Annotated in this window: 52 protein-coding genes and 1 tRNA gene (1 of these 53 cut by a window edge); 28 read left to right on the plus strand and 25 right to left on the minus strand. The window is 65.3% G+C overall.

Annotated elements, in window-relative coordinates; genetic code table 11:
* Positions 1-144: 144 nt before the first annotated feature.
* Positions 145-3,120 carry an excinuclease ABC subunit UvrA gene (uvrA, locus tag T31B1_RS12760; protein ID WP_353249892.1) on the minus strand — a complete coding sequence of 992 codons (2,976 nt, stop codon included), beginning with the start codon at positions 3,118-3,120 and terminating at the stop codon, positions 145-147.
* Between the two features lie 195 nt (positions 3,121-3,315).
* On the opposite strand from uvrA, the gene T31B1_RS12765 reads away from it, so the two are divergent.
* From T31B1_RS12765 to T31B1_RS12775, 3 genes are all read left to right on the plus strand, one after another.
* The gene (locus T31B1_RS12765) at positions 3,316-4,680 is read left to right on the plus strand and encodes an MFS transporter (protein ID WP_353249893.1); all 1,365 of its coding nucleotides are present in this window, start codon (positions 3,316-3,318) and stop codon (positions 4,678-4,680) included.
* A gap of 39 nt (positions 4,681-4,719) precedes the next feature.
* Positions 4,720-5,253 carry a single-stranded DNA-binding protein gene (ssb, locus tag T31B1_RS12770; protein WP_353249894.1) on the plus strand — a complete coding sequence of 178 codons (534 nt, stop codon included), beginning with the start codon at positions 4,720-4,722 and terminating at the stop codon, positions 5,251-5,253.
* 90 nt (positions 5,254-5,343) lie between these two features.
* Entirely contained in the window at positions 5,344-5,646 is a 303-nt protein-coding gene (locus T31B1_RS12775; protein ID WP_353249895.1) for a metal-sensing transcriptional repressor, read from the plus strand.
* A 302-nt stretch (positions 5,647-5,948) separates the two neighbouring features.
* Here the strand turns inward: T31B1_RS12775 and T31B1_RS12780 are convergent, their stop codons facing one another.
* From T31B1_RS12780 to T31B1_RS12790, 3 genes are read right to left on the minus strand one after another with little or no spacing between them, the layout of a single operon-like run.
* Positions 5,949-6,356, minus strand: a complete 408-nt coding sequence (locus T31B1_RS12780; protein ID WP_353249896.1) for a DUF6691 family protein — start codon at positions 6,354-6,356, stop codon at positions 5,949-5,951.
* A complete protein-coding gene (locus T31B1_RS12785) occupies positions 6,353-6,802 on the minus strand; it encodes a YeeE/YedE family protein (RefSeq protein ID WP_353249897.1) in 450 nt (149 codons plus the stop codon). The genes T31B1_RS12780 and T31B1_RS12785 overlap by 4 nt, the downstream gene beginning before the upstream one ends.
* A 27-nt stretch (positions 6,803-6,829) precedes the next feature.
* Positions 6,830-8,068 (minus strand): NAD(P)/FAD-dependent oxidoreductase, encoded by a 1,239-nt coding sequence (locus T31B1_RS12790; RefSeq protein ID WP_353249898.1) that lies wholly within the window; start codon positions 8,066-8,068, stop codon positions 6,830-6,832.
* 126 nt (positions 8,069-8,194) lie between these two features.
* On the opposite strand from T31B1_RS12790, the gene T31B1_RS12795 reads away from it, so the two are divergent.
* On the plus strand, positions 8,195-9,055 hold the full coding sequence (locus T31B1_RS12795) for an MBL fold metallo-hydrolase (protein ID WP_353249899.1): 861 nt from the start codon (positions 8,195-8,197) through the stop codon (positions 9,053-9,055).
* 27 nt (positions 9,056-9,082) lie between these two features.
* Here the strand turns inward: T31B1_RS12795 and T31B1_RS12800 are convergent, their stop codons facing one another.
* The 5 genes from T31B1_RS12800 to dsbD form a co-directional block, all read right to left on the minus strand.
* A complete protein-coding gene (locus T31B1_RS12800; RefSeq protein ID WP_353249900.1) occupies positions 9,083-9,637 on the minus strand; it encodes a DsrE family protein in 555 nt (184 codons plus the stop codon).
* A gap of 99 nt (positions 9,638-9,736) precedes the next feature.
* Positions 9,737-10,012, minus strand: coding sequence for a hypothetical protein (locus T31B1_RS12805; protein WP_353249901.1), 276 nt, complete (start codon positions 10,010-10,012; stop codon positions 9,737-9,739).
* Positions 10,013-10,116: 104 nt separating this feature from the next.
* Positions 10,117-10,911, minus strand: a complete 795-nt coding sequence (gene dsbG / locus T31B1_RS12810; protein WP_353249902.1) for a thiol:disulfide interchange protein DsbG — start codon at positions 10,909-10,911, stop codon at positions 10,117-10,119.
* A complete protein-coding gene (locus tag T31B1_RS12815) occupies positions 10,908-11,759 on the minus strand; it encodes a prolipoprotein diacylglyceryl transferase family protein (RefSeq protein WP_353249903.1) in 852 nt (283 codons plus the stop codon). The genes dsbG and T31B1_RS12815 overlap by 4 nt, the downstream gene beginning before the upstream one ends.
* Positions 11,759-13,573: a protein-disulfide reductase DsbD gene (dsbD, locus tag T31B1_RS12820; RefSeq protein ID WP_502950991.1), complete on the minus strand. Its 1,815-nt coding sequence runs from the start codon at positions 13,571-13,573 to the stop codon at positions 11,759-11,761. The genes T31B1_RS12815 and dsbD overlap by 1 nt, the downstream gene beginning before the upstream one ends.
* Before the next feature lie 136 nt (positions 13,574-13,709).
* Between dsbD and T31B1_RS12825 the strand changes: the two genes are divergently transcribed.
* Together T31B1_RS12825 and T31B1_RS12830 are read left to right on the plus strand one after the other, a co-directional pair.
* Positions 13,710-14,396: a response regulator gene (locus T31B1_RS12825; RefSeq protein ID WP_353249905.1), complete on the plus strand. Its 687-nt coding sequence runs from the start codon at positions 13,710-13,712 to the stop codon at positions 14,394-14,396.
* Positions 14,393-15,727: an ATP-binding protein gene (locus tag T31B1_RS12830; protein ID WP_353249906.1), complete on the plus strand. Its 1,335-nt coding sequence runs from the start codon at positions 14,393-14,395 to the stop codon at positions 15,725-15,727. Before T31B1_RS12825 ends, T31B1_RS12830 begins: the two co-directional genes overlap by 4 nt.
* A gap of 267 nt (positions 15,728-15,994) precedes the next feature.
* Here the strand turns inward: T31B1_RS12830 and T31B1_RS12835 are convergent, their stop codons facing one another.
* The 4 genes from T31B1_RS12835 to T31B1_RS12850 are packed head-to-tail and all read right to left on the minus strand — an operon-like array spanning position 15,995 to position 18,861.
* Positions 15,995-16,615 carry a class I SAM-dependent methyltransferase gene (locus tag T31B1_RS12835; RefSeq protein ID WP_353249907.1) on the minus strand — a complete coding sequence of 207 codons (621 nt, stop codon included), beginning with the start codon at positions 16,613-16,615 and terminating at the stop codon, positions 15,995-15,997.
* Positions 16,616-16,630: 15 nt separating this feature from the next.
* Positions 16,631-17,077: a protein tyrosine phosphatase family protein gene (locus T31B1_RS12840; protein WP_353249908.1), complete on the minus strand. Its 447-nt coding sequence runs from the start codon at positions 17,075-17,077 to the stop codon at positions 16,631-16,633.
* Positions 17,078-17,102: 25 nt separating this feature from the next.
* The gene (locus T31B1_RS12845; protein WP_353249909.1) at positions 17,103-18,197 is read right to left on the minus strand and encodes a c-type cytochrome; all 1,095 of its coding nucleotides are present in this window, start codon (positions 18,195-18,197) and stop codon (positions 17,103-17,105) included.
* Positions 18,190-18,861 carry a c-type cytochrome gene (locus tag T31B1_RS12850; RefSeq protein WP_353249910.1) on the minus strand — a complete coding sequence of 224 codons (672 nt, stop codon included), beginning with the start codon at positions 18,859-18,861 and terminating at the stop codon, positions 18,190-18,192. The genes T31B1_RS12845 and T31B1_RS12850 overlap by 8 nt, the downstream gene beginning before the upstream one ends.
* A 143-nt stretch (positions 18,862-19,004) precedes the next feature.
* Between T31B1_RS12850 and T31B1_RS12855 the strand changes: the two genes are divergently transcribed.
* Positions 19,005-19,835 (plus strand): sulfite exporter TauE/SafE family protein, encoded by an 831-nt coding sequence (locus tag T31B1_RS12855; RefSeq protein ID WP_353249911.1) that lies wholly within the window; start codon positions 19,005-19,007, stop codon positions 19,833-19,835.
* Positions 19,836-19,991: 156 nt separating this feature from the next.
* Positions 19,992-20,537: a pyridoxine/pyridoxamine 5'-phosphate oxidase gene (locus tag T31B1_RS12860; RefSeq protein WP_353249912.1), complete on the plus strand. Its 546-nt coding sequence runs from the start codon at positions 19,992-19,994 to the stop codon at positions 20,535-20,537.
* A 417-nt stretch (positions 20,538-20,954) separates the two neighbouring features.
* Here T31B1_RS12860 and T31B1_RS12865 read toward each other — a convergent pair whose 3' ends face one another.
* The 8 genes from T31B1_RS12865 to T31B1_RS12900 all read right to left on the minus strand — a co-directional run bounded on the left by T31B1_RS12865 (position 20,955) and on the right by T31B1_RS12900 (position 29,421).
* Positions 20,955-21,401: a universal stress protein gene (locus tag T31B1_RS12865; protein WP_353249913.1), complete on the minus strand. Its 447-nt coding sequence runs from the start codon at positions 21,399-21,401 to the stop codon at positions 20,955-20,957.
* A gap of 35 nt (positions 21,402-21,436) precedes the next feature.
* Entirely contained in the window at positions 21,437-21,919 is a 483-nt protein-coding gene (locus T31B1_RS12870) for a universal stress protein (protein WP_353249914.1), read from the minus strand.
* A 98-nt stretch (positions 21,920-22,017) separates the two neighbouring features.
* Entirely contained in the window at positions 22,018-22,203 is a 186-nt protein-coding gene (locus T31B1_RS12875) for a hypothetical protein (RefSeq protein WP_353249915.1), read from the minus strand.
* Positions 22,204-22,222: 19 nt separating this feature from the next.
* Positions 22,223-23,356, minus strand: coding sequence for a cytochrome d ubiquinol oxidase subunit II (cydB, locus tag T31B1_RS12880; RefSeq protein ID WP_353249916.1), 1,134 nt, complete (start codon positions 23,354-23,356; stop codon positions 22,223-22,225).
* Positions 23,357-23,359: 3 nt separating this feature from the next.
* Positions 23,360-24,940 (minus strand): cytochrome ubiquinol oxidase subunit I, encoded by a 1,581-nt coding sequence (locus T31B1_RS12885; RefSeq protein ID WP_353249917.1) that lies wholly within the window; start codon positions 24,938-24,940, stop codon positions 23,360-23,362.
* A gap of 123 nt (positions 24,941-25,063) precedes the next feature.
* Positions 25,064-26,875, minus strand: a complete 1,812-nt coding sequence (gene cydC, locus T31B1_RS12890) for a thiol reductant ABC exporter subunit CydC (protein ID WP_353249918.1) — start codon at positions 26,873-26,875, stop codon at positions 25,064-25,066.
* Positions 26,872-28,617: a thiol reductant ABC exporter subunit CydD gene (cydD, locus tag T31B1_RS12895; protein WP_353249919.1), complete on the minus strand. Its 1,746-nt coding sequence runs from the start codon at positions 28,615-28,617 to the stop codon at positions 26,872-26,874. Before cydD ends, cydC begins: the two co-directional genes overlap by 4 nt.
* Before the next feature lie 120 nt (positions 28,618-28,737).
* The gene (locus T31B1_RS12900; RefSeq protein WP_353249920.1) at positions 28,738-29,421 is read right to left on the minus strand and encodes an OmpW/AlkL family protein; all 684 of its coding nucleotides are present in this window, start codon (positions 29,419-29,421) and stop codon (positions 28,738-28,740) included.
* Between the two features lie 206 nt (positions 29,422-29,627).
* Between T31B1_RS12900 and T31B1_RS12905 the strand changes: the two genes are divergently transcribed.
* Complete coding sequence (locus T31B1_RS12905) at positions 29,628-30,374, plus strand: cyclic nucleotide-binding domain-containing protein (RefSeq protein ID WP_353249921.1); 747 nt, start codon at positions 29,628-29,630, stop codon at positions 30,372-30,374.
* A gap of 72 nt (positions 30,375-30,446) precedes the next feature.
* On the opposite strand, the gene catC is transcribed toward T31B1_RS12905, so the two are convergent.
* The 3 genes from catC to T31B1_RS12920 form a co-directional block, all read right to left on the minus strand.
* Entirely contained in the window at positions 30,447-30,737 is a 291-nt protein-coding gene (gene catC, locus T31B1_RS12910) for a muconolactone Delta-isomerase (RefSeq protein WP_353249922.1), read from the minus strand.
* Positions 30,738-30,863: 126 nt separating this feature from the next.
* Positions 30,864-31,160, minus strand: coding sequence for a YciI family protein (locus T31B1_RS12915; RefSeq protein ID WP_353249923.1), 297 nt, complete (start codon positions 31,158-31,160; stop codon positions 30,864-30,866).
* A 22-nt stretch (positions 31,161-31,182) separates the two neighbouring features.
* Positions 31,183-32,514 carry a short-chain fatty acid transporter gene (locus T31B1_RS12920; protein ID WP_353249924.1) on the minus strand — a complete coding sequence of 444 codons (1,332 nt, stop codon included), beginning with the start codon at positions 32,512-32,514 and terminating at the stop codon, positions 31,183-31,185.
* Positions 32,515-32,745: 231 nt separating this feature from the next.
* Here T31B1_RS12920 and miaB point away from each other — a divergent pair, with 231 nt between their 5' ends.
* The 19 genes from miaB (at position 32,746) to T31B1_RS13015 (ending at position 55,651) form a co-directional block, all read left to right on the plus strand.
* The gene (gene miaB, locus T31B1_RS12925) at positions 32,746-34,125 is read left to right on the plus strand and encodes a tRNA (N6-isopentenyl adenosine(37)-C2)-methylthiotransferase MiaB (RefSeq protein ID WP_353249925.1); all 1,380 of its coding nucleotides are present in this window, start codon (positions 32,746-32,748) and stop codon (positions 34,123-34,125) included.
* A gap of 71 nt (positions 34,126-34,196) precedes the next feature.
* Complete coding sequence (locus T31B1_RS12930) at positions 34,197-35,135, plus strand: PhoH family protein (RefSeq protein ID WP_353250279.1); 939 nt, start codon at positions 34,197-34,199, stop codon at positions 35,133-35,135.
* A 31-nt stretch (positions 35,136-35,166) separates the two neighbouring features.
* Positions 35,167-35,643 carry an rRNA maturation RNase YbeY gene (gene ybeY, locus T31B1_RS12935; RefSeq protein ID WP_502950974.1) on the plus strand — a complete coding sequence of 159 codons (477 nt, stop codon included), beginning with the start codon at positions 35,167-35,169 and terminating at the stop codon, positions 35,641-35,643.
* A 73-nt stretch (positions 35,644-35,716) separates the two neighbouring features.
* Positions 35,717-36,577, plus strand: coding sequence for a CorC family transporter (locus T31B1_RS12940; RefSeq protein WP_353249926.1), 861 nt, complete (start codon positions 35,717-35,719; stop codon positions 36,575-36,577).
* A gap of 142 nt (positions 36,578-36,719) precedes the next feature.
* Entirely contained in the window at positions 36,720-38,228 is a 1,509-nt protein-coding gene (gene lnt, locus T31B1_RS12945) for an apolipoprotein N-acyltransferase (protein ID WP_353249927.1), read from the plus strand.
* A 92-nt stretch (positions 38,229-38,320) separates the two neighbouring features.
* Positions 38,321-40,759: a leucine--tRNA ligase gene (gene leuS, locus T31B1_RS12950; RefSeq protein WP_353249928.1), complete on the plus strand. Its 2,439-nt coding sequence runs from the start codon at positions 38,321-38,323 to the stop codon at positions 40,757-40,759.
* A gap of 7 nt (positions 40,760-40,766) precedes the next feature.
* Complete coding sequence (locus tag T31B1_RS12955) at positions 40,767-41,336, plus strand: LPS-assembly lipoprotein LptE (protein WP_353249929.1); 570 nt, start codon at positions 40,767-40,769, stop codon at positions 41,334-41,336.
* Between the two features lie 11 nt (positions 41,337-41,347).
* Complete coding sequence (locus tag T31B1_RS12960) at positions 41,348-41,935, plus strand: nitroreductase family protein (RefSeq protein WP_353249930.1); 588 nt, start codon at positions 41,348-41,350, stop codon at positions 41,933-41,935.
* A 110-nt stretch (positions 41,936-42,045) separates the two neighbouring features.
* A complete protein-coding gene (rplM, locus tag T31B1_RS12965) occupies positions 42,046-42,474 on the plus strand; it encodes a 50S ribosomal protein L13 (RefSeq protein WP_353249931.1) in 429 nt (142 codons plus the stop codon).
* 3 nt (positions 42,475-42,477) lie between these two features.
* Positions 42,478-42,870 carry a 30S ribosomal protein S9 gene (gene rpsI, locus T31B1_RS12970; RefSeq protein WP_353249932.1) on the plus strand — a complete coding sequence of 131 codons (393 nt, stop codon included), beginning with the start codon at positions 42,478-42,480 and terminating at the stop codon, positions 42,868-42,870.
* Between the two features lie 56 nt (positions 42,871-42,926).
* Positions 42,927-43,000 (plus strand) — tRNA-Gln (locus T31B1_RS12975).
* A gap of 421 nt (positions 43,001-43,421) precedes the next feature.
* Positions 43,422-44,207: an alpha/beta fold hydrolase gene (locus T31B1_RS12980; protein WP_353249933.1), complete on the plus strand. Its 786-nt coding sequence runs from the start codon at positions 43,422-43,424 to the stop codon at positions 44,205-44,207.
* A gap of 226 nt (positions 44,208-44,433) precedes the next feature.
* Entirely contained in the window at positions 44,434-45,000 is a 567-nt protein-coding gene (locus tag T31B1_RS12985) for an ANTAR domain-containing response regulator (protein ID WP_353249934.1), read from the plus strand.
* Between the two features lie 346 nt (positions 45,001-45,346).
* A complete protein-coding gene (locus tag T31B1_RS12990) occupies positions 45,347-46,720 on the plus strand; it encodes a CmpA/NrtA family ABC transporter substrate-binding protein (protein WP_353249935.1) in 1,374 nt (457 codons plus the stop codon).
* A 5-nt stretch (positions 46,721-46,725) separates the two neighbouring features.
* Positions 46,726-48,093 carry an MFS transporter gene (locus tag T31B1_RS12995; RefSeq protein ID WP_353249936.1) on the plus strand — a complete coding sequence of 456 codons (1,368 nt, stop codon included), beginning with the start codon at positions 46,726-46,728 and terminating at the stop codon, positions 48,091-48,093.
* A 12-nt stretch (positions 48,094-48,105) separates the two neighbouring features.
* Positions 48,106-49,371 carry an NAD(P)/FAD-dependent oxidoreductase gene (locus T31B1_RS13000; RefSeq protein ID WP_353249937.1) on the plus strand — a complete coding sequence of 422 codons (1,266 nt, stop codon included), beginning with the start codon at positions 48,106-48,108 and terminating at the stop codon, positions 49,369-49,371.
* Positions 49,371-52,043 carry a molybdopterin-dependent oxidoreductase gene (locus tag T31B1_RS13005; protein ID WP_353249938.1) on the plus strand — a complete coding sequence of 891 codons (2,673 nt, stop codon included), beginning with the start codon at positions 49,371-49,373 and terminating at the stop codon, positions 52,041-52,043. The genes T31B1_RS13000 and T31B1_RS13005 overlap by 1 nt, the downstream gene beginning before the upstream one ends.
* A gap of 49 nt (positions 52,044-52,092) precedes the next feature.
* Positions 52,093-54,024, plus strand: a complete 1,932-nt coding sequence (locus T31B1_RS13010) for a NirA family protein (RefSeq protein WP_353249939.1) — start codon at positions 52,093-52,095, stop codon at positions 54,022-54,024.
* Positions 54,025-54,085: 61 nt separating this feature from the next.
* Positions 54,086-55,651 carry a sulfite reductase subunit alpha gene (locus T31B1_RS13015; RefSeq protein WP_353249940.1) on the plus strand — a complete coding sequence of 522 codons (1,566 nt, stop codon included), beginning with the start codon at positions 54,086-54,088 and terminating at the stop codon, positions 55,649-55,651.
* A gap of 124 nt (positions 55,652-55,775) precedes the next feature.
* On the opposite strand, the gene T31B1_RS13020 is transcribed toward T31B1_RS13015, so the two are convergent.
* Positions 55,776-56,456: the 3' portion of a hypothetical protein gene (locus T31B1_RS13020; RefSeq protein ID WP_353249941.1), read on the minus strand. 96 nt of this gene lie beyond the right edge of the window; only the last 681 of its 777 coding nucleotides appear in the window; the start codon falls outside the window, past its right edge; the stop codon is at positions 55,776-55,778.

Below are 56,456 nucleotides of genomic sequence, written 5' to 3' on the forward strand. Positions count from 1 at the left end.
CGGCCGATCCACGGCTCTCAGCGCCGTTCGGGCTGCGTGGCCCGGCGCGTCATCGGGCCGATGAACGCCGCGCTCGTCTCATCCATGCCCGATCGAAAGCCCCGCCGCGTGCGGTGATCGCACCGGACGCGGCAGTCCGCACGGTCAGCTGGACGTCTGTCGGCGTGGACGCTGTCTGTTGCCCGTCGCGTCGCGATCGGGCGTCTTGGCGGCTTTCTTCTTGGCGGATTTGTCTTTTTTCGGCGGCAGGCCGGTCGGCTTGTCGTCGCCGCTGGTGTTGTGGCCGGTACCCGGTCGATTGGCGCCCAGCATCGGCTTGAGGAACCGTCCGGTGTGAGAGGCGTCGACGTCGGCGATGTCCTCGGGTGTGCCGGTCGCGATGATCTCGCCGCCGCCGTCGCCGCCTTCCGGGCCGAGATCGATCAGCCAGTCCGCGGTCTTGATGACGTCAAGGTTGTGTTCGATCACGACCACGGCGTTGCCGGCGTCGCGCAGACGCAGGAGCACGGTCAGCAGCTGCTTGATATCGTGGAAATGCAGCCCGGTAGTCGGCTCGTCCAGCAGGTAGAGTGTACGCCCCGTATCCCGCTTGGATAGCTCACGGGCGAGTTTGATTCGCTGCGCCTCGCCGCCAGAGAGCGTGGTCGCGTTCTGTCCGAGCTTGACGTACGACAGGCCGACATCCATCAGCGTCTCGAGCTTGCGCTTGAGGCTGGGTACCGGCGCGAAGAACTCCATTGCCGCTTCCACGCGCATGTCGAGCACGTCGGCAATTGTCTTGCCCTTGTAATGGACCTGAAGCGTCTCGCGGTTGTAGCGCGCTCCCTTGCAGGTATCGCAGGTGACATAGATATCCGGCAGGAAATGCATCTCCACCTTGATCACGCCATCGCCCTGGCAGGCCTCGCAGCGGCCGCCCTTGACGTTGAACGAAAAACGCCCCGGCTGATAGCCGCGCGCGCGCGCTTCGGGCGTGTTGGCGAACAGTTCCCGGATCGTGCCGAACAGGCCGGTATAGGTGGCCGGGTTGGATCGCGGCGTCCGCCCGATCGGCGCCTGGTTGATATCGATGACCTTGTCCAGATGTTCCAGGCCCTCGATCGCGGTGACAGGCGCGGCCCGCGCGACGGCGCGGTTGACCTGGCGTGCGGCCGCGGGGAACAGCGTTTCGTTAATGAGCGTGGACTTGCCCGAGCCCGATACGCCGGTGATACACGTCAACTGCCCCATGGAGATCGACGCGCTGGCGTTCTTGAGGTTGTTGCCGCGCGCACCCTTGATGCTGATCTGGCGTTTGGCGTCGAACGCGACGCGTTTGTCTGGGATGGCGATCGAGCGTCGGCCGGACAGATACTGCCCGGTCAGCGATTCTTCGCTGGCTTCGATCTGCTTGGCGCTGCCCTGAGCGATGATATGGCCGCCGTGGTCGCCGGCGCCAACACCCATGTCCACCACGTATTCCGCCTCTCGGATGGCGTCCTCGTCGTGTTCGACCACGATCACCGTATTGCCCAGGTCGCGTAGCCGCTCGAGGGTGTTGAGAAGCCGTCGGTTGTCGCGCTGGTGCAGGCCGATCGACGGTTCGTCGAGCACGTACATCACGCCAACGAGACCGGCGCCGATCTGGCTGGCCAGGCGGATGCGCTGGGCTTCACCGCCGGACAGGGTTTCGGCACTGCGCGACAGGGTCAGATAATCCAGGCCCACGTCGAGCAGAAAACTCAGGCGCTGACGGATCTCCTTGAGAATAGGGGCGGCGATCTCGCCTCGGTGGCCGGGGATATCCAGCGCATCGATGATTTCATGCGCACCGGCAATGCTGGCCGCATTGATCGTCGGCAGGGTGGTCTCGGCGACCTGCACATGGCGGGCGGCGGTGTTCAGCCGTGCGCCGCCGCACGTCGGGCACGGCTTGTTGGATAGATACTTGGCCAGTTCCTCACGGACCGCCAGCGAATCGGTTTCGGCATAGCGGCGCTGCATGTTGTTGAGCACGCCTTCGAAGGCATGCTTGCGTACCCGCGTTCGGCCCCGGGCGTTGACGTAGCGGAACTCGACCCGATCGCCGCCCGAGCCGTCGAGGATGACCTTCTTCGCCTGGTCGGGCAATTTGGCCCAGGGCGTGTCGACATCGAAGCCGTACTTGTCCGCCAGCGACTGGATCAGGCCGAAGAAATAGGGGTTGCGCCGGTCCCAGCCGCGCACTGCGCCGCCGGCCAGGCTCAGACTGTCGTCGGTGATCACACGGTCGACGTCGAACACACTCTGCGACCCGAGGCCGTCGCAGCCCGGGCAGGCACCGTGCGGCGAATTGAACGAGAACAGCCGCGGTTCCATATCGTTGATCGAATAGCCGCAGACCGGGCAGGCGAACTGGGCCGAGAAGACCTCCGGCTCACCTTCGCCGCGCCACGGCATGATCCAGGCAATGCCTTCGGACAGCCGCAGCGCGGTTTCGAAGGATTCCGCCAGCCGCTGGCCGATGTCGTCACGGATCTTGAAGCGATCCACCACGACTTCGATATCGTGCTTCTTCTTCGGATCGAGCGTGGGTACGTCGTCGATCTCGACGATCTCGCCGTCGACACGCATGCGTACGAAGCCCTGGCCGCGCATCTGCTCGAAGATGTCGCGGTGTTCGCCCTTACGCGATCGGATGACCGGCGCGAGCAGCATCCATGCCGACTCGGCTTGTTTTTCCAGTGTCTGATCGACCATCTGCGACACGCTCTGTGCGGTCAGCGGTTCGCCATGATCGGGGCAATAGGGCGTACCGGCGCGGGCATAGAGCAGGCGCAGGTAGTCGTGGATCTCGGTGACCGTACCCACGGTCGAACGCGGGTTATGCGAGGTCGATTTCTGTTCGATGGAGATCGCCGGCGACAGGCCTTCGATAGAATCGAGATCCGGTTTTTCCATCATCGACAGGAACTGCCGCGCATAGGCCGACAGCGATTCGACATAGCGCCGTTGGCCCTCAGCATAGATCGTGTCGAACGCCAGGCTCGATTTGCCGGAGCCGGACAGGCCGGTGATCACGATCAGCTGATTGCGAGGCAGGTCGAGGTCGACGTTCTTGAGATTGTGCGTGCGCGCACCGCGAATGCGGATACTGTCCATGCGAGTGTGGCAATGGCAGGGGGATAACCCGCGAGTATACGTGGGCCGGCAAGCGCGTCACAAAGCGATGGCTCAGAGTGCCTGTGCTAGACTGCGCGCCCTGTCGATGACGCCGATTCACGGCGTGACCGCGGCCCGGACGCAGCGTATGCGGCCGAGCCGCCAGCGGCCTATTGCACACTCAGCGGGCGGCCTATGACCAAGTTCGAGACGCGGGCGGCATTCTCTCTCGCAGGCATCTTTTCCCTGCGGATGCTCGGCCTGTTCATGATCTATCCGGTATTTACCTTCTATGCGAACACGCTGGAGGGTTCGACACCGGTGACGGTCGGATTGGCCCTTGGGGCGTATGGGCTGACCCAGGCATTACTGCAGATTCCCTTCGGCATGCTCTCGGACCGGTTCGGCCGTAAACCCATGATTACCGTCGGGCTGATCATATTCGCCCTGGGCAGTGTGGTGGCGGCGCTGTCGGGTTCGATCACGGGGGTGATCATCGGTCGCGTGCTGCAAGGCGCCGGCGCCGTCGGCTCGGTCATCCTCGCGCTGGGGGCCGACCTGACTCGTGAAGAAGCGCGCACCAAGACCATGGCCGTGATCGGTATGACCATCGGCCTGTCGTTCGCGGTGGCACTGGTGGTTGGGCCGTTGCTGAATGCGGTGGTGGGTGTCGCCGGCATCTTCTGGCTGACCGCCGTACTGGCGCTGCTGGGCATCGGTGTGCTCTATGCCGTCACGCCACAGCCGATCGCCCTGCGAAGCCACCGCGATACCGGTGCCGTACCGGCCCTGTTCGCCCGTGTGCTCGGCGATGCTCAGCTGTTGCGGCTGGATTTCGGCATCTTCGCGCTGCATGCGATTCTCACGGCCAGCTTCATCGCGTTGCCCAACGTGCTGCACGACGTCATCGGTATCGACCAGGCGCATCAGTGGATGGTCTATCTGCCGGTACTCATCGCCTCGGTCGTGCTGATGGTCCCGATGATCATCATCGCCGAAGCCAAGCGACAGATGAAGCCGGTGTTCATCGGTGCGATCGCCACCCTCGGCCTGACCCAGATCGCGCTGCTGGTCTGGCATGCCAGCCTGGTCGAACTGGTAATCGTGCTGACGCTGTTCTTCGCCGCCTTCAACCTCATGGAGGCCAGCCTGCCGTCGCTGATTTCCAAGGTGGCCCCCGCTGATGCCAAGGGGACTGCCATGGGCGTGTATTCGTCGTCGCAGTTTTTCGGCATATTCATCGGCGGGACCGTGGGCGGCTGGGCCTATGGCCTGGACGGGCCGTCCGGCGTGTTTATTTTCTCGGCGATCGCCGCGCTGCTATGGTTTGGCGTGGCGGTCACGATGAAGGCGCCGCGCTTCACCCAGAGCCGCATGTTGCGGGTCGAGGTGGCCGACCGCGCCGACGCGCGACGGCTGACCGAACAGCTACTCGCGCAAAACGGCGTGGTGGAGGCCGTTGTGGTACCGGAGGACGGCGTGGCCTATCTGAAGATCGACAGTGCGCAGGCCGATGAGGTCGATCTGGACAAGTTTTCCGAACGTCCGGCCGAAGCGTAGCGCGGCCGCGGACGTTTCAACCCGTTATGGAGTGTGGCAATGGCAAGTAGGGGCGTGAACAAGGCGATCCTGATCGGCAACCTCGGCGCCGATCCGGAAACCCGCTATACCGCGGGCGGAACCGCCGTGACGAATATCAATGTCGCCACGTCGGATACCTGGCGCGACAAGAGCTCCGGCGAAATGCAGGAGCGCACCGAATGGCATCGTGTGGTGTTTTTCGCACGCCTGGCTGAGGTGGCTGGCGAATATCTACGCAAGGGTTCCAAGGTCTATGTCGAGGGCCGTATTCAGACCCGCAAGTGGCAGAACAAGGACGGCGTCGATCAGTACACCACCGAGATCGTCGCCAACGAGATGCAGATGCTCGATTCGAAAGGCGGCGGTGGCGGCAGCGCGCCGTTCGGTGGCGGCGGTGGCCAGCAGCAGCGCCCGCAATCCTCGGGCGGTGGCTATGGCGGGGCCCAGCGTGGCGGCGGACAGTCTGGCCCGGGTAATCAGCCGCAGCCGCAGCGTCAGCCGGCCGGTGATCCGGGCTTCGACGACGATCTGGACGACGATATTCCGTTCTGAGCCGGCCGGGCCGCGAGCGATTGCGGCCGATTCGTTGTACGCTATCGATCTGGGCTAACAGCGCGCGATATTGCAGGCTTGGAGTAGATAATGGCCGATCCGGTGGAACTGCCACAGTCTGATCATGACTGGGAAACCAGCAAGAATTCGCTGATCCGGCGTCTCAAGCGCGTCGAGGGCCAGGTGCGTGGTCTGCAGGCCATGCTCGAACGCGATGCCGAATGCGAGGATATCGCGGTGCAGATGTCGGCCGCGCGCAAGGCGCTGGATCGGACGTTCTACAACATGCTGTCGTGCGTGATCGAGCGCGAACTGTCCTGCTCGCATCTCGATTCCGCCGATGCCCGGGAACGGCTCAAGTACGCCACGGAGCTGCTCGCTCGCTATGGTTAGCGGTCCGGTTCTTCGGAACGGGACGCCAACGCCTGAACCCGCCAGTGGGGCCGACCCGTCCGGCTGGGTTTGTCGATATGAACGATCGTACAGGCTGACCGGCGACGGTCACGATTAGCTGACAAACGCGCCATCCCCGGTTGCCGCAAGCGTGCCGGACACGAGTTCATCACGCGTGCGCGCGGTATCGATCAAGCCGACTGGCAAAACCGGGTGGATGGCTATGCCTGTCGGTAATAGGCGTAGCAGCCGGATGTCGCGAGTCCAGCGGTCGGTCGACGGCTCCCGTCGCGCTATTCTGTTTACCGGAGCCGACGCATGAGGGCGCTACCGGCGATAAACGCCAAACCGAACCAGGCCGCCTCGCGCGGATTGAGTGCGAGAGCCGCCAGGGCCGGGCCCGGGCAATAGCCGGCCAGGCCCCAGCCGATGCCGAACAGTACGGCCCCGCCCAGCAGCGGCCGATCCACGCCTTGTCGAGACGGCGATTGAAACGTTGCCGCCAGCCACGGGTGTTTCAGGCGCCTGGATACGGCATAGGTCAGCCCGAACGCGGTCAGCGCGCCACCCATGACCAGGGCAAGACTCGGATCCCACGGGCCGACAATATCCAGAAACGCCAGAACCTTGGTCGGATCGGCCATCTGCGACAGCCACAGGCCGGTACCGAACAGCCCGCCGGCTGCCATGGCCAGCAGATTCGTCTTCATGAGCCGATGCCCAGGACGTGGCGTGTCAGCACCGCTGTCAGAATCCCGGCCAGCATGAACACCGCGGTGGCGGTCAGCGAGCGCCGCGAGCCCCGGCCGATACCGCAGACGCCGTGGCCGCTGGTGCAGCCATTACCCATGCGTGTACCGATGCCTACGAGTACGCCGGCGATCACCAGCCACACGGCGGGAAAACCCGCGCGTACAGACACGTGTTCGGGCCAGATCAGGCTGAAAACGGCCGCGCTAACGATCAATCCGGCCAGGAACCAGCCGCGCCAGGCGCTACCTGTCTCGCGTCCGACCAACGCATGCACCATCCCCGATATACCCGCGATTCGGCCAAGGCCCAGCCACAGCAGGGCTGCAGCCGCGCCGATCAGCACACCCCCGGCGAGGGCGCTTATGGGGGTGAAGTCGACGACGCCGGTGAACAGGCCGATCATGGTTGGTTCCTATGGAAAACGGCCCGATCATGCACTCAGATCCGGACGCGGTTTCGGCCGGGGCCAGTGCCAGTCGCGTCCCTTGAGCATGACGTGCCAGTACAGCCAGGGGAAAAACTGTGCCTTGAGCGGCCAGTGGATACGGCGCACCTTGCGCGGGTCGAGCGGAAAGCTGGAGACGACCTCACCGCCATAGCGGAATTCGGCGAGCAGTACCTTGCCATGGGCGACCGTCAACGGGCACGCGCCGTAGCCGTCGTAATCGTCGGCTGGCGACACGTTCTCGCCAAGTGCGCGGCGCAGCCCGGCGACCACCACGGGGAACTGGCGACGGATCGCAGCCATGGTCTTGGCGTTCGGCGTGTCGGTACAGTCGCCCAACGCGAACACGTTGTCGTAACGGCTATGGGTGAGCCGATTCTTATCGACGCTGACCCAGCCCGCGTCCCCTGCCAGCGAGCTGTGCTTGATCACGTCCGGTGCCGATTGCGGGGGCACGACATGCAGCATCTCGAAGCCGCGTGTGACGTGCCCGTCGTCGGTATCGAACGTGGCTTCACGGCGGTCGCCGTCGACGGCGATCAGCGAATGCTTGAAATACGGTGTCGCCCCGTAGCCGGCGATCACCTTGTCGAGCTCGCGTGCATAGGCCGGTACGCCGAACATCGCGCCGCCCTGATTGTAGAACGCGACTTCGGCTTTCACGTCGCGCTTTCTCAGGGTGGCCGCGGTCAAATACAATGCTTTCTGAGGTGCGCCCGCACACTTGATCGGCATCGCGGGTTGGGTAAACAGTGCCCGGTCGCCGTCTTTGAGCGATTGGGCCAGCTCGTGGGTATAGGGTGCGAGATCGAATCGGTAATTCGAGGTAACGCCGTTACGGCCCAGCGTCTGTTTCAGGCCGTCGATTGCGCCCCAATCCAGCTGCAGGCCGAGGGCGACGACCAGGAAGTCGTAGGTCACGGCCGCGCCAGAGGCCAGATCGACCCGATTCGCGTCGGGATCGAAGCCGGCCACCGTATCGCGAATCCAGTGAGCCTTGGCAGGCATCACATCGGCCTCGGCGCATCGGGTGGCCTCTGCGCGCATATCGCCGCCGCCGACGAGCGTCCAGCCTGGCTGGTAATAGTGATCGCGACTCGGTTCGATGACGGCGACGTCGAGCGACGGATCGGCCTTGAGCAGGGCCGCCGCCACCGGAATACCGGCCGTACCACCGCCGGCGATCACGACGCGATGATGTAGGGAGGTCGCTGAATCGGTCATGGCTTGCTCGATCTTGCTGTGAATACCCTATAGGGTATAATCCATATCCACCGCTATTTGCAAATGACTCGCCGGCAGGCGCCGATCGGCGTCTGCCAGCGAACACCGACATCGGGACACAAGACCATGACACGACCGGAAGTCGTCGGATTCTTCGATCGGAAGACCTTCAGCGTTCAATATATCTGTATCGATATCGAGTCAGGACGCTGTGCCATCATCGATCCGGTGCTCAACTACGACGAGGCGTCAGCCACCACGAGCACCGAGTCGGCGGACGAGATCGCTACGTTTGTCAAAAAGCGCGGGCTGACCGTCGACTGGATCCTGGATACCCACCCGCACGCCGACCATCTGTCGGCCGCTTTCTATCTGCAGGGTATATTCGATGCCCCCCGCGGTATCGGCGAGCATGTGATCGACGTTCAGAAGCTCTGGAAGAATATCTACAACTTCGGAGACGACTTCAAAACCGACGGCCGGCAGTGGGATCGGCTGTTCGCCGACGGCGACACGTTCACCGTCGGCAACCTCGATGCACGAGTGATGCACTCGCCGGGCCATACCCTGGCCTCGATCACCTACGTGATCGGCGACGCCGCGTTCGTGCACGACACGCTGTTCCAGCCTGATTTCGGCACCGCGCGCGCCGATTTCCCCGGCGGCGATGCGGCCACGCTGTATCGCTCGATCCAGGCGATTCTCGAACTGCCCGACGACACGCGGCTGTTCACCGGTCACGACTACATGCCGGACGGCCGCGAGCCGCGCTGGGAATCCACGGTCGCCGAGCAGCGTGCAAACAACCCGCACCTGCAGGACATCGACGAAGCGGCATACGTTGCGCTGCGTAATAAACGCGATGCCGAGCTGCCGTTGCCCGCACTCATGCTGGCCGCGCTGCAGATCAACACCCGCGGCGGACGCCTGCCGGAGCCTGAAGACAACGGCACTGCCTATCTCAAGATACCGCTCGACCGGTTCTAGTCACGGTCGTTGTACCGGTACGACGCCCTATTGAGGGACCAGCGCGTAACCCCGTTCGCCGTAGATGACCAGATCGCTGAGTGCAGACAGCGCGACGTCCACGTCGTCGTCCACCCACGACTGATCGAACGCGTGTTCGGCGAGTGCCTGGCCACAGACATGTACGGTGACGCCTGCCTTGCGTAGGGCGGCGATCAGCGCGGTATTGGGGTTGGCCTGTCCGAACTGCTCCTGGTATTGCGCGTCATTGAGGATACTGGGTGTCGCCGGCCCGTGGACCACGGCCACGAAGTCGAGTTTGTCGACGGGCACGCCGGCCGAGGCGAATACGTTGACCGCCCGCGCGACGTGTTCCAGACCCGGATTCGGCTGATCGGGGCTTTTCGCTGCCTTGGTCACATCGAACACGGCCTTGTGCCGGGCATCCGTCGAGGGCTGGTTGACGGCATCCGGCAGCGGCTTGATCCCGCCATAATCCTTGATCGCCGGATATTGCCAGCCGCCCCCCGCGGCCCACGCGGGCACAGACCCGGCCAGCAACAAACTGAAGATAATCAGGGCCACACGAAATATCCTCTTCACGGCGAACTCCTTGTTGCCTAACAAACTGATTGATTAGCGGGTTGAAAGGCTGCATGCAATCGTCGAACGCGGGCAGGCGGCCAGGCCCGCGGGTCGATGTCAGCAGGGTCGGTGTCCGATAGCGTTCGACACGGCCGAACCCCGCGCGGCGCTGGCCGGTTCATGGGCGGCCTGTTGGCGTTCGAGCGCATTCACACGGCGCTCGAGATCCTGAATGGCGGCGCGCTCATCCGACACGGTCGTCTCGTCCGTCACATGCGTGCCGGACGCCGCGTGATGATTCACCGGCCCGTCCAATGCTTGAATGGCTTTCTGTTGCGCCACGGCCGCCGTGGGCAGGCATAACGTTGCGGCACACACCGTAAACAGGAGCATTCTGTATCGGTGAGATCGGGTCATGGCAAATCCTTGAGTGCAGAATGGATGCGGCTGTCGTAGTGAGTGGCCATAAATGGGCTATAAATGCGCGAGCGTTGCATTCAGGGTTTAGGCCCCAGAATTTTCTCTACGTCGTCGCCGCGCGGCATGCCCTGTTTGAGGCCGATATCGCCATTGGCCTTGCGATAGAGAATGGTCGGCGTGGCGAAATAACCCAGCGCCTCCATGAGGCTGTTGTTGTCCAGGATCTTGTCGCGGGCGGCGTCGGGGATATCCTCGGCGATATCGATACCGCCGCTGGCATAGTTGCGTTCCTGGCGTTCGAGCGCGGCTTCCGGATCGTCTGCGCCCACGATCGTCGCTGCCTTGGGCACACTGTCGGCCTTGAGAATGCCGACCATCACGTGACGGATCTGAACCTCGCCGGCTTCGACCCAGGGCCGCGCCGTTTGCCAGAACTGGTTGCAGTAAGGGCAGTTCGGATCGGTGATCTCGTAGACGATACGCGGCGCGTCTGCCTTGCCATCGCGAATCCATGTGGCTTTGCCGAGCTGTTCCCAGGCTTTCTCGTTCTGCGGGCCGGACGCGATTCGCTCCAGGGGTTCGGCGGTGAGATTGTTGCCGTTTTCGTCCACCAACGTGCCCAGTACCGCGTGTTGGCCGTCTTCGGTGACATAGATCGCCATCGGACGGCCCTGGAATGTTGCGGCATAGCCCCGCAGGCCGCCGGGGGCATCGAACGGCCCGAGAATCTCCAGGCCGCGATCGGCCATGGCTACCACGGGCGCGGGCGGGTCGGTCTTGTCCTCCGGGGCGGACCAGGCCACCAGGGCGTAGGCGCCGATCGCCACCGCGGCGATCATGCCGATGATCGGCAGTCGTAGATTTCGGGTCATGGTTGCTCCGAGTCGTCGTTGGAAGAAGCGGCGGTGGCGAAGCGTTCGAGCGCCGCTGTGAGGGTCGCGCGCGACAGCTGGCCGAGATGGCTGTCGACCAGCCGACCGTCGCCGTCGTAGAACAGGGTCGTGGGCAGCGCGACCGAGCCGGCCTGCTGGGCGAGGCGCCCGCCGGGGTCGCGGACGACGTGATCGAGCGCCAGCCCCTGGCCGTCGAGGAATCGCTGGATGGTCGGCGCGGCTTCGGCCTGGTTCGCGAACACGAACAGCACGTCATCGCGTGCCGCCTGGGCGGCCTCGAGTACCGGCATCTCGGCCCGGCAGGGCGGGCACCAGGTCGCCCATAGATTGACGACCACGGGACGGCCGTCGGCTTGTGCCTGCAGGGCGGCCAGATCGGTCTGCTGGCCATCGAGGGTGGTCAGCGCGGCATCCGGCAGCCGGCTGGCCTCGTGCTCGATCAATGACAGCGCCCCGCCGGTCAGCCCCCAGGTCAATGCACCGGCCACCAGCGCCGCGCCCAGCGGCCGACGCAATACAGGCCGGCGCCGCATGACCAGCGCGGCATAGAACGCCATGCCGATCAGCCCGCCGACCGCGTCGAAGCCGCCGTCGCGAATATCGATCACGCCGATCGGCTGATCGCGATATTCGCCCAGATAACGCAGCACGAAGATCACGCGTGCGGCGACTACGCCCACCAGCGCGAGGTTGAACAACGTGTCGCTGATCGGCACATCGCGCCGCCGGGCGGCGAGCTTGCCCGCGATCAGGGCCGCGACGAGCGCGACGATCATCAAGGCGTGGGCCACCGACAGCGCGAACGGCCCGACGGAAAACGACAGCATCAGGATTCACCACCGGATTGATGGGCGCGGGCCCAATGATCGAGAAACGCCTCGGCGTCCAGTTCACCGACGATACGTGCGGCGCGGCGTTCCCGGCCATCCGGGCCGATCAACAGGATCGTCGGCGGGCCGACCACCCCGAAACGGCGCATCAGTTCGCGATCGGCCGTATCGTTGTCGGTGACATCCGGGCGCAATAGCTCGACATCGGCCAGCGCGCGCTGGACATCGGCATCGCCGAAGACTTCTTTTTCGATCACCTTGCACGAGACACACCAGTCGGCATAGAAATCGACCAGGGTCCAGCGGCCGTCCTGGGCGGCGCTGGCTACCTTGTCGTCCAGATCATCGAGATCGGCCACGTTGTCGAAGCGGGCCATGAATCCCTGTGCCTCGCCCGGCCCGGCATCGGAGGTGACAGCGGACAGGCCCGCGAACGCCAGCGGCTGGCTCAGGCTGTCGTTACCGGCCGCGCCGCCGATGATGAGCAGCCCGCCCCACAGCCCGACGATCGATCCGGCCACGCATGCGGTCATCGCCGCTGGTCGCGGCGTCGACGACGCGGACACGCCCAGTTGGTACAACGTCATGCCGGCGGCCATGGTCAGCACACCGGCGCCGACCATGGTCCAGTGATCGGGAATCACCCGCGCGATGAACCACAGCGCCATACCCAGCAGTACGAAGCCGAACACCACCTTGACGCCGGTCATCCACGGCCCGGGTCGCGGCAACAGATGTGCGCCGAGGCTGCCGACCGCGACCAGCGGCGCGCCCATGCCCAGGCCTAGAGAGAACAAGGCCGCGCCGCCGAGCCACACGTTGCCGGAATCGGCGATATACAGCAGGGCGCCGGCCAGCGGCGCAGTCATGCAAGGGCCGACGACGAGCGCGGACAGCCCGCCCATGAGTGCTGCGCCGCCCAGGCTGCCGCCGCGCTGATCGGCGCTGGCACTCTGGAGTCGATCGCGCAACGGCGCGGGCAGCTGCAGTTCGTAGAAACCGAACATCGCCAAGGCCAGCGCGATGAAGATCGCCGCGAATACCCCGAGCACCGTCGGCGTCTGCAGCCAGGCCTGGAGATTCGCCCCCGCCAGGGCAGCGGCGACGCCGAGTAGCGCATAGACCACGGCCATGGGCAGCACATAAGCCAGCGACAGCGCGAACCCCCGGCCGCTGCGCGCGTCACTGCCCACGATCAGGCTGGTCAGGATCGGCAGCATGGGCAGTACGCAGGGGGTGAACACCAGCAGCACGCCGAGGCCGAAGAACACGGCCAGCACCCAGCCGGTATCGGCGTCGGCCAGACGTGCGGACAGCTGCTGGTCTTCAGCCAGCGATGTCGCGCCGGCGGCGATCGACTGGTCAGCGCCGTGCCCGGCCGTTGCCGCCACGCCGTCAAGTTCGATGCTTGCATGCTGCGGCGGATAGCAAAGCCCGGCTTCGGCGCAACCTTGCCAACCCAGGTCGATCGTGCGGGCCGTGCCGGGGTCGATGGTCGCGGCCACCTGATCGTGGTAGACCTCCGAGTCGCCGAAGAACTCGTCGGATATCGGCTTGCCGTGCGGCAGCGTGACGCCGGCGATCGGCGTGGGTTTGCCGTCGAATGCGAACTGATGCCGATACAGATAGTAGCCGGGGGCGATGTCCCATGTGACGGTGAGGGTGCCGTCGTCGTGGCGCGTCACGTCGTGAGTGAATGCCTGGGCGGCGCTCAGGAAATCGTCTCCGGCGGCCGAGCCCTGGGCGAAGCCCACACCTGATGTCATCACGCCGGCGAGCAGCGTGGCGAACAGCGTCGCGAAGATGAACATGCGTCTCATGCCGTCATGGTTCCGGCCCGAAGTGGCCGAGCGATGCTCGAACGCCGGTATTAAGTCAGAATTAACGACGGGCAGGGTGCGACGCTTCATACCCGCTTAATCCGGCCCGTGATAATCGAGCCCAGCCATGCATGTACTGTTGATCGAAGATGACACGCTCGTGGGCGGCGGCATCCGCACCGGGCTGGAAGTCGCCGGCTTCACGGTCGACTGGGTGACGTGCGCGGCCGACGCGCGCCTGGCCGTGACGGCCGTGGCCAGCGATATCGTGGTGCTGGATCTCGGCCTGCCGGACACCGACGGGCTGAGCCTGTTGCGCGAATGGCGCTCGGCCGGTCTGGCCGTGCCGGTACTCGTGCTCACGGCCCGCGATGCGGTGGCCGATCGGGTGACGGGTCTGCAGGCGGGTGCCGACGACTACCTGCTCAAGCCGTTCGATCTAGACGAGCTCAGCGCGCGATTGCAGGCGCTGCTTCGACGCGCGGCCGGACACAGCGGGCCAATGATCGTGCACGGGCCGATCGCGCTCGATCCCGCCACGCACGCGGTACGGCGCGACGGCCAAGTGGTCGATCTGACCCGTCGCGAATACACGCTGTTACGCAAGCTGCTGTTCGCCCGCCGCGCGATCCTGTCGGCCGAGCAGCTCAAGGACAGCCTGTACGGGCTGGATACGGAAGTCGATAGCAATGCCGTCAACGTGCATATCTATCATCTGCGACGAAAGCTGGGCGCCCACGTGATCCGGACCGTGCGCGGCCTGGGCTACCAGTTGGGTGCCGCGGCGGACATCGAACGGACCCCGCCGGCATGAGTCTGCGACGGCAACTGTTGCTCTGGCTCGGGCTGTCGTTCTGTCTGCTCTGGACGATCGCCGCGGCCTGGCTCTACAGCGATCTGCGTCAACAGATGCGCACCACCCTCGATCAACGGCTGGCGGCCTCGGCGCGCATGGTTGCCGGGCTGGTCGCGCAGCTGCCGGCCGATGCCTGGCGCCAGGCCGGCGAGCCGATACTCTCGATTCCCCAGAGCGCCGGCGTGGCCTGTCAGATCAATTCACCGACCGGCCAGGTACTCATGCGTACGCACGGCGAGTTCGACGGTCAGCTCGATATGCCGGCCCCTGGCTTCAGCGACCGTCTTATCGACGGCCAGCCCTGGCGCCTGTTCACCTATGTACAGAACGGGCTGCATATCACCACCGCCGATCGCCTGGCCGAGCGTGTCACGCTCCAGCGCAACGTCATCGTCGTAGCGGTCGTGCCGTTCGTGGTCGCGCTGCTGGGCAGCCTGCTGGTGCTCTGGCTGGGGCTGCGGCGCGGCTTGCGGCCGCTGGAACGCCTGCGCCGAGAGCTGTCCCGACGGGCACCGGACACCCTGACGCCGATCGAGGTCGAGCACGCGCCGAGCGAACTGCGCCCGGCCATCGATACGCTCAACCGGCTGCTGGTCCGGACCGGTGAAGCACTAACACGCGAACAGCGGTTTACCAGTGATGCCGCCCACGAGCTGCGGACACCGCTGACCGCCATCAAGACCCATGTACAGCTTGCCTCGCGGCTGGAGCCTGCCCGCGCCGGCCAGGCGCTGGCCGATGCACAAGCCGGAATCGCGCGCCTGCAGCGCACCCTGGAGCAACTGCTACTTCTGGCACGAGTGGAAGCCGACGAAACGGCGTTCGATCGGGTGCCGGTAGCCTGTTCGATCGTGGTGGATGCGGCCCTCGCTGACCTGCCCGATGCAGCACGTATCTGCACCGACGATGGATCCGCCGGGTCGTTGACGATCGCAGCGCCACAGGGGCTTGCGACCGCGGCGTTGCGCAATCTGCTCGAAAACGCGTTGCGTCATTCGCCAGCCACGGATTCGATCGAACTGGCCATCGACGCCACGCCCGAACAGGTGGTGTTCTCGGTACGCGACCGCGGCGACTGGCCGGCCGAACGCGACACCGCCGACCTGACACGTCGTTTCTGGCGTGGTGCTTGCGGCCGCGGGCCGGACAGCGGGAGTGGTCTGGGACTGACCATCGTGGCCGCGATCGCAACGCGGATGGGCGGCGAGCTCGTCTTTGAGCCGCGTGCCAACGGTGGCCTGGTGGCCCTGCTGTCGCTGCCGCGGGTTTCCGACCGACCGTATTCTTAAGTCGAAGGTCGGAATTCATATCGAACTGCAGCGATCGGCCGCTCGGGCACGATCGACCAATGCCCGGGCCATGCTCGGGTACGCAGCGTGGACTACGGCTTGCGACGGGCGGGTGCTGGCCGCGGGATGATCGATGCGGATCAGGCGCGGTGTCCGGGCCGTCCAGAGCGTCGCCAGCGCGGGCTGTGAGTCATTGGAGCCGATTGCTACAAGCAGCCGCCGCGCCGGCCCGACCGCTTTGACAGGATAAGGCCTGCGTGCAGGCTCTCAGCCGTGGCCATGAGCCTGGCCGCGATAGTGATGGGTGAGCGGTTTCGGGCCGGCAATATAGCCCGCGTCCAGCCAGTCGAGCGAGAAACCGGCGCCGGCCAGCAGATGCGGTACGTCTCGATCCAGATGACAGCCGCCGGCCAACCGGCGCCAGGTCGGGGTTAGCCGTGCCTGCCACCGGGCAATGTGGGGCTCTCGAGCGAGGCCGTGTTCGCAGAACAGCAGAGTGCCGTCGGGTTTGAGCACGCGGCGCATCTCGGCCAGTGCGACAAGCGGTTCGGCGATGGAGCACAGGCTATAGGTGACCACGACCGTATCGAAGCTGTTCGCCGCCGCCGGAATTCGTTCGGCGGCGACGGGGAGCAGGGACACATCGAGACCGAGTCCGGCAAGCCGGGACTTGGCACGCGGCTGCATTGCCGTCGCCGGGTCCAGGCCGACGATTTCGTTGACCCTACGGGCGTCGTAGTGACGAAGATTGCGCCCGGTCCCGATACCGACTTCCAGTACGCGTCCGTGGGCGAGCGGTACGAGCCGGGCGCGCTCGGCCTCGACCTGGGCCAGGCCGCACGCACAGTCGAGCATATGCGGCAGGACATATCGGGCGTAGACGCCCATGGCCCCGGTACGTGCTCAGCCGAGCTTGGCGCGTGTGGCATCGAACAGCGGCGACTGCTTGTTCAGCCCGGACGCCTGGCCGATCTCCATGGCCTGATCGGCGCTCTTGTCTTGAATATGGCGGGCGCGATACGCCATCAACGCGCCGACCCGGTTGCTGCTCGCACAGTGAACCATCGCCGGTACGCCGTCGGCGCCGAGTGCTTCGTCGAGGGTGCGGGCATTGGCATCGTTGATATCGTCCGGGCCGGCGACCGGGATATGCACATAGCGCATGCCCAGATCGCGCACATGGGCGGCTTCGTCGAACTCGTCGAATTCGCCGACGGGCCGCAGATTGACCACGGTCTTGACGCCCTGGTCAGCAGCAGCGGCCAATTGGTCGGCGCTCGGCTGACCGGCGGTGACGATATCGTTGTCGGGGCGGCGCGCGTTGGCCAGATCCTGGGTGTAGTCCGTCATCATCGTCTCCTGGTGTTCATGAGTGTCAGGGTTTGCCTGTCCTGGGTACGGTGCCCGCCGGCGGCGCGTTTTCGCCGAGCACGCGGCCGTTGACGGTCTTGCCGTACATCGACTGCTTGCCGTGATATTTCTCGGCGGTTTCGGCGACCGAGCCGTTGAAGCGCGGATCCTGGGGGCGCGGCTGGCTGTCGATGTACTGGGCCACGTCCCAGGCCTGCTGGTCGCTCAGGGTGGCAGCACCTAGCGGCATATTGGCCTTGATGAACCCGGCGGCGGTATTTACTCGGTGCATGCCCGCGCCCCAGTTGAACGAGCGCGCCCCCCACAGCGGCGGGAAGGCGATGCTGCCGTCGGCCGCACGCTGACCCTGGCCGTCACTGCCGTGACAGAGCGCGCAATGGGTTTCGAAGACCTTCTCTCCACGCGCATAGCTCGGCGGCTGCTCGGGTTCGTCGAGTTTCGGGTAGCCGGCGCCCGGCATCTTCTTGCCCACCGGCGCGCCGCTGGCCAACCAGTAGGCATAGGTCTGCAGTGCAGTGAGCACGTCGTCGCCGCGCGGCGGGGCGGTGCCGTTCATGCTGTAGCGGAAACAGCCCTGGATCCGCTCGGCGAAGTCGTTGACGTGCTTGTTCTTGCCGCGATACGCCGGATACATGCCCCATGCAGCCCATAGCGGCGCCGAGTCGGCCAGCCGCCCGGCATCCAGATGACAGTTGGCACACTGCAGATCGTTGCCGACGAACGGGCCCGCATGCTGCTGGGTGTTCGTGAAGATCTGTTCGCCCTTGCGCACCATCGCGCCGAACTCGTTGTCGGGTATCGCATCGCGGGCGGGGGGCGAGAACACGGCGGTGTCGTCCTCGTTCGGGTCACTCGTGGCGGGCTGAGCGGTGGCCGGTGCGTCGGCCTTGTCCGCAGGCGCTTCGTCGGCCGTGGCCGGCGGATGGTCCTTGGTCTTGTTGATTGTCTGGGCGCCAGCATTGGCCTTGGCCGGGCTCGTGACCGGGCCGGTCTGACTCGCGGCCGTGCGATCGTCGGCATGGCTTGCCACCCACACGATCACCGCCGCTAGCAGGAAAAAGGACACGGCCACGGTCAGCAGCGGGATACGGCTACTCATGTTCGTCTCCTTCGGTCTTGTGGGTAGCGGGTGTCTGTGCGGCGAAATACGCGGCGACCGGCGCCAGGTCGTCGTCGTGCAGCTGGCTGGCGATGGATGCCATCAATCCCATGGGCCCGCCGGGGCGCTTGCCGGTGCGCCAGGCGCGCAACTGAGCTTCGATATAGCCGGCGGGCTGGCCGGCCAGAGGCGGGAAGTACTCACCGACCCCGACGCCGGCCGGTCCGTGGCACTGTACGCACGCCGGTATCCCGTCGGCCCAGCGGCCGTGTTCGGCCAGCGCGGTGCCCGCCGCCGGAATATCGCCGGTATCGGTGCCTGTGCTTCGGGCGGTCGGAACCGGCAGCCGGCTGTAGTAAACAGCCATCGCCTGCCGCTGCTCGTCGGACATCGCGCCTGCGATCGGCATCATCACCGCGTTGGCGCGCTGACCCGAGGCAAACGCATCCAGTTGTTCGGCGAGATATGTTTTACCCAGACCGGCCAGGCGGGGAAATCCCGCGGCCGAATTGCCGCCGCCGTCGGCGCCATGGCAACTGCTGCACGGGGCAATCTTGTCGCCGAGGCCCTGCTTGGCGATCGACGCGGCGTCGGGCGAGGCTGCGTGGGTGGCGACAGGTAACAGAAAAAGGGTCGTTATGACCGCTTGTAGAATCCGTCTCATGCCGATTGCTCCTCTGCCGTCAACTGCCGATCATCGTATGATCAGATACCCCGGCAGGTAATGGTACAATAATTACTGTTATAACCATATATCTCATAATTCTATACTTCGAGCGCCAACGAGCGGCATTGCGGGAATAGGTCATGGCCATACTGTTCGGCATCATCGTGGGACTCGCGCTGGGGTTGACCGGTGGCGGCGGATCGATATTCGCGGTGCCGCTGTTGATTTACGGCCTCGGCGTGGCGCCGGCCAGTGCGGTGGCGATCTCGCTGGGCGCCGTCGCGATCACCGCGGCGTTCGGGGCCGCCGAGGGCCTGTATCGCGGTGTCGTCGAGCTGCGGGCCGCGCTGATCTTCGCCGTGGCCGGCATGGTGGCCGCGCCGCTGGGCGTATATATCGGCGGCCGGGTGAGCGATACGGTGGTGGTGCTGTTGTTCGCCGGGCTGATGATCGTCGTGGCTGTCCGCATGGGCTTGAAGGCGCGGCGTACGCCGGATGAATCCGCGGTCGTACGGGCTCGTTTTGCCGAACAGGCGACGGCCGATCCCGGAACGGTGTGTCGCTACAGCGGCGACGGCCGGCTTCGTCTGAATGCGCCCTGTAGCGCGGCCCTGGCCGCAGTCGGGCTGGTCGTGGGCGTGTTGTCGGGCTTTTTCGGGGTCGGCGGCGGTTTCCTGATCGTGCCGGCGCTGATCCTGATCACCGAAATGGGTATCCACCGAGCGGTGGCGACATCGTTGCTCGTGATTACCTTGATCGGGCTGTCGGGAGTGGCCTCGGCGATGTTTTCCGGCCGCGAGATCGACTGGGCGCTGACCGCGCTGTTCGTTGTGGGCGGCGTGCTGGGCATGGCCGGCGGTCGCCGGTTGGCCCGTCACCTGGCCGGGCCGCGGTTGCAGTGGCTGTTTGCGGCTGCAATGCTCGCGACCGCCGGTTTCATTATCGTCGAACGCCTGTTGTTCGGCGGTTGATCCGGTACCCACCGCGTATCTGGCGCAAGCGTTTGATCCAGATCAATCCCGGGCCGGAGTGCCGTGATTATCGTGACGCTTGCATCGATACACGAGTGACATCCGATGGCTAAGCCGTGTTCTTACAACGACCCCATAACCTACCTCGGCCAACTCATGGACGAAGCCGTTAGGCGTGGCGTGCCCGATTACCAGGCGGCGGCGTTGGCGACCGTGGAGCCCACCACCGGGCGACCATCGGTACGGACTGTGTACGTACATCGATTGGGCGACACACTCGGTTTGTTCGTCAACAGCCGGACCGGCAAGGGCCGGCAGCTGGAGTGGAACCCTCACGCTGGGCTGTGTTTCTTCTGGCGTAGTCTGCAGACACAGGTAGTGATCGACGGTACCGTGGAGTTGTTGGATGAGGCCAGCGCCGATCATCTATGGTCGCGGCGATCGCGTGAGTGTTCGTTGGTTGCCAGCGCGTCGCATCCGGAACGCGTCACTGCTGGTTCCGTAACCTTGCCCGAGCGCATCAGCCAGCGGCGCCACCGATACGACTTCCAACCGGTACCCAGACCACTCTACTGGGTTGCCTACCGGCTGATTCCCATCCGAATGGAGTTCTGGGCCACGGGCTGGCAACGGGCGCGGCTGCGACGTCTGTTCGAACGTGCGCCCGACGGCGGTTGGCAGCATGTTCTACGTGAACCGTGATCGACGGTCTGCTAACCCGTTGGTGTCCGCCGTAGTTGATCCTGCCGGCTTGGCCGCGGCGTGAATAGGTGGTTTCGCGCGAGAGGCTGTTTTATCCATCGCTGCAGGGGGTCTGTGCCATGGATGACGTACGCGCGGATCGGTGTCTGGCCAGGCGATCCGACCGGATCAGCTATCCGGACGGGGAGGTATCGCCGGTCGGCCGGCGGCACCTGCTCGCGCCCGGCGATCGATACCCAAGCATGGCCTGTTGTGATCTCCTCGGGCCGCCATGCGCGATACGCCTGCTCCTGCCGTTCGGCCGATGGACGTACCGGCAAGTCGCGACGGTAGATTGATTGGTCAGGCGGGGCCGGCTTTTGCAGGGGGCAAACGACAGGTCGCCCGGATGGCCGCGCTCGTCGCTGGGCCGGATGCTCAGCCGCTCCACCGCCATCCGCCGGCGGCACGCAGTACCACGACCGAGCAGGGCGCTCGGCGCAGCACGCGATCGGCGGTGCCGCCCAGCAGGATGTCGCGGCTGCGGGGGTTGTGAGAAGCCATGACGATCAGCCCGGCGCCGATGTCCACCGCCCGGCCGACAACGGTCGGTGCGACCGGGCCCGCCAGGGCGGTACTTTGCCAGTGGGTGCCGTCGCGAAATTCCAGCTGCGCGATTTCACGCAGTTCGGTGCCGGCTTCCTCGATCGCCTCGTCGACGCTGTTGCGTGGCACATAGGGCCAGATCGCCACGTCGTCGGGCACGACGGTGATCAGATGAATTTCAGCGTCGTATTGAACGGCCATTGCGGCCACGGCAGAGAAAACCAGATCGAAGACGGCTTCATGCCCTAGATCGATCGGTACCAGCATGCGGTTGTTCATGATCAGATCTCCCGTTGAGCATCATGCGCCGGGTATCAGTCAAGCGCGTTGCGGCTTTGATCAGCCCGGGCCGGATCGTCGTCGGCAATCGCTTTCTGGCGCACGACGAGTACCGAATGCCGGGCATGCTTGACGACTTGGCTTGCCGTGCTGCCCAGCAGCACATCCCAGAACGCGGGGTTGTGCGAGGCCATGACGATCAGATCAGCATCGAAATAATCCGCACGGCGCACGATCGTGCGTGCCACCGGACCGACCCGCACATCGGCTTCCCACGCCACCCCGGGCGCCAGGTGCCGTACGGCGATGTCTGCCAGCGCCTGTTTGGCATGCTCGCCGAGCGCTCGTACCTGATCGGTGGCGACATAAGGGAAGTCGCCCACATCGATCTGGGGGATGACGTTGAGGAGCACGATACGATCCCGGTCGTCCAGCCGCGCGCGCTCGACCGCGCCGAAGACGCTGTCGAGCACGAGTTCGTGGTTAAGATCCAGGGGAACGACGATGGTCTGTGACATGGCGAGTTCTCCAGTGGGGCGGGTTCGGTGTCCAGTGTGCGGTCGTGGCCGGCCCAGCGTGTTGATCTGGATCAAGCGCTCGCGGCGGCGACCGCCGCTCAATCGCGCTCGGCGGGCTCGTCGACTTCGAGGATGACGGTGCCGGTGGCCGCGATGAGCATCATCATCACGGTGCCCAGCACCCAGGCCAGGTACCAGGCGCCGGCCTCGCCGAGGACGATGGCCAGGAACAGGGCGATCAGTCCGACGAGAAACCAGAACGCGAACAGCAGAATGTTTTTCATGGGTAGCTCCTGAAAGACGCTAGTAGGCGTGTTCGTCGTGTTCGATGGTTTCCGGGGTGACCTTGCCGCGCATGACCCAGAACGCCCAGCTGGTATAGATCGCAACGATCGGGATGAAGATGGCGGTGAACACCAGCATCCAGCCCAGCGTGGTCGCGCTCGACGAGGCGTCCCATACGGTCAGGCTGTGTCCGGGGTTCGTCGACGACGGCATGAGGAACGGGAACATCGCCGTGCCCACGGTGCCGATCGTGCCGGCCCAGGCCAGCGCGCCCAGCCACCAGCTGGCATGCGACCAGCCGCGGCGAGCACAGGCGATGCCGGCCAGCACGGCGGCATACACCAGCCCCGGTACCAGCCACAGCAGCGGGTAGGCAGCAAAATTATTCAGCCAAGCGCCGGAAACCATGTCGACGGTCTTGCGCAGCGGCATCGCCGGGCCGGCCGGGTCGGCTCCGCCGGCGATCACATAACCGGGCATGAACCATACCCACAGCCCGCAGACCGTGAACAGCACGACGGCGGCAAGCCCGGCCATCGTGAGCAGTTTAGCCGCGCGCTCGCGGATCACGCCCGTGCCGCGGTTCATCACCATGGCACTGCCCTGATAGAGCGCGAGCGCGATCGACATCAGCCCGCAGAGCACCGCGAACGGGTTGAACAGCGCGATGAAGCTGCCGGTGTAGTAGGACACCATGTTCCACTCGAAGTGAAAGGGCACCCCGCGCAGCATGTTGCCCATGGCCGCGCCGAACACGATCATCGGCACCGCGCCGGAAACGAACAGCGCGGTATCCCACACGCCGCGCCAGCGCAGCGAGGGCAGCTTGCTGCGGTACTCGAAGCCCAGCGGACGCACGATCATGCTCCACAGCAGCACGAGCATGACGACATACAGCCCGGAAAAGGCGGTGGCATAGATCGTCGGCCAGGCCGCGAACACCGCACCGCCGCCGAGAATGAACCACACCTGATTGCCGTCCCAGTGCGGGGCGATCATGTTGATCACCGCGCGGCGCTCGCCGTCGGTACGCCCCAGGTAGCGCAGGCCTGCGCCGACGCCCATGTCCATGCCGACCATCACGGCCAGGCCGATCAGCAGCACGCCGAGCAGTGCCCACCAGACGAGCTTGAGAACGATATAGATTTCCATGGCTTAAGCCTCGCTCCACTGCGACGTGTGGCCGGGGCCGACAACGGTGGCCGCGGCGGGCGGGCCGTCGTCCGGCCCTTTCTTGATGAATTTCACCATCAGGAACATCTCGACGATGATGAACAGGGTGTAGATCGCCACGAATCCCGACAGCGAGAAGATCATGTAGCCCACGCTGTGCGTCGATGCCGAGATCCAGGTCGGCAGCTGGCCGTAGACCGTCCACGGCTGGCGGCCGAGCTCGGCGACCACCCAGCCGGCCTCGTTGGCGATGAAGGGCACGGGGATCATCCACGGCGCGATCTTGAGGAACATGCGCTTGTCGGTGATCTGTCCGCGCAGCGAATAGATCGTGGCCAGGATCAGGAAACCGAGCATCAGGAATGCCGCAGCGACCATGATCCGGAACGACCAGAACACCGGCCCCACGGGCGGAATGGTGTCGCGTGCCGCCTGGGTGATCTGTTCCGGCGTCGCCTGGGTGACATCGGGGGCATAGCGCTTGACCAGCAACGCATAGCCGAGGTTGTCGCCGTGGCTGCGGAACGTACGCAGGGCGTCGCGATCGTTCGGGTTGTGGCTGAGCGTTTCCAGGGCCGCGAGTGCTGGAATACCGTCGCGGATCCGGGTCTCGGCGCGGTGGACCAGATCGTGCGCGCCGGGAATCGTGCCGTCGAAACTATGGGTGACCAGCGGCGTGAGCACGTAGGGAATCTGCAGCTCGAAGCGATTCTCCATCGCCTGCTGATCCGGCCAGGCGACCACGTTGAAGCCGGCCGGCGCCTCGGCGGTTTCCCACAGGCCTTCCATGGCAACCAGCTTGTTGGGCTGGCCTTCGCCGCTGATGAAGCCGAGCGCGTCGCCCAGACAGATCACGCCGATACTGGCGAATACGCCGAACAGCGCCGCGACCCGGAACGAGCGCACGGCGATCGCCATGTGGCGCTTGCGCAACATATAGAACGCGCTGATGCCGATCACGAAGATGGCCGCGGTCAGAAAACCCGCCACGCTGGTATGCACGAACTTGGCCTGGGCATCGTGGCTGAAGAACAGCGCGGTGAAGCTGTCCAGCTCCATGCGCATGGTGGCCGGATTGAAGGTCGAGCCGACCGGATGCTGCATGTAGGCGTTGGCCACCAGAATCCACAGCGCCGAGAGATTCGAGCCGAGCGCGACCATATAGGTCACCAGCAGATGCTTGCCGCGGGAGAGCTTGTCCCAGCCGAACAGCATCAGGCCGACGAAGGTCGATTCCAGGAAAAAGGCCATCAGGCCTTCGATCGCCAGCGGCGCGCCGAAGATGTCGCCGACGAAATGCGAGTAGGTCGACCAGTTGGTGCCGAACTCGAACTCCATGGTCAGCCCGGTGGCCACGCCGAGCGCGAAGTTGATCGCGAACAGCTTCGACCAGAACTGGGTCATCTGGCGATAGACCTCGCGGCCGCTGATGACGTAGATGGTCTCCATCGTCGCCAGCAGCACGGCCAGGCCGAGCGTGAGCGGTACGAACAAATAGTGATAGAGCGCGGTCGCGGCAAACTGCGTGCGCGAGAGCGCGATGACGGTTTCCAGTTCCTGCATGGCTCGAAGCTCGTGGTCAGGCGGTCGGGACGACCAGGACGGGTTGGTGTGGTCAAGCGTAGTCCGGCGGGGCGAGGTGCTTTTTGATCTGGATCAAATCGCGCTCGCGCCCGTGCGGGCGGCTCAGGCGCGGCGGCGGATCGGTGGCGGCGCGGCGGTCTGGGCCGGCGCGTCCGCGGGCGCCAGTTCGCGCTGAAAATGGGCGCCGCTCAGGCGTTGGAAGGTAGGGCAGTGCGCGGCGAGCGTTGCGGGCTCGCCGTCGGCGACGAGCCGGGCGTTTTCGAATACCAGCACTCGGGCGAAGGCACGCACGCGGGCCATGTCGTGGGAGACCACGATCAGCGTCTTGCCGGCCAGGTACTGCTCAAGACGTGTCCACAGGCTCGCCGCGGTGGCCGTATCCAGGCCCTCGAACGGTTCGTCGAGAATCACCACGGATGCGTCGCGCAGCAGCGCGCGGGCGATGCCGATACGCCGGATCTGGCCGCCCGACAGGCGCAGGCCCTCTTCGCCCACGATGGTGTCGTAGCCGTCGGGCAGGGCCAGAATGTCGTCGTGGATACCGGCGATCCGGGCCGCATCGATCATCCGTTCCGGCGTAGCCTGCGGGTCGCCGACCAGCAGATTCTCGCGCACGCTGGTATGAAACAGATACACGCGCTGGGGCACGAGCGCGATACGCGCGCGCAGATCGGCGGCGCGGTAGGCCGAAAGCGGGCGGCCGTCCCAGACGATATCGCCTTGCTCGATATCGGCGAGGCGCAGCAGCAGATGCACGAACGTCGACTTGCCCGCACCGCTGGGCCCGACGATGGCCAGATGCTCGCCGGGCGCGATATCGAGCGTGACGCCCTGCAGCGCCCAGGCGCTACCGGCATCGTAGCGCGTGCCCGCCTGCTGGAAGCGAATCGCGTCGCCTGTGGGGGACGGCGCGGGTTCGCTCGGCTCGGCAACGGCCGGCTCGCGCTGCTCGAACGCGCGCAGCCGCGCGGTCGCGGCACGAACCTGGCCGAGCGACTGCCAGGCACCGGGCATGAGCGCGACGGCTTCGAAACAGCCCATGACGAGCATCACCAGCGGCGCGAAGTCCACTGCCTGCAGCGCGCCGGCGCGGATCAGCGGGACGACGAAGACCGCCGTGCCGACAATCGCCAGATTCGTGAGCAGGAGCACGCCGGCGCTCGACAGGCCGTTGAGGCGGGACAGCGTTCGCTGGCGTGCGATCCAGTCGCGCGAGAGCGCGCCGATGCGTTCGCGTCGGGCGGTGGCCGCGCCGAAGACGCTCAGCTCGCCGATGCCTTCGACCCAGTCCACCGCGGCTGCCTTGAGCCGCGCGGCGTCATCGACCGCGGCCGCGCCCGGGCGCCGGCCGAGCCGGTAGACCAGCCCCGGCAGCGCCACACCCGCGACGCCGAGCAGGCCGAGATTCACCAGCGCGATCGCCGGGCTGTACAACCACATCACCGCGCCGGCACCGGCCAGACAGACCAGTCCGACGATGCTGGGTGTGACCAGGCGCAGATAGACATGGTCGAGCGTGTCGATATCCGAGCGCACACGGGCGAGCAGATCGCCGTTGTGCAGGTCGACCGTCGACAGCGGCTCGATCTGGCGATAGAACCAGACCCGCAGGCCCGTGAGCAGGCGCAGCGTCGCATCGTGGGTGATCAACCGCTCGAGATAGCGCCCGCCGGTGCGGGTAATGGCCAGCCCGCGGATCATGGCCGCCGGGGTGAAATAGTTCATGTCCACGCCGGCCAGCCCCGCCGCGGCCATGCTGGCGATGAACCAGCCGGCGACGGCGAGCAGCGCCATGTTGGCCGATACCGTGACGATCGATACGCCGATGCCGAGCGCAAACCAGCCGGCATAAGGTCGCGCCCGACGCCACCACCAGCGCAGATCGCTGCCGAGAGTGTGGGTGTCGTGACTCATGCGGCGCGCCCCTCGGCACCGGCGGCCAGGCGCGCATAGACGCCGCCGCGCGCCAGCAATTGCGCGTGGCGGCCCTGTTCGACGATACGCCCGCCATCCATCACCACGATACGATCGGCATGAACGACGCTGGCCAGGCGATGGGCGATCAGTACCATCGTGCGGCCCCGGGCCAGGGTGGCCAGGGCCGTGATCAGGCGGCGCTCGTTGTCGGCATCCAGATGCGCGCTGATCTCGTCGACCACCACGAAACGCGCGTCGCGCACGAACGCCCGCGCGATCGCCAGGCGCTGGGCCTGACCGCCGGACAGCCGTTGCCCGCGTTCGCCGATCGGCGTATCCAGGCCTTGCGGCAGGGCCGCGACGAAGTCACGCGCCTGGGCGCGTTCGAGCGCGGCCCAGAGTCTGGCGTCGTCGGCCGCCGCGTCGCCGAGACACAGGTTCTCGCGCACGCTGGCGTGAAACAGCCGGGGTTGTTGCGGTACCCAGGCCAGCTGCTCGTGCCAGGCATCGATCGCGATATCGGCCAGCGGCACGTCGTCGATACGAAGATCGCCGTGATCGGGCTTGATCAGCCCGAGCAGTGCCAGCGCGAGCGTGCTCTTGCCCGCGCCCGAAGCGCCCACGACCGCGATGGTTTCACCCGGCGCGATGGCCAGATCGATACCCGCCAGCGCCGGAGCGTCGTTTTCGGGGTAGGTATAGGTCAGGCCGGCCAGCGTCAGGCGCGGCGCCGTCGCGGCGAACATGTCGCGCCGCCTGCCCTGCCATTCGAGGGTGGGCGCGTCGAAGATCTCGACCATGCGCTCGGCGGCGGCGATCGCTTCCATGCGCGCGTGGTAGACGCTGCCCATATTGCGCAGCGGCAGATAGAACTCGGGCGCGAGCAGTAGCACCAGAAAGCCCGCCTCGAAGCCGAGTTGGCCCCACATCAGACGAAAGCCGATCAGCACGGCGACCAGGGCGATGCTCACCGTGGCCAGAAATTCCAGCACCAGCGACGACAGGAAGGCGATACGCAACACGGCCATCGTGCTGCGGCGGTAGTCGTCGGACAGGCGCTCGATCAGCCGTGCCTCGCGCGCGCCGAGGTTGAAGATACGCAGCGTGGTCAGGCCCTGCAGCGCATCGAGAAAATGGCCCGACAGCAGCCCGAGCCGTTGCCACTGGCGCTGGTTGAGCTTCTCGGCGCCCTTGCCGATGAAGATCATGAATACCGGGATCAGGGGCGCGGTGGTCAGCAGGATCAGCCCGGACAGCCACTCGATGGGCGTGATCACCGCAAGGATGGAGACCGGCAGCAGCACCGCGATCGCGGTCTGCGACAGATAGCGGCCGTAGTAGGCCTCGAGCTTTTCCACGCCGTCGGTGAGTGTTTCCACCACATCGCCGCTGGCCATACGCCGTTGCCAGACGATGCCGAGGCCTTCGATCTGGCGAAACAGGCGGTCGCGGATCGCGGTCTTGATGGTCGCAGCCGCCTCGAAACGCGCGCGCTCGCCAGCATAGGCAAGCACGGCCCGCAGCCCGATGAGGGCAAGAAAAGCGAATAGCCAGGCGGTGACGCCGGCCAGTGCTGCGCCGGCGAAGATGACCGCATTGGCCACGTGCGCGAGCACGGCGGCCTGGGCGATGAGCAGGCCGCCGCCCAGGCTCTCGATCGCAATCGCGCGGCCGACCGGGCGGCGTACGGCCTCGCTTTCGGCCTTGAGCCAGCCAGCGGAGGGGGTGGTTTTGGACATGGTTGCAGCGTCGATGGGCCCGAACAAACGACGCTTTCGAAAGCGCCGGCGCCAGACTAGGCCCGGCGCCGGCCTCGCGGGTTGATCCAGATCAAATCCGGATCGCCGCCCTTGGTTCGGCTAGAAGCGATAGCCCGCCGCGAGCGTGTAGACCCAGGGGTCGACGTCGACATCCACATGGGTCGTCCCGGTGGCCGTACGCAGTTCGGCCGTGGTTTCGATCTGCAGATAGCGCACGTCGGCGTTGATCAGCCAGTGCTCGGTCAGCGCATAGTCGAGCCCGACCTGGGCGGCGGGGCCGAAGGAGTCGTCGAGCTTGATGTGCTGGATGCCCAGCGCCCGCGCCTGGTCCGACAGATCCTCCGAGAAGAAGAACGTGTAGTTCAGACCGAGCCCGACATAGGGCGTGAAGGCGGAGTCGGTATCGAAGCGGTACTGCAGGCTCAGGGTGGGCGGCAGGTGCTTGATATCGCCGAGCGGCACGCCGTCGAGCGCACCGCCACTCAGGGTCAGATCGTGTTCGAACGGCGTGGCGGCCAGCAGCTCGACCGCCAGGTTGTCGGTCAGCAGATAGGCAGCGGTGACACCGAACTGCGGCTCGGAACTGACCGCGACATCGGTGCCGGCAAGAGCCGGCCCGAGCTCGCCGTTGCGGCTCGATGTGTGGTCGTTGGGCGCGACATAGGTCACGCCACCGCGCACGATCCAGTCGCCGGCGTCGGCGGCCTGTGTACTGAATGGCGACAACAGCACGATCGTGCCGGTCAGCACGCGCGTCAGCGGACCGGGGTTTGGCATTTTCATGGGATGGTCTCCGGTGATGCCCTGGGAACGGAGCCCAAGGATCACGTCCGAGCGCCACTGGCCGATTGATCCATGTCAATCGATGGCGGGCGGGTCGGCGCTGCACGAACCGATCGTCCAAAACCAGTCCCTGCGTTCCGGCATGGTTTGCCGGTATTCTGGGCGCCGATCACCGGCTACCGCCGGCCTTAACGAGGATGATGGCCATGGCCGCCGATACGGCGTCGCTCGAGCAGCTCAGCGCGACTTGCAGTCATTGCTCGCTGCGCTATCTCTGCCTGCCCCACGGGCTCAGTGCCGATGACGTCGTGCGTCTGGAAACGCTGGTGGACACCGGAGCCACGATCGGCACCGATCGGTCGCTGTTCGAGCAGGGCGATGCTCAGCAGGCCCTCTACGCGATACGCGATGGCTCCATGAAGACCGTGGCGGTGGACGAGGACGGTCTCGAACAGATTCTCGGTTTCTATTTTCCGGGCGATCTGCTCGGATTGGACGGGTTTGGCAATCAGCGGCATCAATGCACGGCGATCGCGCTCGAGGACAGCACGGTGTGTCGTATTCCGGTCGAGCGGCTCGGGCATCTGAGCGACGAATTGCCCAGCCTGCGGCATCAGCTCATGCGGTTGATGGGCCAGGCGCTGTCCGATGAAGAGCGGCTGCTGCTCACGCTCGGGCGAAAGAACGCCGAGGGTCGTATCGCCAGCCTGCTGCTGACCATGCGACGACGGCGCCAGCTGCGCGGGTTGCCCGAGGGCGCGTTGCCGCTACCGATGAAGCGCATCGAACTGGCCAACTTCCTGTCGATGCGGCTGGAAACGGTCAGCCGGGTGCTGACCCGCCTGCAGCGCGACGGCGTGATCCGGGTGTTGCCTGGGGCAATCGACATTCTGGATACGGCCATGTTGCGCACGCGGGCCGGCCAGGGCGCCTGGGCTGTCGACCAGGACTGATCGCGTCCCCTCGCTCACGGTGGCGCACCGACCGTCGGCGAACAACGCCGGCGGCCGGTATCCGTGGCCTGTCTAGCTATCGTCTTCGCGTATCGCCGAGGGATGCCGGCACAGCGGTTTGACGCGGATGTCCATGTACGGGAACAGCGGCAGCCCCGATACGATTTCCTGAAGTTCGGCGTTGTCGGCGACGTCGAAGATACTCACGTTGGAGTAGCTGCCGGCCACCCGCCAGAGATGGCGCCATGTGCCGCTGTGCTGGAGTGCCTGGGAATAGGCTTTCTCGCGCGCCTTGATCTCGTCGGCGCGTTCGGCCGGCAGGTCGTGCGGCAGGCGCACCGTCATCTCGACATGAAAGAGCATGGGTCGTCCTTGGTTAAGATGGGCCGAGAGGGGCTCGGTCATGCGGGCTGTCTCGTCCGCAGCGATCGCCGTTGTGCGCGCACAGGCGGTTACGGGGGACGATTTCGTCGGGTGTGGAAATCGCGCCTAGAGTACGTTGCGGCCGTCGACATAGGCCTTGCGCCAGCGCGTGATCACCACGCGCTCGAACAGCTCGGCCTGGTGGAACGGATCGGCTTCGATGAAGCGCTCGGCGGCCGCGCGCGTGTCGACATCGACCAGGTAGATGCCGCCCGATGCGATTTCGCCGGCATCGTCGAGCTTGGCGCCACAGGCGATCAGACGCTCGGCGTTGGCATCCAGATATGCCAGATGCACGTCGCGGGTGGACAGCCGCAGATCATGGTGATCGGGCTTGTCGTAGGTTTCGATGAGATAAGGCATGCAGGGTGCTCCGAATGAATTCTCAGGTGCCGAGTGCGCCCCAGATGAGGACGGCGCTGGCGAAGATGATGCCGAGGTAGCCGAGAATGAGCACCATATAGCCCATCACGTCGCGCAGCCTGAGCCCCGATATCGCCAGCACGGGGATAATCCAGAACGGTTGGATCATGTTGGTCCACTGGTCGCCGATCTGCACGGCGAGTGCGGTGGCGGCATTCGATGCGCCCAGCGCTTGCGCCGCCTGCACCATCACCGGGCCCTGTACCGCCCATTGCCCGCCGCCCGAAGGCGCCAGCAGATTGATCAGCGCCCCGCTGATGAACGACCAGATCGGCAGCGTCGCGGCACTTGAGATGTCCACGAACAGGTTGGCGAAGGTGACTACCAGTCCGGAACCCACCAGTATGCCCATGATGCCGGCATAGAACGGGTACTGAACGATGATGCCGGAAACGATCCGCACGCCGTCGTCCAGCGCGGCCAGATACCGGGCCGGAGACGCGAACAGCAGAATGCCCAGAAACACGAACAGGAAATTGACCGTGTTCAGGTTCAGCGTGCCCCCGTCAGCGAAATGCAGGCCGATGTAGATCAGACCGATCAGGCCGATGCCGATACCGACCACACGGCTGTGGTTGAGCCGGTCGGCGACCGTCCGCCTGCCGTGCTCGTCGTGACCGGCCGATGGGCGGGTGACGGTCGCCGGGTCGATCTCGATGATCTCGTCGGCATTCTTCGGGTGCAGCAGCGCGTTGAACAGCGGCAGGGTAAGTACGATCAGCCCGCTGGTGATCAGAAGAACCGGCGAGAAGATCGTCTGGGTGAGCGGTACGAGGCCGATCTGGTCCTGCAGGAAATGGCCTTCGGTAGAGATCAGCAACGGTACGCTGCCGGACAGCCCGATCCCGTACAGGCAGAAGCCGGAGTAAGCGGCTGCGATCACCAGCGGATAGTGCAGGCCACGCACCTTGACGGCCAGCTTCTGGGCGACCAGCGTGCCGATCACCAGGCCGAACCCCCAGTTCAGCCAGCTGCCGATGCTGCCCACGAGCGTGGCGACCACGATCGCCATGAACGGCGTGGACACGGTGGCCGCGATGCGATCCAGCAGGGCATCCACGAGCGGCGTACGCGCCAGGATATAGCCCGCCAGCAGAATCACCGTCATCTGCATACTGAAGGCGAGCAGATCCCAGAAGCCGTCGCCCCAGTAGCGCACGGCATCCAGCGGTGTCGTGCCTTCCACAGCGAGCGCCAGCGTCATGGTGAACACGGTGAGTATTACCGCGATGACGAGCGGATCGGGCAGGTAGCGGCTGATCAGCCGGGTGAAAAAGCTGGCTAATGTCTGCATGAGCGCTCGTTTCAAACAGGTCTGGATTATTGCGGAATTGTGTTCCGCAAATAACGGGCGCGCATGTTTGTACTGCGTCGTGAAACAGGCAATACGACGTTCGTCTTATTGTGTTTCGTTTCGTTGTTCAAGGCGGGACGCGCAAGTGGTCGATGTCGGGCCGCCATGCGTGGACAGATCGGTTACACTAGAAGGCTTGTTTGAACCTGCCCGCCAGCGGGCCCGAGCGGCATGACCAGCGCCACGCAACCGAAAGTCTTCGTCCAGACCTGGGGCTGCCAGATGAACGAGTACGACTCGGCCAAGATGGTCGAAGTGCTGCGCAAGCAGCGCGGCGCCGAGCGCGTGAACACGCCGGAAGAAGCCGACGTGATCCTGCTCAACACCTGTTCGATCCGCGAAAAGGCGGCCGAGAAGGTGTTTTCGCAGCTCGGGCGCTGGCGCGAACTCAAGCTCGAGCGGCCGGATCTGGTGATCGGCGTGGGCGGCTGTGTGGCCTCTCAGGAAGGCCATGCGATCCGCGAGCGCGCGCCGTTCGTGGATATGGTCTTCGGCCCGCAGACGCTGCACCGGCTGCCCGAAATGCTCGATGCCGTACAGGACAACGGCGCCGGCATCGTCGATATCGCCTTTCCCGAGATCGACAAGTTCGATCACATGCCGCCGGCGAAAGCCGAAGGCGCGACCGCGTTCGTATCGATCATGGAAGGCTGTTCGAAGTACTGCAGCTTCTGTGTCGTGCCCTACACCCGCGGCGAGGAGATCTCGCGCCCGTTCGACGACGTGATCCTGGAAGTCGCGGAGCTCGCGGAGCAGGGTGTGAAGGAAATCACGCTGCTGGGCCAGAACGTCAACGGCTATCGCGGGCCGATGGAAGACGGCTCGGTCTGCGATCTGGCGATGCTGGTGGAGTTCGTGGCCGAAATCGAGGGCATCGAGCGGATTCGCTATACCACCAGCCATCCGCTGGAATTTTCGGATGCGCTGATCGAGGCCTATGCCCGTGTGCCGAAGCTCGCCAACTATCTGCATCTGCCGGTGCAGTCCGGCTCGGACGCGGTGCTGGCACAGATGAAGCGCGGCTATACGGCCGATCATTTCCGTGAGCGCATCGCGAAACTGCGCGAAGTGCGTCCGGACATCAGCCTGTCGACCGACATCATCGTCGGTCATCCGGGCGAGGGCGCTGAGGAGTTCGAGCAGACCATGCAGCTGGTCGAGGATATCGGCTTCGACGCCGCGTTTTCCTTCGTCTACAGCAAGCGGCCCGGCACACCGGCGGCCGACATGATCGACGACACGCCGCGCGAGTTGAAGAAAGACCGCCTGGCGCGCCTGCAGGCCCGGATCGGCGAGTTCAATCGCCAGTACATGCAGTCCATGGTCGGCACGTCCCAGCGCGTGCTGGTCGAACGCGAATCCAAACGCGGCGGTGGCCAGATGGCCGGACGTACCGATTCCAATCGCTGGGTCAATTTCGACGGCCATCCGCGCATGATCGGCCATTTCGTCGATATCGAGATTACCGAAGCGCTCGATAATTCGCTGCGCGGACGCGTGACGACGATCCACGAGACACCCGCCACTCCGGATCTGGCCTCGGTCGGCTGATCCACGCACCTCGCCGAGGACACTTGGTAGATTCCACCGTACGCAAGACACTCGAGCTCGAACCGCCGGACATGACCCGGCTCGCCCACCTGTGCGGGCCGCAGGACGGTCATCTCCGGCTGATCGAAAAGACACTCGACGTGGGTGTTCACAACCGCGGCCACCTGTTCCAGGTCGAGGGCAGCGCGCCGGCGGCTAGTGCGGCGATCGACGTGCTCAACGAACTGTATGCCGCGACCGCCGCCGGTGAGCTCACCGCCGATCGTGTCCATGTCGCCGCCCGCACCGCCGAGCGCGAACGGGACGCCGCCGCCGAGGATCGCGCGGTCGAGGACGTGGTCATCAAGACCCGCCTGGGGCTGGTGCGAGGCCGCGGGCCGAACCAGCGCCGATATCTGGCCAATCTGCGGTCCAACGACCTGAACTTCGGGATCGGGCCAGCGGGCACCGGCAAGACCTATCTGGCCGTGGCCGCAGCGGTCGATGCGCTGGAAACCGAACGTGTACGCCGGCTGTTGCTGGTACGCCCGGCGGTCGAGGCCGGCGAGCGCCTAGGCTTTCTGCCGGGCGATCTGGCCCAGAAGATCGATCCCTATCTGCGCCCGCTCTACGACGCGCTCTACGAGATGCTCGGCTTCGACCGGGTCGGACGCCTGATCGAGCGCAACGTCATCGAGATCGCGCCGCTGGCCTATATGCGCGGTCGCACCCTTAACGAAGCCTTCATTATTCTCGACGAGGCACAGAACACCACTGTCGAGCAGATGAAGATGTTTCTCACCCGGATCGGTTTCGGCTCGACGGCCGTGGTCACCGGCGACATGACGCAGGTCGACCTGCCGGTGGCCAAGCGCTCCGGGCTGCGTCATGCGGTGCGTCTGCTGCACGGTATCGAAGGCATCAGCGTAACCAAGTTCGCAGCCCGCGATGTGGTCCGGCATCCGCTGGTCCAGCGTATCGTGCAGGCCTACGATCGCGAACACGGTGACGACGAGGACGGCGAGCGCTGAACCGTATCAATCCGTTCGCACGGTGAGCCTGATGGAACTCGAGATCGATCTGGAAGCCGCCGAGGCGATCGGCCGCGTACCGGCGTATGTCCAAGTGGAAGGGCCGGCCCGGGCCGCGTTGGCTGCGGCCGGCTTCAGCCCTGGCGAGGCGGTGGTCGAGCTGTCGGTGCGGCTGGTCGACGAGTGCGAGTCGGCCGAACTCAACGGCGCCTGGCGAGACAAGCCCCGTGCCACCAACGTCCTATCGTTCCCGGCCGAGGTATCGTTGCCCGGTCTGGCCGTGCTCGGCGACCTGGTGATCTGTTTGCCGGTGGTCGAACGCGAGGCGGCGGCGCAATCCAAGCCGGCGCAGGCTCACTTCGTTCATATGATCGTCCATGGGGTGCTGCACTTGCTCGGCTACGATCATATCGGCGACGATGAGGCCGAGCATATGGAAGCGCTCGAGCGACGCATCATGACGACGCTCGGCTTTGATGATCCGTACAGCGAACGCGCGTCGGCCTGAGCAGGCCGATACGGCCGCGACGCCGTTAACCAGACAACACGATCAGGGAGGACGCGGTCGCGGCCGCACACCAATGAGCGACGAGGGCGAAAGCGAACAGGGACGAAGTAGCGGCGGGTGGCTGCGTCAGATCGGCAAGAGTCTGACGGGGCCGCCACGCGACCGGGACGAACTGGTGGCCGTGCTCACCGAGGCACAAGAGAACGAGCTGCTGGACGTCGACGCGCTGTGGATGATGCAGGGCGTACTCAAGGTCTCGGAACTGCAGGTGCGCGACATCATGATCCCGCGCTCGCAGATGGTGGTGGTCGAATCCGACGCCGACGCCGCCGAGATCCTGCCGATCGCGATCGAATCCGGCCATTCCCGTTTTCCCGTCATCGGCGAATCGCGCGATGAAGTGGTGGGTATCCTGTTGGCCAAGGACATGCTCGCCCTGGCGGAGTCGGATCGCGATCGCGCCGATTTCGAACTGGGCGACGTGCTTCGGCCGGCGGTCTACGTCCCGGAATCCAAACGTGTGAACGTGCTGCTCAAGGAGTTCAAGGCCTCGCGCAACCATATGGCCGTGGTGGTCGATGAATACGGCGGCGTGGCCGGTCTGGTCACCATCGAAGACGCGCTCGAGCAGATCGTCGGCGATATCGATGACGAGTACGATCAGGCCGAAGGTGCATTCATCCTGCGCCAGGAGAAGAATCGCTTCCAGATTCGCAGCCTCACGCCAGTCGACGAATTCAACAAGTATTTCAACGCCGAGTTCTCCGACGAGGACTTCGACACCGTCGGTGGGCTGGTCGTGCACGAGTTCGGGCACATGCCCAAGCGCGGCGAAACCACGGTGATCGGCCGCTTCCAGTTCAATGTTCAGCGTGCCGACTCCCGCCGTATCCATCTGTTTCAGATGACGATCCTGCCCGAAGCGCCGGAATAGCGGGGATCGCGGCCCGGCCAGCGAACGGCCCCGAGCTGGCCCGGCGCGCATCGCAGCGTGCGGTGTCTTCCGGCCGCGCGCCATTCCGGGCATGATGCGCGCACCCCGGGACTCATGTATCCGTCAGAAAGAGAGTGAACCGATGAGGGCAGTGCGCGTTATCGGGCTGGATTTGTTGGCACCGGCCGTGTTGGGCGGTCTGGCCACGTTGGGTTTTGCCCCCTTCGGATACTACGGCCTGACCCTGATTGCGATCGTCGGGTTGATAGCGCTGTGGTGGCAGGCCGGCGCCCGACGCGCGGCATGGCGCGGCTGGGTGTTCGGCCTGGCTCATTTCGGCACCGGTATCTACTGGACGTTCGTATCCACCTATTACTACGGGGGCGCGCCGCTGCCGATGGCCATCGGTCTGGTGTGCCTGCTCAGCGCCTATATGGCCGCCTATCCCATGCTGGTCGGCGCGTTCGCCGGTTTCACGCGCGGACTGCCGCGCACGCTCTGGGCGTTGCTGTTGGTGCCCGGGGCCTGGCTGGCCGCGGAGCTGATGCGTAGCTGGGTGCTGACCGGTTTTCCCTGGTTGTCGCTGGGCTATTCGCTGATCGATGCGCCGCTGACCGCGCTGGCGCCGATCGGCGGCGTGTATTTCATGGGCGCACTGATGGTGGCGGCGGCCGGCATGGTGGTGTTGTTGTTTGCCGGCTCGCTGATCGGTCGTGCCGTATCGGTTGCGCTACTGGCCGCGGCGCCGTTCGCACTCTGGCTGCTGCCGCCTGCCAGCCAGTGGACCCGCCCGGCCGGCGAGCCGGTCAGCGTGGATGTGATCCAGGGCAATTTTCCGCAACAGGTCAAATGGGATCCGGATACCTTCGCGACCACGCTCACCCGCTATCGCAACCTGACCGAGCGCAGCGACGCGGATCTGGTGCTCTGGCCCGAAGTGGCGATTCCTGCGCCAGCGAACCGCGTCCAATCCTATTTCGATGACATCGACGCCATGGCCGCGAACCGCGGCCAGACCGTGCTGGCGGGCACCCTTGTCCACCAGGGCGACGACCAGCCCTACTACAACGCGGTGCTGGCGCTCGGCGCTGGACATGGACGTTACTACAAGCGTCATCTCGTGCCGTTCGGAGAGTATTTTCCGGTGCCGGATTTCGTCATGCACTGGCTCGACGGCATCAATATGCGGTACAGCAACTTCGGCTTCGGGGCCGAGGATCAGCCGCTGATCGAGGTCGACGGCGTCAAGATCGGGTTATCGATCTGCTTCGAGGACGCCTTCGGCTACGAGATCGCCAAGGCCCTGCCGGCTGCCGGCATTCTTGCCAACGTGACCAACGATGCCTGGTTTGCCGGCACCACGGCGGCCGATCAGCATCTGGAAATCGCACGCATGCGGGCACTCGAGGCCGGCCGGCCCATGCTGCGTGCGGCCAATACCGGTATTTCCGCGGTGATCGATTTCGACGGCCGGGTACGCGAACGCACCGGCCAGTTCGAGATCGCCAATATTCAGACGCGGGTCCAGCCCAGGGCGGGACTGACCCCTTACATGCGCATCGGTGACTGGCCGCTGTGGACGGCCGGCTTCCTGCTCACCGGCGTGGGGCTGATCGCGGCTATCGCGCGTCGGCGCCGCGGCCGTGCCTGATCGGCCTGCCGATCGGCGCGCACGGCGTGCAACCTGTTCCGACACGCCCTAAACTAGCCGGCCCGATTTAAGCGCCCGAGCCGACACCCCCGATGGACGAAAGCTATCGTTTCGACGCCATAGAGACCGAGGTCCAGCAACGCTGGCTGGATACGGACGCGTTCCGGGTCACCCGGGACCAGCGCGAGAAATTCTATTGCCTGTCGATGTTCCCGTATCCCAGCGGCAAGCTGCATATGGGGCACGTGCGCAACTACACGATCGGCGACGTCATGTCGCGCTACCAGCGCATGCGCGGCAAGAACGTACTCCAGCCGATGGGCTGGGACGCCTTCGGCCTGCCGGCCGAGAACGCGGCCATCAAGAACGGCGTACCGCCGGCAAAGTGGACGCGCGAGAACATCGCGGCCATGCGCGAGCAGCTGCAGCAGCTGGGCTTTGCCTACGACTGGTCGCGCGAAATCGCGACCTGCGATCCGAGCTACTACCGCTGGGAACAGTGGCTGTTCACCAAGCTGTTCGAAAAGGGGCTGGTCTATCGCAAGGAATCGGTGGTCAACTGGGATCCGGTCGACCAGACCGTGCTGGCCAACGAACAGGTGGTGGACGGGCGCGGCTGGCGCTCGGGCGCGATCGTCGAGCAGCGCGCCATTCCGCAGTGGTTCGCGCGTATCACCGACTATGCCGACGAACTGCTGGACGATCTCGACACGCTGGAAGGCTGGCCGGAAGCGGTCAAGACCATGCAGGCGAACTGGATCGGGCGTTCGACGGGTCTGGAAATCGATTTCAACGTGGTGGGCCATGACGAGCCGCTGACGGTCTATACGACGCGTCCGGATACGCTGCACGGCGCAACCTATATGGCAGTGGCTGCCGATCATCCGCTGGTCGCGCGCGCCGCCGAGCACGATGCCGAACTCGCCGCGTTCTGCGAGGAATGCCGCAAGGCCGGTACCGCCGAGGCCAGTCTGGAAACGCGCGAGAAGAAGGGCTATCGCCTGCCGATCGAAGCGACGCATCCGTTGTCGGGCGAGCGCATGCCGATCTTTGCAGCCAACTTCGTATTGATGGGCTATGGCACCGGCGCGGTCATGAGCGTGCCGGCCCACGACCAGCGCGACTGGGAGTTCGCGACCGCCTACGACCTGCCCATCGTGCCCGTGATCGCGACCGCCGATGGCAGCGCGCCGGATATCAGCACGGCGGCGAGCGTCGAAAAAGGCGTGCTCATCAATTCCGGCGAGGACGACGGCAAGGATTTCGACACCGCCTTCAACGATATTGCCGATCGGCTGGAAGGGCGCGGCATCGCCCGCCGCAAGACGCAGTACCGGCTGCGCGACTGGGGCCTGTCGCGCCAGCGTTACTGGGGCGCGCCGATTCCGATCATCCACTGCGATGACTGCGGCGCCGTGCCGGTGCCGGAACAGGATCTGCCGGTGGTGCTGCCTGAAGATGTCACGCCCGAAGGCGCCGGCTCGCCGCTGCCGGACATGCCCGAGTTCGTGAACGTGGATTGCCCGCAGTGCGGCAAGGCCGCCCGCCGCGAAACCGATACCTTCGACACCTTCATGGAGTCGTCCTGGTATTTCGCGCGTTTTGCCTGCCCGGATGCCGAGACCATGCTCGACGATCGCGCCGATTATTGGCTGCCGGTCGATCAGTACATCGGCGGTATCGAGCACGCGATCCTGCATCTGCTCTATGCGCGCTTTTTCCAGAAGGTCATGCGCGACGAAGGCCTCACGCAGGCCGATGAACCGTTCAAACGGCTGCTCACCCAGGGCATGGTGCTCAAGGACGGCGCCAAGATGTCCAAGTCCAAGGGCAATACCGTCGATCCGCAGGCGCTCATCGAGACCTACGGCGCCGATACGGTGCGCCTGTTCTCCATGTTTGCCGCGCCGCCGGACCAGTCGCTGGAATGGTCGGATGCGGGTGTGGAAGGCGCGAACCGCTTCCTCAAGCGCCTGTGGCGTCTGGTCGCCGACCATGTCGAGGCCGGTGTCGTCGCCGCGGGCTCGAGTGCGGACGGCGAGGCCGGCGAGCTGCGTCGCAAGGTTCACGAGACCATCGCCAAAGTCGGCGACGATATCGGTCGCCGCATGACCTTCAACACGGCGATTGCCGCGATCATGGAGTTGTGCAACGCCCTGGCTCGGGCGGATGACGCAGACGATGCCCAGCGGAGGGTGCGACAGGAAGGACTCGAGGCGGTGGTGAAGATGCTCGCCCCCATCGCTCCGCATATCTGCGACGCGCTCTGGCGCGAGCTCGGCCACGACGATCTGTTGCTCGATATCGCCTGGCCCGAGGCGGACGATGGGGCGCTCGTGCGGGATACGCTGACGATCGTGGTTCAGGTCAATGGCAAGGTGCGCTCTCGCATCGAGATCGCCGCCGACGCCGATCGCGAAGCCGTGGCCGCCGCGGCGCACGCCGATGCCAATGTGGCACGCTTTGTCGATGGCGCGCCGATCAAGAAGACGATCGTCGTGCCGGGCAAGCTCGTCAACCTCGTGGTATAGACAACGCATGAACACGATTCCCACCCGTTTTCGTCGTCCCGGCCCGATCGGCCGCGCCCGGCTCGCGCTGGCCGGGGCCTGCATGCTCGTTCTGTCCGGCTGCGGTTTTCATCTGCAGGGCGCGACGCCGTTGCCCGACGGTGTGGACTCGATGTACGTGAACTACAACGACGACTATCGGGTCGGGGATCCGCCCCTGGTCGAGACCCTGCAACAGCGGCTGCGGGAACAGGGGCTGCTGGGTCAGGTCGATGCACCCGCCCAGCTGGATATCCGGCGAATCGACAACCAGCAGCGCATCGTGTCCGTCAGCCCGCTCGACGGACGCGTGGCCGAGTACGAGCTGACCACACGCGTGGTGTTCGATTACACCGTCAACGGTGCCACGCAGCTGTCCAACGAAACGCTGTCGGTAACGCGTAACTACAGTTTCGACGACACCGAGCGTCTGGCAGCCGAAGCCGAACAGCGCGATCTGCTCACTCGTATGCACGAGGAGCTGGCCAACCTGATCTTCACTCGTATCGGCACGGTGAACGATACGCTCGTGCCCGCCTCGGCCGACACCGCGTCCTGAGCGATTCATCCATGACCGATCGCGCCGCGCTCACGCCCAGTCCGATCCGTCCGGAAGTCGCCGGCGAGTTCCTGCGCGGGCGGCGCTCGGTCGATCAGTTCACCGCGGAAGTGCCCGACGAAGCGCTCGTGCGCGACGCTGTCGAGGCGGCACGCTGGGCCCCGAATCATCATCTGACACAGCCTTGGCGGTTCTATCTGGTGGGGCCGCAGACCCGATCGGAAATCATCGAGCTCAATGCCCGGCTCGTGGCCGAGCGCAAGAACGCCGAAGTCGCCGACGCCAAGCGCCAGCGCTGGCAGGGCATGCCGGGCTGGTTGGCGGTGACCTGTGCGCAGAGTGACGATCCGATCACCGCGCGCGAGGATTTTGCGGCCTGTGCCTGTGCCATCCAGAACCTGACGCTGTATCTGCACAGCGCCGGTGTGGCCAGCAAGTGGATCAGTGGCGAAGTGACGCGGCATGCCGATCTGCCGCGTATATTGGCGTACGACGCCACGGTGGAATACTGTATCGGCATTGTCTGGTACGGCTATCCGAAGCGGCGTCCGCGCAGTCAGCGAGCCCCGATCGACGGGATTATGTTGTCGCGCCCGTAACCCGACGACATCGGCGCCAACCAGCCGTTGCAAATGCCGTCGCCCCACTATAGAATTGCGCGCTTTCGCAGCCGCCCCGGTTGCAATCGCGTTGGCTCAGGTAAAGTGAAATGAAGACGTTTTCTGCGAAGAAAGACGAAATCGCTGCCGATTGGTACGTCGTCGATGCCGCCGACAAGACGCTCGGCCGTCTCGCCTCCGAGATCGCATTTCGTCTGCGCGGCAAGCACAAGCCCGAATATACCCCGAACCAGGATGTCGGCGATCATATCGTGGTCATCAACGCGTCGCAGGTTAAGGTCACCGGCAAGAAGCCGCAGCAGAAGCTCTATTACCGTTTCACCGGTTATGTCGGCAACATGAAGTCGATCACGCTGGAGAAACAGCTCAAGACCCATCCCGAGCGCGTCATCGAGCATGCCGTGAAGGGCATGCTGCCGAAGAACCCGCTGGGACGTCAGATGTATCGCAAGCTCCGGGTCTACTCGGGCGCCGAGCACCCGCATACCGCGCAGCAGCCGCAGACGCTGGAGATTTAAGACATGGCAACCGAAACTTCCTACGGCACCGGCCGCCGCAAGACCGCCACCGCGCGTGTCTTCATCAAGCCCGGCAGCGGCCAGATCACGGTCAACAAGAAGACGTTGGACGACTATTTCGGCCGGCCGACGTCGCGCATGATCGTGCGTCAGGCGCTGGAAGCCACCGATTCGACTGATCGTTTCGATATCAACGTCACCGTTCGCGGCGGTGGCCCGAACGGCCAGGCCGGCGCGATCCGCCACGGCCTGTCCCGTGCCCTGGTTGAATACGACGAAATGATGCGTGCGCCGTTGCGTGCGGCCGGCTTCATGACTCGCGACGCCCGTAAGGTCGAGCGCAAGAAGGTCGGCCTGCACAAGGCGCGCAAGTCGCCGCAGTACTCCAAGCGCTAAAGCTCTTGGCAACAACCGGTCGTCGCCTGTCCCGGCGGCCGGTTGCAAGCGTTTGTTGGGGGATCGTCTAGTGGTAGGACTACGGACTCTGACTCCGTCAACGGGGGTTCGAATCCCTCTCCCCCAGCCAGCACTCAAAGCCCGCCGAATGGCGGGCTTTTTTATGGGTGCTGGCTGGAGGAGAGATCCTGGTTCGAACCCCTCGGTTCGACGAGCGAGCATTGCTCGCGAGACCCGGGGCGCGTAGCGCCACGGGCCCCGAAGGGGTGAGCGGCGCCAGCCGCGAATAATCCGTAAGCAACCGCTCGTCCGACGGCTGTCGAAACCAAAGTAAGCTGACTAGCCAGCACCCAAAGCCCGCCGAATGGCGGGCTTTTTTATGGGTGCTGGCTGGAGGAGAGATCCTGGTTCGAACCCCTCGGTTCGAGAACCGCGCTAGGCGCTTTCGCGGGCGCCCCGGGCAACTTGAATCGGCGTGGTTCAGGTTAGACTGCGCGCCTTTCGCTCGGCCGTATGAAATCGGCCGGTTTGTCATCGACGGGAGCGCTGTCATGAAATTCATCGAAATCGACGGACGTCTGGTCTGTTATCGCGATCACGGCTCGACGGACGCCCCGGCTGTGTTGTTCGCCCATCCGCTGGGCATGTCGCAAGCGGTCTGGGATGAGGTCATCGACGGCCTCGACGGATCTTTTCGTACGGTGAGCTGGGATCTCCCCGGACACGGCGCTAGCGCATCGGTTGACACCAAGCTGACCGCCGCGCATCTGGCCAGCCAGGCGCTGTCGTTGGCGGACGCGTTGGCGGTCGACCGGTTTCATTTCGTGGGAACGTCGATCGGCGGCGTCATCGGCCAGCAGCTGCTTTGCCAGGCGCCGGGCCGCCTGAATAACGTAGTCCTCACCAATACCGGGCCGGTCATCGGCTCGCCGCAGGCGTGGGCCGAGCGGGCGACGGCGGTTCGTTCGCAAGGTCTGGCGGCGATGGCAGACTCGATCAGCGCGCGCTGGTTCGGTAAGGCGCTCGCCGTGCGCGAGCCGAGTGCCCGGCCGGGCTGGGCGCTGCAGCTGGCACATACCGATGCCGAAAGCTATGCCCGTTGCTGCGAACTGCTGGCCGAGGCGGATTTCCGCGGTCTTCTTGCCGGTCGTTCCGCTGGGCCGATACGGCTGGTGGCTGGCGACGAGGATGTCGCAACGCCGGTGTCGTCACTGGAGACGCTCGGCGATGAGCTCGGGGGCGCTCCGGTCGAGATGCTATCGGGCGTCGGCCACGTGCCTTCGGTGGAAGCTCCGGCCGCTCTGTGCGAACGGCTGCCCGGTTGGCTTGCCGTGTGATGGGCCGATAACGAGATCCAGCGACGATAAATACGGCTCTTGCCGGCTGCCGCCGGGGCAGAATGGTCACCGCCGTCCGGCGGAGCGCGTGCCGCGGCTCGCGAACCGCCAGGGTGTATGGAATGAGCGGGAAGAGCGGCGTGAGCCAGCCTCGGCGTTGCCGTGTGGCCCGCTTTTTGCTGCTGAATACCCGTAGGCCTCACAGCCGATCGGGAGCGTCGTGATCATGCGTGTATTGCTCGTGGATCGTCATTCAGCGCGTCTGGCCACGCTCGAACGGGTGATCGTGGCGGCCGGTTTCAATGTCGTGGCGGTATTGGGTGAAGACGCCGATCTCTATACGGCCGTGAATCGATATACCCCGGATGCCGTCATCGTCGGCGCCGATTCACCCTCGCGCGACGTGCTCGAGGATCTGTCCACGCTCGGCCAGCGCTATCCAAAACCCCTGCTCATGCTGGCATCCCGGGACGACCGGGCACTGATGGCGCGGGCGACCGAGGCCGGTATCAGCGCCTACGTGATGGATGGCCTGTCCGCGGCACTGGTTCGATCGCTGGTGGACGTGGCGATGCGCCAGTATCGCCAGATGGAGTCGCTCAAGCGCGAACTGGCCGAAACCCGTGAGACGCTTGCCGATCGCCAGGTGATCGATCGAGCGAAGTGCCTGCTGATGGAACATCGTGCAATGAGCGAAAAACAGGCCTATTCGCAGCTGCGCAAGAGCGCCATGGATCACGGTCTGCCCCTGCCCGAGATCGCTCGTCGGGTCATGGTCCGCGCGGCCGAGTGAGGCGCCGGGCCGGCGCACGAAAACAGTGCGATGTGCAATCGACATGCACTGCGGGCACGCGCTGAGCCGAACAGGAACGCCCCGTATTGTCCGGCGCGACCTAAGCGTTCTGCCTGCTCGAGTGTGCCGTGTGCGGCCAATACTGGATAAGCGCTCCAAGCTGGCACGGACGATGCAACACCATTGACGAAGGGCGTGGCCGGCGAACGATACGGCGGCCACTTTCCGGACAATCTGGTTTCCAGGGCAATGAAGCCCGGTACGCCACAGGCCGTCGGCCCGTGTGCGGCCGGGCTTTTTTAATGCCTGTCATCCGGCAGGCGCCCCATCACTCAGGGACACGGCGATGACCGCATGGCATGAGGTGAACTTCGGCCGCAAGGGACGCTATATCGGCCGTCCCCATGAACGCGACACGCTGCGACTCGGGTTCATCGCGTTGACCGATTGCGCGCCGTTGGTCGTCGCCCGCGAGGCCGGCTTCTTCGAGGCCGAAGGGCTGGGCGTGGCGCTGTCGCGGGAGTCGTCATGGGCGGCCATTCGCGACAAGGTCGCGCTCGGGATGCTCGACGGCGCCCAGATGCTCGCCGGCATGCCGATCGCCTCGACGCTCGGGCTTGGCGCATCCCCGCATCCGATGGTCACCGCGCTCTCGCTCAGCCTCAACGGCAATGCCATCACCGTGGCGTCGTCGTTGTTCGAGCGCATGCAGGCCGTCGACCCCGTGGCCATGGCTGCCCGCCCCTGTAGCGCGGCCGCGCTCAAGCGGATCATCGACGCCGATCGCGCCGCCGGGCTGGAACCATTGACGTTCGCCATGGTGCACCCGGCCTCGATGCACAACTATCAGCTGCGCTATTGGCTGGCCTCCGCGGGGATCGACCCGGACCGGGATGTCCGGCTCATCGTGGTGCCGCCGGCGCGTATGGTCGCCAATCTGGCCGCGGGGCGTGTTGCCGGATACTGCGTCGGCGAGCCGTGGAATCAGATGGCGGTACGTGCCGGGTTGGGGCATGCGCTGATCACCGGCCACGAGATATGGAACAACGCGCCCGAAAAGGTGCTCGGCGTCAGCCATGACTGGGCACGGACGAACCCGCGTACCCATGGCGCTCTGATTCGTGCGCTGGTACGTGCCGGCCGCTGGCTGGACGACCCCGCCAATCGTCAGGACGCGGCCGATCTGCTCGCCGGCACCGAATATGTCGATGCGCCGGCCGACGTCATTCGCCGCACGCTGGGTGGCCGGTTCTGTTATCGCCCGGGTGCCGCGCCCCGGCCGGCGCCGGATTTCAACGTGTTCTATCGCCATGCGGCGACCTTCCCATGGCGTTCGCATGCGATGTGGCTGCTCAGCCAGATGATTCGCTGGGGCCAGATCGCCATGCCGCTGGATATTGCCGCCACGGCGGCCCGGGTATATCGGCCGGATATCTACCGCGAGGCAGTCGCCTGTCTCGGCCTGGCGGTGCCGACGGCCGATCACAAGCGTGAAGGCACACACCGCCAGCCCTGGACGCTGGCCAGCGCCGAGGCCGAGCCGATCGCGATGGGTGCCGACGCCTTCTTCGACGGCCGGGTGTTCGACCCCGGCGACGTGCTGGCCTATCTGCGCAGCATCCCGGTCCATCGCCGGGGTGCGCGTGTGGCCGAACTGGCGCCACTCAATCCGATGTTCTCCACGCCGGCGCTCGGCCCGGCCCCTGTCTTCGAGGAGTAGTACCCATGGAACTTGCCAATAAGGCCACCCGCATCCGCCTGTTCGACTTCAAGTCGGTACAAATGCGGGCCTTTCATATGAGCTGGGTGGCCTTTCACCTGTGTTTCTTCGGCTGGTTCGGTATCGCGCCGCTCATGGCCGTGGTGCGCGAGGATCTGAATCTCGACAAGTCGATGGTCGGCTCGACCATCATCGCCTCGGTGGCGATCACGGTGCTGGTGCGCCTGATCATCGGTCCGCTGTGCGACAAGTTCGGACCGCGCAAGACCTATTCGACGCTGCTGATTCTGGGCTCGATCCCGGTCATGTGTATCGGTTTTGCCGACAGCTTCGAGACGTTTCTGCTGGCGCGGCTGTGTATCGGCGCGATCGGTGCGTCGTTCGTGATCACCCAGTACCACACGTCGGTGATGTTCGCGCCCAATATCGTGGGCACGGCGAATGCCACCACCGCAGGCTGGGGCAATCTCGGCGGCGGCACCACACAGATGGTCATGCCGCTGATCTTCACCGTCATCGTCTCGCTCGGGATCAACGAATTCCTGGGCTGGCGCCTGGCCATGGTGGTGCCCGGCATCCTGCTGTTCGTGCTCGGCCTGGCCTACTGGAAATTCACCCAGGACGCGCCGGACGGCAATTATTCCGACCTGCGCGCGGCCGGCAAGATTCCGCCGGCCGACCGCGAGAACGGCGGCATGGCCAGCTTCAAGAAGGCCGCGGCGGACTATCGCGTCTGGGCGTTGTTCGTGGTCTATGCCGGCTGTTTCGGCGTCGAGCTGACCATCAACAACGTCGCTGCCATCTATTTCTTCGACAACTTCGAGGTCGGCCTGGAAACGGCGGGCCTGATCGCCGGTCTGTTCGGCCTGATGAATATCTTCGCGCGCACCATGGGCGGCTTCTTCTCGGATCTGTCGGCGCGCTATATGGGCCTCACCGGCCGGGTGCGCTTTCTGTTCGCTGCCATGTTCATCGAGGGGATCGCCCTGGTGACGTTCTCGCAGATGGAGGTGCTGGCCACCGCCATCGCCACCATGATCGTGTTCAGCCTGTTCGTGCAGATGTCCGAGGGCGCGACCTTCGGGCTGGTGCCGTTCATGAACAAGAAGGCGCTCGGCGGGGTGAACGGCATCGTCGGTGCCGGCGGCAACGCCGGGGCGGTGCTCGCCGGTTTTCTGTTCAAGAGCGAATCGCTGTCCTATGGCCAGGGGCTGATGTTTCTCGGCTGTGCGGTGATCGTGTGTTCGTTCTTCGCCTTCTTCGTGCGCTTTTCGCCCGAAGTACTGGCCGAGGAAAAGGCCGCCTTCGATACGGCTTCGTCCGGCGAGGACCCGATCAAGGCGCGTGGCGGCAACACGCCGGAACCGGCCTAGTCGGAAACCAACATGAGCGAGAACACGCCACCGAAACTCGATCTGGTCGTGATCGGTAACGGCATGGCCGGGCTGCGCACGCTCGAAGAGGTGCTCGATGCCGCGCCGGAGCGCTACAACGTGACCGTGTTCGGCGCCGAGCCGCATGTCAGCTACAACCGCATCATGCTTTCGCCCGTGTTGGCCGGCGACAAGGCCTTCGAGGAGATCGAGACCCACGGCCGCGACTGGTATGCCGGTCACGACATCGCCCTCCATACGGGCGAAGCCGTGGTGGATATCGACCGGCGCCGGCGCATGGTCGTCTCGGACACCGGCCGCGAGATCGGCTACGACCGGCTGCTGCTGGCGACCGGTTCCACGCCGTTCATCCTGCCGGTGCCCGGGCACACGCTCGCAGGGGTGATCAGCTTTCGCGATATCGGCGATGTCCATCGCATGGTCGAGGCCAGCGAAAACGGTGGCCGGGCGGTCGTCATCGGCGGCGGGCTGCTGGGCCTGGAAGCGGCCTACGGTCTGCACAAGCGCGGCATGGACGTGACCATCGTCCATCTCATGGACACGCTCATGGAACGCCAGCTCGATCCGGCAGCCGCCGAGCTGTTGCAGTATTCACTCGCCCAGCGTGGCCTGTCGTTTCGCATGGGCGCGAAAACGGCCGCCATTCTCGGCGACGACGCAGGCCGGGTCGCGGGGCTGCGTTTCGACGATGCCGACGACTCCGAGATTGCCGCCGATCTCGTGGTGATGGCGGTAGGCATCCGCCCGAATGTGGATCTGGCGAAAAAAGCCGGTCTGCACTGCGAGAAGGGCATCGTCGTCAACGACACCATGCAGACCTACGATCCGCGGATCTATGCCGTGGGCGAATGCGTGGAGCATCGCCACTCGGTGTATGGCCTCGTCGCGCCGCTATGGGATCAGGCCAAGGTCTGTGCCAATCATCTGGCCTATCGCGGCCATACCCAGTACGAAGGCTCGGTGACCGCCACCCAGCTCAAGGTCACCGGCATCGATGTGTACTCGGCCGGCGATTTCTCGGCCGCCGAGGGCAGCGAGACCCTGATCTTTTCGGACGTGCGCCGCGGCGTCTACAAGCGCATCGTGCTGCGCGACGAGCGCGTGATCGGCGTGGTGCTTTATGGCGACACCCGCGACGGCGGCTGGTATTTCAAGCTCATGCGTGCGGGCACGAACGTCTCGGCGTTTCGCGATCAGCTGCTGTTCGGCCAGGTTTATGTGGCGCAGGACACGCCCGCCGCGGCGGAGGCGGCCTGATGACCGGCCTGACCACGCGTACCACCTGTCCGTATTGCGGCGTGGGCTGCGGCGTGAATGCTGTGGTCGAGAACGGCGCCGTGCGCGTGGCCGGCGACGCGGCGCATCCGTCCAATCTGGGCAGCCTGTGTTCCAAGGGCACGGCACTGGCCGACACGGTCGGCCTCGACGGGCGGCTGCTCCATCCGATGGTGGACGGCCGGCGTGCGAGCTGGGACAACGCGCTCGACGAGGTCGCGGCGCGCTTTGGCGAGATCATCGCTGAACACGGCCCCGACGCGGTGGCCTTCTATGTCTCCGGCCAGCTGCTCACCGAGGACTATTACGTCGCCAACAAGCTGATGAAGGGCTATATCGGCTCGGCGAATATCGATACCAACTCGCGGCTGTGTATGTCGTCGGCGGTGGCCGGCCACAAGCGCGCCTTCGGCGAGGACGTGGTGCCCGGCTGCTACGAGGATCTGGAACGCGCCGACCTTGTTGTTTTGGTCGGCTCGAACACGGCCTGGTGTCACCCGGTGGTCTACCAGCGCATCGTCGCCGCGCAGGAGAACGACCCCAACAAGAAACTCGTGGTGATCGATCCGCGCCGGACGGCCACCGCCGAAGGCGCCGATCTGCATCTGCCGCTCGCGCCCGGGACCGACGTGCATCTGTTCAATGGCCTGCTGGGCTATCTGGCCGGGCAGGGGGTCAGCAGCGATCTGCCCGGTGCGCAGGAGGCTGTTGCCGAGGCCCGCGAGATCGGCGATATCGATGCAGTGGCCGAGGCCTGCGGCGTGGATGCCAGCACGGTAACAGCCTTTTTCGAGTTGTTTGCCCAGACCGAACGCACGGTCACCGTCTTTTCCCAGGGCGTGAACCAGTCCTCGGCCGGCACCGACAAGGTCAACGCCATTCTCAACTGCCATCTGCTGACCGACCGTATCGGCAAGCCCGGGGCCTGCCCGTTCTCGATCACCGGTCAGCCCAATGCCATGGGCGGGCGCGAGGTGGGTGGGCTGTCCAGCACGCTGGCCGCGCATATGGGCTTCGACGGCGCCGATCGTGTCCGGCGGTTCTGGGATTCGCCCGTGATCGCGCGCGAGCCCGGCCTGAAAGCGGTGGAACTGTTCGAGGCGATCGAGTCCGGCCAGGTCAAGGCGGTCTGGATCATGGCGACCAATCCGCTGGTGAGCCTGCCGCATGCCGATCGTGCCAAACGCGCACTTGAAGCCTGCGAGTTCGTGGCCGTGTCCGACTGCATGCGCCATACCGATACGGTCGATCGCGCGCATGTGCTGCTGCCGGCCGCGGCCTGGGGCGAAAAGAGCGGCACGGTCACCAATTCCGAACGCATCATTTCGCGCCAGCGCGCGTTCTTGCCCATGCCGGGCGCGGCGCGTGCGGACTGGGACATCATCTGCGACGTCGCGCGCCGGATGGGCTTCGACGGTTTCGATTTCGACAGCCCGGCGGCGATCTTTCGTGAGCATGCGGCACTCACCGCGTTCGAAAACGACGGCGAGCGTGTGCTCGATCTCGATGGCCTGAGCGATCTCGCCGACAGCGAATACGACACGCTCGAGCCGGTACGCTGGCCCGTGCATGCCACGCAGGCTCTGCGTGCCGCGGGTGCGATGCCGGTCGCACAGGACAGCCGGCGTCTATTCGCCGATGGCGTCTATCCCACATCGGATGGCCGGGCGCATCTGGTCGCGGTGACGCCACGCGGTCCGGCCAATGGGGTCAGCGATCAATGGCCACTGGCACTGAATACCGGGCGCATACGCGATCACTGGCACACGATGACGCGCACGGCCAAATCCGCGCGGCTGTCGGCCCATATTCCGGAGCCGTTCGTGGAAGTGCACTCGGATGACGCCCAAAGCTACGGCGTGAACGACGGTGCCATCGCGACCGTATCGACCGCGCTGGGCGAGGCCCAGCTACGCGTGATCGTCACCGACGGTCAGCGCCAGGGCGCGCTGTTCGTACCCATGCACTGGAACGACCAGTTCGCCGCCCGCGCACGCGTCGGCGCGCTCGCCAATCCGGCCGTCTGTCCGATCTCGGGCGAGCCGGAGTTCAAGCACACGCCGGCGGCTATCGCGGCCTTTGACGCGGCCTGGCATGGCTTCATTCTCGCCAGCCGGCCGCTGCTTCTGGCCGGCGAGGCGAGTATCGACTACTGGGTGAAGATTCCGGGCGAGCGCTTCTATCGCTACGAGGTCGCAGGCCTGCATACCCCCGACGACTGGGCCGCGACCGTACGCGCCTGGATCGGCGTGGGCGAGCGCACGGCAGACTGGCTGGAAGCGGCGGATACGGCCGCCGGGCGTTACCGCGCCGCGCATATGGATGCCGGGCACGTCGAGGCCTGTGTGTTCATCGCTCCCGAGCCCGCCGCGCTACCCGATCGCAGCTGGCTTTCCAGCCTGTTCACCGGCGAGCCGGTCGACGAGGCCGAACGCGCGGGCCTGCTCGCGGGCCGCCCGGCCGACCCCGGTACAGACCCGGGCCCGCAGGTGTGCTCCTGCTTCGGCGTCGGTCGCAACACGATTGCGCGGGCGATCGATGCACACGGCCTGACCAGCGTGGCCGCGGTCGGCGACGCGCTCGATGCCGGCACCAACTGCGGCTCCTGCAAGCCCGAGATCGCCGCGCTGATAGAAGCGCAGGCGGGCGAATGATTCATCCCGATTTCATCGACAACCGTTCGACCACACGGATCGACCCCTCATGAGCACACAGGATTTCGACGAAGAACAGCAGCGCTATCTCAAGGGCGTGACCGCCGGGCTGCATATCGCCCGCGGCGTGCCCGGCATGACCGGACTGACCACCGGCAAGCGTCTGCGCCCCGACGATTTTCATTCCCAGGCGCGTATTCGGGCCCAGGCGATGGGCGGCGAGCTGACCAGCCAGGAGGAGGCCAAGGCCGATCTCAACCCCAACGACATGTGGAACGAGATGGTGGCGCTGGCCAACCTGGGCGAGTATCCGAAAGGCGGCGACGTGTTCCTGATGAAGGGGCGCGGGTTGTTCTATGTCGCGCCCAATCAGGACAGCTACATGTGCCGGCTGCGCATGCCCGGCGGCATCTTCTCGTCGCATCAGTTTCGTGCCGTGGCCGACCTGGCCGAGGCCTACGGCGGCGGCTATACCCATGTCACCACGCGCGCCAATCTGCAGATTCGCGAGATCGGGCCGCGGGATTCGGTGAACGTGCTGATGGGCCTGCAGGACGTCGGCATCCTCAATCAAGGCAGCGGCGGGGACAACATCCGCAACATCACCGGCAGTCCGCTGGCCGGCATCGATCCGGACGAACTGATCGACGTCACGCCCTACTGCCGGGCGATGCACCACCATATCCTCAACCACCGCGAGCTCTACGGCCTGCCGCGCAAGTTCAATATCGCCTTCGATGGCGGCGGGCGGATCAGCGCGCTGGAAGGCACCAACGACATCGGTTTTTCTGCCGTGCTGCCCAAGGCCGATGGACCGTTGCCGCGACGGCCGTACTTCCGCATGGGCCTGGGCGGCATCACCGGCCACAAGGACTTCGCCCGCGATACCGGCGTCATGCTCAAACCCGAGGAATGTGTTCCCGTCGCGCACGCGGTGCTGCACGTGTTTCTGGCCAACGGCGATCGCACCAGCCGCGACAAGGCGCGGCTGAAGTACGTGCTCGATCGCTGGGGCTTCGACAAGTTCATGCGCGAGGTACAGAAAAAACTGCCGTTCACCCTGCGCCGCTACCCGCTGTCGCGTTGCGAGGCCCGGCACCCGGTGGACAAGGCCGGGCATGTGGGCATCCACGATCAGGTCGACGACAAGCAGTATGTCGGTATCGTGCTGCCGGTCGGCCGGCTGACCGTCGACCAGATGCACGGTCTGGCCGATCTCGCCGATCGCCATGCCGACGCGAAGATGCGTACCACCGTCTGGCAGAACCTGGTGCTCGGTAATGTCGACCGATCCGCTATGGACGCGCTCGTGGCCGGCATCGAAAAGCTCGGCCTGCATGTGCACGCCAGTCCCGCGCGTACCGGCATGGTGGCCTGTACCGGCAGCTTCGGCTGCAAGTTCGCCAACGCCGAAACCAAGGCCAAGGCGCTCACGCTGGTCGATCATCTCGAGGACACGCTGGCGCTGGACGCGCCGCTCAATATCCATATGACCGGCTGCCCGAACTCCTGTGCCCAGCACTATGTCGGCGATATCGGGCTGCTCGGCGCGCGCGTGAGCGATCCCGACGCCGTCGACCCGGAAGAGGCCGATCAGGTCGATGGTTTCCATGTCTATATCGGCGGCGGCTACGAAGACGAGCAGGGCATCGCCCGCGAGCTGGCGACCGCCATTCCGGCCGTGCACCTGAACGCCTATCTGGAGAACCTGCTCGGGCTGTATCTCGACGAGCGCAACGCCAGCGAGCGATTCGTGGCCTATGCCCGGCGCCAGGATATCGACGAGCTCAGGCAGCGGCTCGCCGAGCGCTCGGACAAAGCCGGGCAAGCCCAGCGCGAATCCGAAGAAAAAGCGTATTCCGAAGCCGAGGCCCGGGCCGATACGCCCGAACAGGCCAAGACCGAACGCGATGACGCGGCCACCGACGATTACGACCGGTCGCCGGACGAGGCGGACGACGACGAGCAGAAAACGGCCTGAGCGACGCGTCGTTCAAGACGGTGATCCGCAGGAAAGCAAAAGCGCGAGCACGAGGTAACCCATGCCCACACAAGTCGATCTGATTCCCGAGGACGCGCCGTTCGAGGCCGAGCAGCGCGAATGGCTCAACGGCCTGATTGCCGCACTCGCCGGTTGGGAAGGCTCGCTCGGCGGGGGCGATCAGGGCGGCGGCGAGGCCAAGGAGTCCTTTCCCTGGCACGACCCGGCCATGGAAATGGACGAGCGCATGGAACTGGCCGAAGGCAAGCCGCACGAGCGCCAGCTGATGGCTGCCATGGCCCAGCTCGACTGTGGCCAGTGCGGCTATCTGTGCAAGACCTATGCAGAAGCCATCGCCTTCGAAGGCGAGGATCTCAACCGCTGCGTGCCGGGGGCCAAGGAAACCGAGCGCAAGCTCAAGGAGCTGGTTGCCGAGCATGACGCGGCCAACAGTGGCAGCGGCGAAGAAGAAAAGCCCAAGCCCGAGCCCAAGCCGAAGAAGAAGGCGCCGCTGGGCACGCGCGACAACCCCTACATGGCGAAGCTCAAGTCGAGCACGCCGCTCAATGCCGAAGGCTCGACCAAGGACACCCGCCACGTGGTGATCGATCTGGGCGATTCCGGTATCGAATACCAAGCCGGCGATTCGATGGGCATCTACCCGGAGAACGACCCGCGCACGGTCGATGCGATCCTGGCGGATATCGATGCCTCGGGTGGCGAGAAGGTGAAGGCCCCGGACGGCGAGAACAAGCTCCTGCGCCAAGTGCTGCTCAAGGACGTGGATATCACCAAGCCCAGCGACGAAGTCGTCTCCGTGCTGGCGGAATCCGCTACCGACGCCGATGAAGCAGAGGATCTGCGCATGCTCGCCGAACGCGGCGTGGAAGAGGGCCAGACCCTGCTCGAGATCGTGCGCGTCTATCCGAGTGCGCGGCCCAAAGTGCAGGCGATGGTCGACGCGCTCGGCCCGTTGCAGCCGCGACTGTATTCGATCGCCTCGTCGTCGCGGGTCTATCCGAACGAGATTCATACCACCGTCGCCGTGGTGAAGACCGCGGTCTATGGCCGTGGCTACAAGGGCGTGGCGTCCACATTCCTTGCCAAGCGGCTGTCGCGCCACGGCGAAGTACCGTTGTATATCCAGCCTAGCCAGGAATTTCGTGTGTGCGCCGACCCCGATCATCCCGCGATCATGATCGGCCCGGGTACCGGCATCGCGCCGTTCATGGCCTTTCTGCAGGAACGCGAGGCACGCGGCGATGCCGGCAGGAACTGGGTCTTTTTCGGCAACCCGGAATCGGCGAAAGACCATATCTACAAGGATCAGCTCGAGAAATGGCGCCACGGCGGGCTGATCAGCCGGCTCACGCTCGCTTTCTCGCGCGATCAGCAGGACAAGGTCTATGTCCAGGACCGCATGCGCGAACAGGCACGCGAGTTCTGGGCCTGGTTGGAGGCGGGTGCCGTGATCTATATCTGCGGCGACGCCGAGCGCATGGCCAAGGACGTGGATACGGCGTTGCACGACATCGTCGCCGAGCAGGGCCGGCTGAGCGAAGCCGAAGCCAGGCGCTATGTGGAAACGCTGTCGTCCGAGCATCGCTACCTGCGCGACGTGTACTAGCTTTGTTCAGCGGCGTCCTGATGGCTGCCGTGAAGGGCCTGCCTATAGGGCCAGGCCGGTCGGTCGTGCCGGCGGCCACCGGGGCGCGGCGATGATCGGCGCGGCGCGCATCGACCTGTTTCAGTCAGCGCTCATAGGCGATGGCCAGCCGCAGGGTATGGTCGGCCGCGGCATGGCCAAGGCCCCACAGCAGGCCCAACTGGAGATTCAGCGAAGCCTCGTCGTCGACCGGAATCGTGCCGAACAGTGCCGGGCCCAGACGATCGCCAGGCGCGTAGGCCGCGGTGGCGTCGTCGTCCTCTTCATCGGCGAATTCGCGCTCACCGAACCCCTGTACGCCGAACGCGATGCGCTTGCCGGCCGGCCAGCTCGCCTGCCACCCGTAGCTCAGGCCGATGTCCGGCGCACTCGTGATCGCGCGATCGACGAATACATTGGCGCGCAGCGTGAGCGTGCCCAGTCGACGTTCGAACACCGGGCCGACCACCAGCTCGTCGTCGGCGTCGTCCACGGTCGCGATCTCGTAGGACAGGAACAGGCCCAGATCCACCCATGGGTTGCCGGCCGGCGTGAGCTGGAAGACGTTCTCGATCTGCACCTGCGCGAGTCGCGCCACGCTGTCGAAGCCGTCGACGATGACCGGAGAGACGCTCGCGCGCCAGAAACCGGTCGGGCTGTAGCCGAGCTCCAGCCGGTATTCGCGGGCATGATTGTCGCCGTGCCGGTTGCCATCCAGATGATAGTAGCGGGCTTCGAGCTCGGCCTCGCCGGCTTCGACCATGGGCGAGTAGATCTCGTCGTCCGG

Origin of the sequence: Salinisphaera sp. T31B1 (assembly GCF_040361275.1) — a bacterium.
Lineage (GTDB): Bacteria > Pseudomonadota > Gammaproteobacteria > Nevskiales > Salinisphaeraceae > Salinisphaera.

What these genes read in the sequence shown, in the direction of transcription:
- T31B1_RS12785 (WP_353249897.1), bottom strand. Translation starts at nt 6,802, where the DNA reads ATGATCGGCCTGTTCACCGGCGTCGTCGACTTCACCCCCATAAGCGCC.
- T31B1_RS12920 (WP_353249924.1), bottom strand. Translation starts at nt 32,514, where the DNA reads ATGCAGACATTAGCCAGCTTTTTCACCCGGCTGATCAGCCGCTACCTG.
- cydB (WP_353249916.1), bottom strand. Translation starts at nt 23,356, where the DNA reads ATGGAAATCTATATCGTTCTCAAGCTCGTCTGGTGGGCACTGCTCGGC.
- rplM (WP_353249931.1), top strand. Translation starts at nt 42,046, where the DNA reads ATGAAGACGTTTTCTGCGAAGAAAGACGAAATCGCTGCCGATTGGTAC.
- T31B1_RS12940 (WP_353249926.1), top strand. Translation starts at nt 35,717, where the DNA reads ATGAGCGACGAGGGCGAAAGCGAACAGGGACGAAGTAGCGGCGGGTGG.
- T31B1_RS13005 (WP_353249938.1), top strand. Translation starts at nt 49,371, where the DNA reads ATGACCGGCCTGACCACGCGTACCACCTGTCCGTATTGCGGCGTGGGC.
- miaB (WP_353249925.1), top strand. Translation starts at nt 32,746, where the DNA reads ATGACCAGCGCCACGCAACCGAAAGTCTTCGTCCAGACCTGGGGCTGC.
- rpsI (WP_353249932.1), top strand. Translation starts at nt 42,478, where the DNA reads ATGGCAACCGAAACTTCCTACGGCACCGGCCGCCGCAAGACCGCCACC.
- T31B1_RS12985 (WP_353249934.1), top strand. Translation starts at nt 44,434, where the DNA reads ATGCGTGTATTGCTCGTGGATCGTCATTCAGCGCGTCTGGCCACGCTC.
- T31B1_RS12790 (WP_353249898.1), bottom strand. Translation starts at nt 8,068, where the DNA reads ATGACCGATTCAGCGACCTCCCTACATCATCGCGTCGTGATCGCCGGC.
- ssb (WP_353249894.1), top strand. Translation starts at nt 4,720, where the DNA reads ATGGCAAGTAGGGGCGTGAACAAGGCGATCCTGATCGGCAACCTCGGC.
- T31B1_RS12855 (WP_353249911.1), top strand. Translation starts at nt 19,005, where the DNA reads ATGGCCATACTGTTCGGCATCATCGTGGGACTCGCGCTGGGGTTGACC.
- T31B1_RS12860 (WP_353249912.1), top strand. Translation starts at nt 19,992, where the DNA reads ATGGACGAAGCCGTTAGGCGTGGCGTGCCCGATTACCAGGCGGCGGCG.
- T31B1_RS13000 (WP_353249937.1), top strand. Translation starts at nt 48,106, where the DNA reads ATGAGCGAGAACACGCCACCGAAACTCGATCTGGTCGTGATCGGTAAC.
- T31B1_RS13010 (WP_353249939.1), top strand. Translation starts at nt 52,093, where the DNA reads ATGAGCACACAGGATTTCGACGAAGAACAGCAGCGCTATCTCAAGGGC.
- T31B1_RS12825 (WP_353249905.1), top strand. Translation starts at nt 13,710, where the DNA reads ATGCATGTACTGTTGATCGAAGATGACACGCTCGTGGGCGGCGGCATC.
- T31B1_RS12990 (WP_353249935.1), top strand. Translation starts at nt 45,347, where the DNA reads ATGACCGCATGGCATGAGGTGAACTTCGGCCGCAAGGGACGCTATATC.
- leuS (WP_353249928.1), top strand. Translation starts at nt 38,321, where the DNA reads ATGGACGAAAGCTATCGTTTCGACGCCATAGAGACCGAGGTCCAGCAA.
- T31B1_RS12845 (WP_353249909.1), bottom strand. Translation starts at nt 18,197, where the DNA reads ATGAGTAGCCGTATCCCGCTGCTGACCGTGGCCGTGTCCTTTTTCCTG.
- cydD (WP_353249919.1), bottom strand. Translation starts at nt 28,617, where the DNA reads ATGTCCAAAACCACCCCCTCCGCTGGCTGGCTCAAGGCCGAAAGCGAG.
- T31B1_RS12865 (WP_353249913.1), bottom strand. Translation starts at nt 21,401, where the DNA reads ATGAACAACCGCATGCTGGTACCGATCGATCTAGGGCATGAAGCCGTC.
- T31B1_RS12960 (WP_353249930.1), top strand. Translation starts at nt 41,348, where the DNA reads ATGACCGATCGCGCCGCGCTCACGCCCAGTCCGATCCGTCCGGAAGTC.
- T31B1_RS12995 (WP_353249936.1), top strand. Translation starts at nt 46,726, where the DNA reads ATGGAACTTGCCAATAAGGCCACCCGCATCCGCCTGTTCGACTTCAAG.
- T31B1_RS12830 (WP_353249906.1), top strand. Translation starts at nt 14,393, where the DNA reads ATGAGTCTGCGACGGCAACTGTTGCTCTGGCTCGGGCTGTCGTTCTGT.
- T31B1_RS12835 (WP_353249907.1), bottom strand. Translation starts at nt 16,615, where the DNA reads ATGGGCGTCTACGCCCGATATGTCCTGCCGCATATGCTCGACTGTGCG.
- T31B1_RS12955 (WP_353249929.1), top strand. Translation starts at nt 40,767, where the DNA reads ATGAACACGATTCCCACCCGTTTTCGTCGTCCCGGCCCGATCGGCCGC.
- cydC (WP_353249918.1), bottom strand. Translation starts at nt 26,875, where the DNA reads ATGAGTCACGACACCCACACTCTCGGCAGCGATCTGCGCTGGTGGTGG.
- T31B1_RS12905 (WP_353249921.1), top strand. Translation starts at nt 29,628, where the DNA reads ATGGCCGCCGATACGGCGTCGCTCGAGCAGCTCAGCGCGACTTGCAGT.
- T31B1_RS12980 (WP_353249933.1), top strand. Translation starts at nt 43,422, where the DNA reads ATGAAATTCATCGAAATCGACGGACGTCTGGTCTGTTATCGCGATCAC.
- T31B1_RS12775 (WP_353249895.1), top strand. Translation starts at nt 5,344, where the DNA reads ATGGCCGATCCGGTGGAACTGCCACAGTCTGATCATGACTGGGAAACC.
- T31B1_RS12870 (WP_353249914.1), bottom strand. Translation starts at nt 21,919, where the DNA reads ATGTCACAGACCATCGTCGTTCCCCTGGATCTTAACCACGAACTCGTG.
- T31B1_RS13015 (WP_353249940.1), top strand. Translation starts at nt 54,086, where the DNA reads ATGCCCACACAAGTCGATCTGATTCCCGAGGACGCGCCGTTCGAGGCC.
- T31B1_RS12780 (WP_353249896.1), bottom strand. Translation starts at nt 6,356, where the DNA reads ATGAAGACGAATCTGCTGGCCATGGCAGCCGGCGGGCTGTTCGGTACC.
- T31B1_RS12805 (WP_353249901.1), bottom strand. Translation starts at nt 10,012, where the DNA reads ATGCTCCTGTTTACGGTGTGTGCCGCAACGTTATGCCTGCCCACGGCG.
- T31B1_RS12875 (WP_353249915.1), bottom strand. Translation starts at nt 22,203, where the DNA reads ATGAAAAACATTCTGCTGTTCGCGTTCTGGTTTCTCGTCGGACTGATC.
- catC (WP_353249922.1), bottom strand. Translation starts at nt 30,737, where the DNA reads ATGCTCTTTCATGTCGAGATGACGGTGCGCCTGCCGCACGACCTGCCG.
- T31B1_RS12915 (WP_353249923.1), bottom strand. Translation starts at nt 31,160, where the DNA reads ATGCCTTATCTCATCGAAACCTACGACAAGCCCGATCACCATGATCTG.
- T31B1_RS12885 (WP_353249917.1), bottom strand. Translation starts at nt 24,940, where the DNA reads ATGCAGGAACTGGAAACCGTCATCGCGCTCTCGCGCACGCAGTTTGCC.
- T31B1_RS12765 (WP_353249893.1), top strand. Translation starts at nt 3,316, where the DNA reads ATGACCAAGTTCGAGACGCGGGCGGCATTCTCTCTCGCAGGCATCTTT.
- T31B1_RS12900 (WP_353249920.1), bottom strand. Translation starts at nt 29,421, where the DNA reads ATGAAAATGCCAAACCCCGGTCCGCTGACGCGCGTGCTGACCGGCACG.
- T31B1_RS12795 (WP_353249899.1), top strand. Translation starts at nt 8,195, where the DNA reads ATGACACGACCGGAAGTCGTCGGATTCTTCGATCGGAAGACCTTCAGC.
- T31B1_RS12850 (WP_353249910.1), bottom strand. Translation starts at nt 18,861, where the DNA reads ATGAGACGGATTCTACAAGCGGTCATAACGACCCTTTTTCTGTTACCT.
- lnt (WP_353249927.1), top strand. Translation starts at nt 36,720, where the DNA reads ATGAGGGCAGTGCGCGTTATCGGGCTGGATTTGTTGGCACCGGCCGTG.
- dsbG (WP_353249902.1), bottom strand. Translation starts at nt 10,911, where the DNA reads ATGACCCGAAATCTACGACTGCCGATCATCGGCATGATCGCCGCGGTG.
- uvrA (WP_353249892.1), bottom strand. Translation starts at nt 3,120, where the DNA reads ATGGACAGTATCCGCATTCGCGGTGCGCGCACGCACAATCTCAAGAAC.
- dsbD (WP_502950991.1), bottom strand. Translation starts at nt 13,573, where the DNA reads ATGTTCATCTTCGCGACGCTGTTCGCCACGCTGCTCGCCGGCGTGATG.
- T31B1_RS12930 (WP_353250279.1), top strand. Translation starts at nt 34,197, where the DNA reads ATGACCCGGCTCGCCCACCTGTGCGGGCCGCAGGACGGTCATCTCCGG.
- T31B1_RS12840 (WP_353249908.1), bottom strand. Translation starts at nt 17,077, where the DNA reads ATGACGGACTACACCCAGGATCTGGCCAACGCGCGCCGCCCCGACAAC.
- ybeY (WP_502950974.1), top strand. Translation starts at nt 35,167, where the DNA reads ATGGAACTCGAGATCGATCTGGAAGCCGCCGAGGCGATCGGCCGCGTA.
- T31B1_RS12815 (WP_353249903.1), bottom strand. Translation starts at nt 11,759, where the DNA reads ATGCTGTCGTTTTCCGTCGGGCCGTTCGCGCTGTCGGTGGCCCACGCC.